Origin of the sequence: Bacteroides faecis MAJ27, from assembly GCF_900106755.1 — a bacterium.
GTDB lineage: Bacteria > Bacteroidota > Bacteroidia > Bacteroidales > Bacteroidaceae > Bacteroides > Bacteroides faecis.
Window position 1 is genome coordinate 1 of sequence record NZ_FNNN01000013.1, and the last position, 57,671, is coordinate 57,671.

The 57,671-nt window shown below is 40.6% G+C and carries 43 protein-coding genes, 3 pseudogenes and 1 CRISPR repeat array (1 of these 47 running past the window's edge); of the genes and pseudogenes, 27 read left to right on the forward strand and 19 right to left on the reverse strand.

Going from position 1 to position 57,671, the window contains the following annotated elements:
* Positions 1-131: 131 nt before the first annotated feature.
* Positions 132-1,367, reverse strand: coding sequence for a fucose isomerase (locus BLW31_RS12375; protein ID WP_010538729.1), 1,236 nt, complete (start codon positions 1,365-1,367; stop codon positions 132-134).
* Between the two features lie 180 nt (positions 1,368-1,547).
* On the opposite strand from BLW31_RS12375, the gene BLW31_RS12380 reads away from it, so the two are divergent.
* The 4 genes from BLW31_RS12380 (at position 1,548) to rimI (ending at position 6,200) form a co-directional block, all read left to right on the forward strand.
* The gene (locus BLW31_RS12380; protein WP_010538728.1) at positions 1,548-2,747 is read left to right on the forward strand and encodes a pyridoxal phosphate-dependent aminotransferase; all 1,200 of its coding nucleotides are present in this window, start codon (positions 1,548-1,550) and stop codon (positions 2,745-2,747) included.
* A gap of 156 nt (positions 2,748-2,903) precedes the next feature.
* A complete protein-coding gene (locus tag BLW31_RS12385) occupies positions 2,904-4,148 on the forward strand; it encodes an ABC transporter permease (protein ID WP_010538727.1) in 1,245 nt (414 codons plus the stop codon).
* A gap of 130 nt (positions 4,149-4,278) precedes the next feature.
* Positions 4,279-5,745 (forward strand): RimK family ATP-grasp domain-containing protein, encoded by a 1,467-nt coding sequence (locus tag BLW31_RS12390; RefSeq protein WP_010538726.1) that lies wholly within the window; start codon positions 4,279-4,281, stop codon positions 5,743-5,745.
* A gap of 2 nt (positions 5,746-5,747) precedes the next feature.
* Positions 5,748-6,200, forward strand: a complete 453-nt coding sequence (rimI, locus tag BLW31_RS12395) for a ribosomal protein S18-alanine N-acetyltransferase (protein WP_010538725.1) — start codon at positions 5,748-5,750, stop codon at positions 6,198-6,200.
* A gap of 13 nt (positions 6,201-6,213) precedes the next feature.
* On the opposite strand, the gene BLW31_RS12400 is transcribed toward rimI, so the two are convergent.
* Entirely contained in the window at positions 6,214-7,386 is a 1,173-nt protein-coding gene (locus tag BLW31_RS12400) for a glycosyltransferase (RefSeq protein ID WP_010538724.1), read from the reverse strand.
* 56 nt (positions 7,387-7,442) lie between these two features.
* On the reverse strand, positions 7,443-8,468 hold the full coding sequence (locus tag BLW31_RS12405; RefSeq protein ID WP_010538723.1) for an AI-2E family transporter: 1,026 nt from the start codon (positions 8,466-8,468) through the stop codon (positions 7,443-7,445).
* Between the two features lie 367 nt (positions 8,469-8,835).
* Between BLW31_RS12405 and BLW31_RS12410 the strand changes: the two genes are divergently transcribed.
* Entirely contained in the window at positions 8,836-9,618 is a 783-nt protein-coding gene (locus tag BLW31_RS12410) for a hypothetical protein (RefSeq protein WP_118036840.1), read from the forward strand.
* Between the two features lie 50 nt (positions 9,619-9,668).
* Here BLW31_RS12410 and BLW31_RS12415 read toward each other — a convergent pair whose 3' ends face one another.
* Complete coding sequence (locus BLW31_RS12415) at positions 9,669-10,124, reverse strand: GNAT family N-acetyltransferase (RefSeq protein WP_010538721.1); 456 nt, start codon at positions 10,122-10,124, stop codon at positions 9,669-9,671.
* 133 nt (positions 10,125-10,257) lie between these two features.
* Between BLW31_RS12415 and BLW31_RS12420 the strand changes: the two genes are divergently transcribed.
* From BLW31_RS12420 to BLW31_RS12440, 5 genes and pseudogenes are all read left to right on the forward strand, one after another.
* Positions 10,258-10,848 (forward strand): sugar O-acetyltransferase, encoded by a 591-nt coding sequence (locus BLW31_RS12420; RefSeq protein ID WP_010538720.1) that lies wholly within the window; start codon positions 10,258-10,260, stop codon positions 10,846-10,848.
* A 774-nt stretch (positions 10,849-11,622) separates the two neighbouring features.
* Positions 11,623-14,099: pseudogene (locus tag BLW31_RS12425) on the forward strand (carboxypeptidase-like regulatory domain-containing protein).
* A gap of 56 nt (positions 14,100-14,155) precedes the next feature.
* Positions 14,156-15,235, forward strand: a complete 1,080-nt coding sequence (locus BLW31_RS12430; RefSeq protein WP_029425624.1) for a sensor histidine kinase — start codon at positions 14,156-14,158, stop codon at positions 15,233-15,235.
* Positions 15,236-15,288: 53 nt separating this feature from the next.
* A complete protein-coding gene (locus tag BLW31_RS12435) occupies positions 15,289-16,338 on the forward strand; it encodes a sensor histidine kinase (protein WP_371491451.1) in 1,050 nt (349 codons plus the stop codon).
* Complete coding sequence (locus BLW31_RS12440; RefSeq protein WP_022301823.1) at positions 16,335-17,054, forward strand: LytR/AlgR family response regulator transcription factor; 720 nt, start codon at positions 16,335-16,337, stop codon at positions 17,052-17,054. Before BLW31_RS12435 ends, BLW31_RS12440 begins: the two co-directional genes overlap by 4 nt.
* A 36-nt stretch (positions 17,055-17,090) precedes the next feature.
* Here BLW31_RS12440 and BLW31_RS12445 read toward each other — a convergent pair whose 3' ends face one another.
* The 7 genes from BLW31_RS12445 to BLW31_RS12475 all read right to left on the reverse strand — a co-directional run bounded on the left by BLW31_RS12445 (position 17,091) and on the right by BLW31_RS12475 (position 23,371).
* Positions 17,091-17,384: a YidH family protein gene (locus tag BLW31_RS12445; RefSeq protein ID WP_022301824.1), complete on the reverse strand. Its 294-nt coding sequence runs from the start codon at positions 17,382-17,384 to the stop codon at positions 17,091-17,093.
* 111 nt (positions 17,385-17,495) lie between these two features.
* Complete coding sequence (locus BLW31_RS12450) at positions 17,496-17,933, reverse strand: glycosyltransferase (protein WP_022301825.1); 438 nt, start codon at positions 17,931-17,933, stop codon at positions 17,496-17,498.
* A 35-nt stretch (positions 17,934-17,968) separates the two neighbouring features.
* Positions 17,969-18,637 (reverse strand): DUF1349 domain-containing protein, encoded by a 669-nt coding sequence (locus BLW31_RS12455; RefSeq protein ID WP_029425623.1) that lies wholly within the window; start codon positions 18,635-18,637, stop codon positions 17,969-17,971.
* Between the two features lie 223 nt (positions 18,638-18,860).
* Positions 18,861-19,355, reverse strand: coding sequence for a thioredoxin (trxA, locus tag BLW31_RS12460; RefSeq protein ID WP_029425622.1), 495 nt, complete (start codon positions 19,353-19,355; stop codon positions 18,861-18,863).
* A gap of 296 nt (positions 19,356-19,651) precedes the next feature.
* A complete protein-coding gene (locus BLW31_RS12465; protein WP_010538712.1) occupies positions 19,652-21,151 on the reverse strand; it encodes an L-lactate permease in 1,500 nt (499 codons plus the stop codon).
* 153 nt (positions 21,152-21,304) lie between these two features.
* Complete coding sequence (locus BLW31_RS12470) at positions 21,305-22,759, reverse strand: DUF3868 domain-containing protein (RefSeq protein ID WP_022301826.1); 1,455 nt, start codon at positions 22,757-22,759, stop codon at positions 21,305-21,307.
* A gap of 24 nt (positions 22,760-22,783) precedes the next feature.
* On the reverse strand, positions 22,784-23,371 hold the full coding sequence (locus tag BLW31_RS12475; protein WP_010538710.1) for a DUF3575 domain-containing protein: 588 nt from the start codon (positions 23,369-23,371) through the stop codon (positions 22,784-22,786).
* A 245-nt stretch (positions 23,372-23,616) separates the two neighbouring features.
* Here BLW31_RS12475 and BLW31_RS12480 point away from each other — a divergent pair, with 245 nt between their 5' ends.
* The 4 genes from BLW31_RS12480 to BLW31_RS12495 all read left to right on the forward strand — a co-directional run bounded on the left by BLW31_RS12480 (position 23,617) and on the right by BLW31_RS12495 (position 29,678).
* The gene (locus BLW31_RS12480; protein ID WP_010538709.1) at positions 23,617-25,161 is read left to right on the forward strand and encodes an acyl-CoA carboxylase subunit beta; all 1,545 of its coding nucleotides are present in this window, start codon (positions 23,617-23,619) and stop codon (positions 25,159-25,161) included.
* A gap of 12 nt (positions 25,162-25,173) precedes the next feature.
* The gene (gene accC / locus BLW31_RS12485) at positions 25,174-26,685 is read left to right on the forward strand and encodes an acetyl-CoA carboxylase biotin carboxylase subunit (protein ID WP_010538708.1); all 1,512 of its coding nucleotides are present in this window, start codon (positions 25,174-25,176) and stop codon (positions 26,683-26,685) included.
* Between the two features lie 11 nt (positions 26,686-26,696).
* A complete protein-coding gene (locus BLW31_RS12490) occupies positions 26,697-27,221 on the forward strand; it encodes a biotin/lipoyl-containing protein (RefSeq protein WP_010538707.1) in 525 nt (174 codons plus the stop codon).
* Between the two features lie 90 nt (positions 27,222-27,311).
* Complete coding sequence (locus tag BLW31_RS12495; protein ID WP_010538706.1) at positions 27,312-29,678, forward strand: PAS domain-containing protein; 2,367 nt, start codon at positions 27,312-27,314, stop codon at positions 29,676-29,678.
* Between the two features lie 100 nt (positions 29,679-29,778).
* Here the strand turns inward: BLW31_RS12495 and bioD are convergent, their stop codons facing one another.
* The 6 genes from bioD to BLW31_RS12525 all read right to left on the reverse strand — a co-directional run bounded on the left by bioD (position 29,779) and on the right by BLW31_RS12525 (position 36,666).
* On the reverse strand, positions 29,779-30,426 hold the full coding sequence (bioD, locus tag BLW31_RS12500) for a dethiobiotin synthase (protein ID WP_010538705.1): 648 nt from the start codon (positions 30,424-30,426) through the stop codon (positions 29,779-29,781).
* Positions 30,423-31,208 carry a malonyl-ACP O-methyltransferase BioC gene (bioC, locus tag BLW31_RS12505; RefSeq protein ID WP_010538704.1) on the reverse strand — a complete coding sequence of 262 codons (786 nt, stop codon included), beginning with the start codon at positions 31,206-31,208 and terminating at the stop codon, positions 30,423-30,425. The genes bioD and bioC overlap by 4 nt, the downstream gene beginning before the upstream one ends.
* 9 nt (positions 31,209-31,217) lie before the next feature.
* Complete coding sequence (locus BLW31_RS12510; protein ID WP_010538703.1) at positions 31,218-31,877, reverse strand: DUF452 family protein; 660 nt, start codon at positions 31,875-31,877, stop codon at positions 31,218-31,220.
* A complete protein-coding gene (locus BLW31_RS12515; RefSeq protein WP_010538702.1) occupies positions 31,874-33,028 on the reverse strand; it encodes an 8-amino-7-oxononanoate synthase in 1,155 nt (384 codons plus the stop codon). Before BLW31_RS12515 ends, BLW31_RS12510 begins: the two co-directional genes overlap by 4 nt.
* Before the next feature lie 25 nt (positions 33,029-33,053).
* Positions 33,054-35,468 (reverse strand): adenosylmethionine--8-amino-7-oxononanoate transaminase, encoded by a 2,415-nt coding sequence (gene bioA / locus BLW31_RS12520; protein WP_010538701.1) that lies wholly within the window; start codon positions 35,466-35,468, stop codon positions 33,054-33,056.
* Between the two features lie 91 nt (positions 35,469-35,559).
* A complete protein-coding gene (locus tag BLW31_RS12525; RefSeq protein ID WP_022301828.1) occupies positions 35,560-36,666 on the reverse strand; it encodes a DUF4421 domain-containing protein in 1,107 nt (368 codons plus the stop codon).
* A 164-nt stretch (positions 36,667-36,830) separates the two neighbouring features.
* Here BLW31_RS12525 and BLW31_RS12530 point away from each other — a divergent pair, with 164 nt between their 5' ends.
* Positions 36,831-39,959 (forward strand): SusC/RagA family TonB-linked outer membrane protein, encoded by a 3,129-nt coding sequence (locus BLW31_RS12530; protein WP_010538699.1) that lies wholly within the window; start codon positions 36,831-36,833, stop codon positions 39,957-39,959.
* 17 nt (positions 39,960-39,976) lie between these two features.
* Positions 39,977-41,458, forward strand: coding sequence for a RagB/SusD family nutrient uptake outer membrane protein (locus tag BLW31_RS12535; RefSeq protein WP_010538698.1), 1,482 nt, complete (start codon positions 39,977-39,979; stop codon positions 41,456-41,458).
* A 79-nt stretch (positions 41,459-41,537) separates the two neighbouring features.
* Here BLW31_RS12535 and BLW31_RS12540 read toward each other — a convergent pair whose 3' ends face one another.
* Positions 41,538-42,743, reverse strand: a complete 1,206-nt coding sequence (locus tag BLW31_RS12540) for an MFS transporter (protein ID WP_010538697.1) — start codon at positions 42,741-42,743, stop codon at positions 41,538-41,540.
* A gap of 99 nt (positions 42,744-42,842) precedes the next feature.
* Here BLW31_RS12540 and BLW31_RS12545 point away from each other — a divergent pair, with 99 nt between their 5' ends.
* From BLW31_RS12545 to uxuA, 6 genes are all read left to right on the forward strand, one after another.
* Positions 42,843-43,976 (forward strand): glycerate kinase, encoded by a 1,134-nt coding sequence (locus BLW31_RS12545; RefSeq protein ID WP_010538696.1) that lies wholly within the window; start codon positions 42,843-42,845, stop codon positions 43,974-43,976.
* 407 nt (positions 43,977-44,383) lie between these two features.
* Positions 44,384-44,629, forward strand: coding sequence for a GlsB/YeaQ/YmgE family stress response membrane protein (locus tag BLW31_RS12550; RefSeq protein WP_010538695.1), 246 nt, complete (start codon positions 44,384-44,386; stop codon positions 44,627-44,629).
* 44 nt (positions 44,630-44,673) lie between these two features.
* Positions 44,674-44,961 (forward strand): YtxH domain-containing protein, encoded by a 288-nt coding sequence (locus BLW31_RS12555; protein ID WP_010538694.1) that lies wholly within the window; start codon positions 44,674-44,676, stop codon positions 44,959-44,961.
* A gap of 389 nt (positions 44,962-45,350) precedes the next feature.
* Positions 45,351-46,421: a LacI family DNA-binding transcriptional regulator gene (locus BLW31_RS12560; RefSeq protein ID WP_010538693.1), complete on the forward strand. Its 1,071-nt coding sequence runs from the start codon at positions 45,351-45,353 to the stop codon at positions 46,419-46,421.
* Between the two features lie 22 nt (positions 46,422-46,443).
* Positions 46,444-47,256 (forward strand): SDR family oxidoreductase, encoded by an 813-nt coding sequence (locus BLW31_RS12565; protein WP_010538692.1) that lies wholly within the window; start codon positions 46,444-46,446, stop codon positions 47,254-47,256.
* Positions 47,257-47,274: 18 nt separating this feature from the next.
* Positions 47,275-48,444: a mannonate dehydratase gene (uxuA, locus tag BLW31_RS12570; protein ID WP_010538691.1), complete on the forward strand. Its 1,170-nt coding sequence runs from the start codon at positions 47,275-47,277 to the stop codon at positions 48,442-48,444.
* A 105-nt stretch (positions 48,445-48,549) separates the two neighbouring features.
* On the opposite strand, the gene BLW31_RS12575 is transcribed toward uxuA, so the two are convergent.
* A complete protein-coding gene (locus BLW31_RS12575; protein WP_010538690.1) occupies positions 48,550-49,092 on the reverse strand; it encodes a 3'-5' exonuclease in 543 nt (180 codons plus the stop codon).
* Positions 49,093-49,259: 167 nt separating this feature from the next.
* On the opposite strand from BLW31_RS12575, the gene cas9 reads away from it, so the two are divergent.
* From cas9 to BLW31_RS25165, 5 genes and pseudogenes are all read left to right on the forward strand, one after another.
* Complete coding sequence (gene cas9, locus BLW31_RS12580; protein WP_010538689.1) at positions 49,260-53,840, forward strand: type II CRISPR RNA-guided endonuclease Cas9; 4,581 nt, start codon at positions 49,260-49,262, stop codon at positions 53,838-53,840.
* A gap of 47 nt (positions 53,841-53,887) precedes the next feature.
* Positions 53,888-54,133, forward strand: a pseudogene (locus BLW31_RS12585) (virulence RhuM family protein); the annotation flags it as partial.
* A 109-nt stretch (positions 54,134-54,242) separates the two neighbouring features.
* Positions 54,243-55,175 (forward strand): type II CRISPR-associated endonuclease Cas1, encoded by a 933-nt coding sequence (gene cas1 / locus BLW31_RS12590; protein WP_010538687.1) that lies wholly within the window; start codon positions 54,243-54,245, stop codon positions 55,173-55,175.
* The gene (cas2, locus tag BLW31_RS12595) at positions 55,175-55,507 is read left to right on the forward strand and encodes a CRISPR-associated endonuclease Cas2 (protein WP_010538686.1); all 333 of its coding nucleotides are present in this window, start codon (positions 55,175-55,177) and stop codon (positions 55,505-55,507) included. Before cas1 ends, cas2 begins: the two co-directional genes overlap by 1 nt.
* Positions 55,508-55,615: 108 nt before the next feature.
* Positions 55,616-56,734: a CRISPR direct-repeat array (repeat unit 47 nt; unit sequence GCTGTATTCAATGGCTCAAAGATACTAATTTGAAAGCAAATCACAAC).
* Between the two features lie 192 nt (positions 56,735-56,926).
* Positions 56,927-57,671: pseudogene (locus BLW31_RS25165) on the forward strand (transposase); it runs 288 nt beyond the window's last position.

Below are 57,671 nucleotides of genomic sequence, written 5' to 3' on the forward strand. Positions count from 1 at the left end.
ACAAAAACTTTGGGTAATAACAAAGCCCGGGCTTGTGAAAGTCTGGGCTTTGTGCATAAAAAAAGGTTGTGCCAGCGTTTTGACACAACCTCTTTATTTTATGATGAGCCTAAAAGTGTTTTTTAGAATGTTTATTCTGTCCGCTTGCAGGCATTTGCCATGAAGAACTCATTCAATGTATCTTCATAGTTACCATGAATCATGATGTGATGGTTGCCCAACGGATTTTTCAAGAAATATTCTGCCGGGGTATTCATCCGGATACGTACCTGTGTACGGCACATATTAATATAATTGGTATTTTCGGTCAGTGTTCCTGTAGACAGATAATATTCATCCAGACATTCACCACCACATTTAATGACCGTTACATCTCCGGTGGGAAGTAGTCCTTGTATGGCTATTCCTTTTTCCGTCTCAAAATGATTACGGATGATATATCTTTCCGTTTGTTGCAGTCCTACGGTGCAATGTGCTAATATCAGTTCGTTTGTCCGGGTATTGATCATAGAAGGATTTGCCATGAAACCTTCTTTGGTTGTAAGTGCTTTGACAGCCAGAAGGGTGAAGATGGATTGAAGGTCTCCTTCACATCCTGCCATTATTCCGTCGTCATTCAATAAGGATAATGCCAGGCAACCGGTAGTGTCTATCTGCTCGATCAACTTGAAGCAACTTAAAGTCAGTGCTTCCAGCTTTTCTTCTTTACATATCTTCTTTATCGCCCGGTATAATCGCATAGCCTTGATTAAATCTTCAGGACTTCCCTCGCGACAAGCAAGAGCTTGCGAAGCAACGGCAGCACACGATGCACCTACTTCTTCATCTGTAATTTGTTGAAAATGTTCATAGACTCGTTCCAGTGGAATATCTATGTATTCGATGCCCCAGCGGCGCTTAGCCAAAAGATAGTCAACATTACTGGCAACCAACCAGGAAGAAGGAGTACCGATGACGCCTATACGTTTACCAAACAAAGAACGCTGTGCCCGGAAATTGTTATAAAGTATATGTACCCTTTGAACGATAGACGGGAGTTCACCATGAAGAATTTCGCTCTTCATTCCCCTTCCCCGCAACCAAGTTGATATTTCCAGTGCTGCAGCAAGTGAGTTCTGCATGCCGTCTGCTAACAAAATGGCAGGTCGGGGCAGACGTTCGAAATGCTGGATAACCAGTCTTTCCACTCCTCCGGTAGCGACAAAAATGATCTTGAAATCATCACTGTTCAGCTTATCCATATCTTGATAATCGATGAGCCTTACAGTATAATATTTTTCAAGCTCACTCAAAATAGCTTCGTGTGAACTACGCAACGAGGCTTGTTTATGTAGTATTGAAGCGAATGCGATAAGGTGTATGGTCATTATGATATTGTTTTAAGTTTTCTGTATTACAAATGTATAGCTTTCTTTTCAAATTACCATAAGGTTTTTAACCTTGCTAAGGTTTTTAAAGTTTTTATGTCTCTGTATTCAAATAATTGCGTACATTTGCAGCTCCAAGTTAAATAGTAAATAGTAAATTGTAAAATAGTCAATAAAATTATGCCGACCATATCCATTCGCGGAAACGAGATGCCTGCATCTCCTATCAGAAAGCTGGCTCCATTGGCAGACGCTGCCAAGCAACGGGGAGTCCATGTGTTTCACCTGAATATCGGACAGCCTGATCTGCCCACTCCTCAGGCCGCGATTGACGCGATACGCAATATTGATCGTAAAGTACTGGAATATAGCCCCAGTGCCGGAAACCGTAGCTATCGCGAGAAACTAGTAGGATATTATGCAAAGTTCAACATCAACCTGACGGCTGACGATATAATTATTACATCAGGAGGTTCGGAAGCGGTACTTTTCTCCTTCCTTTCCTGTTTGAATCCGGGTGATGAAATCATAGTTCCGGAACCTGCATACGCCAATTATATGGCATTTGCCATTTCTGCTGGAGCAAAGATCCGTACGATTGCCACGACCATTGAAGAAGGGTTTTCTCTGCCGAAAGTGGAGAAATTCGAAGAATTGATCAACGAACGTACCAAAGCGATTCTGATTTGCAACCCGAATAATCCGACAGGATATCTGTATACCCGTCGTGAAATGAATCAGATTCGGGATTTGGTGAAGAAGTATGACCTCTTCCTCTTTTCGGATGAAGTATATCGTGAATTTATTTATACCGGTTCCCCTTATATCTCTGCCTGCCATTTGGAAGGTATTGAGAATAATGTCGTACTGATCGATTCTGTTTCAAAACGTTATTCCGAATGTGGTATTCGCATCGGTGCTTTGATTACCAAGAACAAAGAGATACGTGATGCTGTTATGAAGTTCTGTCAGGCTCGTTTGAGTCCTCCTTTAATCGGACAGATAGCTGCTGAGGCCTCTCTGGATGCTCCGGAAGAATATTCACGGGAGACGTATGATGAATACGTGGAACGTCGTAAATGCCTGATTGACGGATTGAACCGTATTCCGGGTGTTTATTCTCCAATTCCGATGGGGGCTTTCTATACTGTAGCCAAACTTCCTGTAGATGATTCGGATAAGTTCTGTGCCTGGTGTCTTTCTGATTTTGAATATGAAGGGCAAACTGTATTTATGGCTCCGGCTTCTGGTTTTTATACTACCCCGGGCTCAGGTATCAATGAAGTCCGTATCGCCTACGTATTGAAGAAAGAAGATTTGAACCGTGCGCTTTTTATTTTGCAGAAGGCTTTGGAAGCGTATCCGGGAAGAACGGAATAAGGAATAGATTAATAAGTATTAAGTATTAACCGTAGACGCTGATTGGCGTATGATGTATTATAAGGTAATGTCTTAATGCTTAATAAATACTTAATCCCTAATCTCTAAATAAGCTGCGGCTAATACTTAATACCTATTACTTAATATTTAAAAGAATTGTCGTTATCTCTTTTTATAGCTCGTCGTATTTATCGCGAAAGCGATGGTGGAAAGCAGGTTTCACGTCCTGCGGTCCTCATTGCTATGGCCGGTATTGCTATCGGGCTGGCTGTTATGATTATTGCGGTGGCAGTAGTTATAGGGTTTAAAAGTGAGGTAAGGAATAAAGTGATCGGATTCGGGTCACACATTCAGATAGCGAACCTGGATGCGGTTAATTCTTATGAGACTCATCCGATAGCGGTAGGCGACAGCATGATGACTGCTCTTTCCAGCTATCCCGAAGTAAGCCATGTGCAACGTTATTCCACAAAGCCGGGGATGATAAAAACGGATGATGCTTTTCAAGGAATGGTCTTGAAAGGTGTCGGACCGGAGTTTGATCCTGGTTTTATGCAAGAGTATCTGGTGGAAGGAGAGATTCCTGTGTTCAGCGATTCGGTTTCCAGTAATCAGGTACTTATCTCCAAGGCATTGGCTACCAAAATGAAGTTGAAGCTGGGGGATAAGATATATACCTATTATATCCAGGATAATATTCGTGCCCGACGTTTGACGATTGCAGGTATTTATCAGACCAATTTTTCCGAATATGATAACCTCTTTTTATTGACGGACCTTTATTTAGTAAATCGCCTGAATGGCTGGCAGCCGGAGCAGGTGAGTGGAGTAGAGTTGCAGGTGCATAACTATGATAAGCTGGAAGATATAACTTATGAAATAGCAGTTGACACTGACAACCAGCGGGATGAGTTTGGCGGTATATATTATGTACGCAACATAGAACAACTGAATCCTCAAATATTTGAATGGTTGAATTTGCTTGATCTTAATGTATGGGTAATCCTTTTTCTGATGATTGGAGTTGCTGGCTTTACCATGATTTCCGGTTTGCTGATTATTATCATAGAACGAACTAATATGATCGGAATATTAAAGGCTCTGGGAGCTGATAATTTTACGATTCGCAAGACTTTTCTTTGGTTTGCAGTCTTTCTTATTGGTAAAGGAATGCTTTGGGGAAATGTAATTGGACTGGCATTCTGCTTTATTCAATCTCAATTTGGAATATTCAAACTTGATCCGGAGAATTATTATGTGGATACAGTATCGGTTTCTTTCAATATTTGGTTCTTCCTTTTGATTAATGCAGGTACTTTGCTGGCATCCGTCCTGATGCTGATTGGCCCTTCTTTCCTAATAACAAAGATCAATCCTGCAAGTTCCATGCGATACGAGTAATCCCTTCTTTTTCTTTTCTTTTTTTGCTGCAAAAATAATTTAGACTCTTACGTGATGTAGAGTGAATAATATGTCTATATTTGCGCCCAATTTACTTAATATCCTCTTGTAGGTTTAATTTTTAACCATTATGAATAATGTGTTAATTCTGTTGGATAATCCGGATGACTGGAAACCGTATTGTGAGACAAAAAGTATCCTGACTGTTTCCGACTATCTGAAGAACAAGCCGGTTGAAAAAGACCGGAAGTTAGTTATTAATCTTAGCAATGATTACAGCTATAATTCCGAAGGGTATTATTGTTCGTTGCTTGCCCAAACGAGAGGACAACGGGTGATTCCCGATGTTGATATCATCAATAAACTGGAGACAGGGACAGGGATCCGTATGGATCGTAGCCTGCAGGCATTGTGTTATCAGTGGATTCAGAAGAATGGGATCAAAAGTGATATCTGGTATCTGAATATCTATTTCGGGAAATGCCGTGAGAAAGGGTTGGAAAGAGTAGCCCGTTTTATTTTCGAGAATTATCCCTGTCCATTACTGAAAGTTGCCCTGAATACTCATCCTAAGAATCAGATTGAAAGTGTTCAGTTTTTGCCTTTGAACCGGTTGGATGATGAGGAACAGGACTTCTTTGCTAATACACTCGATAATTTTAATAAGAAGATATGGCGTGCGCCTAAGTCGACAAAAGTTCCCAGATATAGTTTGGCAGTACTCATTGATCCGAAAGAAAAATTTCCGCCTAGTAACAAAGGGGCTTTGCATAAGCTGTCCGAAGTAGCCAAGAAGATGAATATTCATGTTGAAATGATTACGGAAGATGATGCTATGCGCTTGCTGGAGTTTGATGCGCTGTTTATCCGTACGACGACATCACTGAATCACTATACATTCCATTTGTCGCAGTTGGCTGCACAAAATGGAATGGTAGTTATTGATGATCCGTTGTCTATTATCCGGTGTACGAATAAGGTTTATCTGAAAGAACTTTTTGAGAAAGAAAAGATTTCGGCACCGAAGTCTACATTGATTTTCCAGTCCAATAAAAATTCGTTCGAACAGATAAGCGAGCAGGTAGGTGCTCCTTTCATTTTGAAGATACCGGACGGTTCTTATTCCATTGGGATGAAAAAAGTATCCAATGAAGAAGAGCTGAAAACCAGCCTTGAAGTCCTTTTCGAGAAGTCGGCTATCTTATTGGCACAGGCGTTTACGCCTACGGAGTTTGATTGGCGTGTTGGTTTGTTGAATGGAGTACCTTTGTATGCCTGCAAGTACTACATGGCAAAAGGACATTGGCAGATTTATTGCCATTATGATTCGGGAAGGAGCCGCTGTGGATTAGTGGATACGATTCCTATCTATCAAGTACCACGTGTGGTATTGGATACAGCGATAAAAGCTGCCAATCTCATAGGAAAAGGTTTGTATGGAGTAGACTTGAAAATGGTGGATGATAAGGCTTACGTTATTGAAATCAATGATAATCCGAGTATTGACCATGAATTGGAAGATGCGATTATCGGTGACGAAATGTATTATCGTCTGCTGAATCACTTTGAGCAGGCTTTGGATATGAAACATTATTAGTGATGGAACAGACCGTACACCTTCGCAAAGCAAATTTGAGGGATATTCCTGCTATTCTGGAAATAGAGCAGGAATGTTTCCGGGAAGATAGTTTCTCGCGGGAACAGTTTGCCTATCTGATCGGTCGTTCAAAAGGAACCTTTTATGTGGTGGTAGAGCAAGAGCAGATTATAGCTTATATCTCGTTGTTGCTTCATGCGGGAACTCGCTATCTGAGAATATATTCGATAGCTGTCCATCCGGATTTCAGAGGTCGGAAACTGGGGCAGTTACTGATGGAACAGACGATTGCTACAGCTCATGACTGTAAGGCGGCAAAGATTACACTCGAAGTGAAAGTTACAAATACTCCTGCTATCAGGCTATATATGAAAAATGGCTTTATTCCCGTGGGAGTAAAGCCAGCCTATTATCATGATGGTTCGGATGCGATTTATATGCAGCGAACCCTGTAATCTATATGATTGCTTATCTTCTCATAAAATCTCCTTTTCTCCGGAAAGAACGGTAGAGTTTAAATCTAAGTGACTGGATGGGTTGGAGAATATCGAATACCGGCAGAGAGAAATAATATTTTCTGCCTCCGCCCATTTCTTTGGCTGTTTGATTGATGACGACTGCCTGTACAATATAACGGAATATCCATATCAATAATGCAATTCCGGCAGACAGCCAGTGTAAATGGAGGATACCGATTACAATACCCGCTATACAGACAGCGTAAAACAGTAAACGGGAGAAAGTTTCAAATCCTGATAAATAGCGTTGTATGCCGCGATAATAGCGTGCGGTAGCCATGTAGCTAATCTTTTCTTCCTTCCATTCTTTGTAGTTATATACAGGTTGTATCCGCATGGTTGCATTGATATCCGTTTCTACCCGTGTGTTTGATGGAGTCGCTATCTGGTTGATGAACAGATCATCTTCTCCGCGTTGCAGATTCAGGTAAGTGGAGTAACCTTTTCTTTGGAAGAATAATTCTTTCCGATAAGCCATGTTACGTCCGATACCCATATATGGCTTTCCTGCCAGTGCAAAACACAAATAACGCAGGGATTGGAATAAAGTGTCAAAAGCCACCCGTTTGTGTAGCCATCCTTTGGTCCGGTCGTAACCGCTATATCCCAGCACTATTTGAGTCTGTGAAGTGAAATTGCGTGCCATTAGTTTAAGCCATTGTCGACTGGCAGGCATACAATTTGTTTCTGTAAATACTAACCAGTCATGTTTACTGGCTTTGATACCTAGCGTTAAGGCTAGTTTCTTGTGGCTGATATAGCGTGCACTGTCAGGAGTAAAGCTATGGTAGAGATGAGGGTATTTCTCTTCCATAAATCCCAATACATCCTCTGTTTCATCTGTAGAAGCATCGTTGATAACAATCACTTCGAACTGCGGATAGTCTTGTTCGAGAATGGAAGGTAAGATTTTACGTAAGTTATCAGCTTCATTTCGTGCACAAAGTATTACGGAAAGTGGAGGCATTTCCTGTGTGAAATGCACTTCTTCTTTGCGTACAGCTTTATTGCGGATATGTATTCGATTATACAAGCCGAAATAATAAATGAGCTGAATGATAAAAAGAATACCTGCCGCTGATAAAAGAATCAGTTCAACAGTGTTGAATGTAAATGCTTCCATTGAATTAAAGTGTCGTTTTTACGACTGCAAAAGTACGCATTTTTTTGGTAGCTCCGTCATCTCGAAGGAAGGTTATTTCGTAAATCCAGATATTCTTTCTTGAACATGTCAACAAAGAGAAAGAATAGTGAGAGTAGTAACGGACCAAAGATAACTCCCATAAAACCGAATAGCGGCAAGCCAATTACAACTCCGAATATGGTAATCAGTGGATGGGTATCGGCCATTTTCTTTTGCAGAATAAATCGGATCAGGTTATCAGATTGTGATACGACTATTGCTCCGTAGGCAGCGAGTCCGATAGCATTGAACCAGTCTCCGGTTACAGCAAGATAAGCGGCTACGGGAAACCATATCAGGGCAGTTCCTACCATCGGAATGATGGTGGCAAAGCAGGTAAGAAATCCCAGAATTAATATGTTCGGTGCTCCGAAGATGAGATATCCTATCATGGCTACTCCTCCTTGGATGATTGCTAATAGCGGGATGCCGATAGCGTTGGAACGTACAATCATGTTAATCTCATGAATAACTTCCTGTGTGTTTGCTTCATTAAATGGCAAAATATCATTCACATAAGCCTCCATTTTTTTTCCTCCTATCAGCATAAAGTATAGTACGAATACCATGACAAACAGATTGATGGCAAGGCTGCTGATGCTTTCCATAATGATCTGTCCGATGCGGGGAAGGATGGAGACAATGAATGATATGGTATCTTTCCCTAATACATCGTAACCGGTTTTTTCTTTGATAAACTCTGCCACTTGCTGCATAGGAGCGATGAATGTTTGAGGGTCCAGATTGATATCTTGAAGTTTGCTTACCAATAGCCAGACGGTTAATCCAAGTGGTACCAAAAATACCATAACCGTTTCTGCTGTGATCAGTAATGCGGCAACACTGCGTTTTATTTTCCATCTTTCTGTCAGGTGTGCCATTTGTTTACGTACTAGAATATAAATAGTGAGTGCTCCCAACAATCCCCCTAGAAAAGGGGTGATTTGACGGAAGATGATGATTCCCATAAATAGTATGATGACGATGAGGGAATATTTCCAGTATTGTTCTTTGATGCTCATATCGTGTATTTAGTTATTCTACTTTATAAACAAAAGAACTATGAAAAAGGTTTGGATATCCGGTGTGAGGTTTAAGATAGACAAGTGTTCTTTGGGCTGACGGTATTTCAGATTCTGTCAGGCATTAGTTAATATCCAAATGAATTATGTTAAATGTTAACGAATCTGCTGCTTTTATTAAACCATGTTATAAGATGCTCCGCTCTGCTCCGGAAATTTGGAGATATGCGGAAAGTCCGTATCTTTGTAGTGTGTTTTTCATAGTATTAGATTTAAGGTTAACAAAAAGATTGGCTGTCTGGGATAGATAGCCTTTTTTTATGCCTTTTTTTGTATATTTGAGGGACTTAAAACTTGAATGAATATAATGAGAACAATCCTATTAACTCTGTTACTCTCTGTTGTGGCAATATCAGCCTTTGCACAGACAAATACTTATCCGGAATGTACAAGTCAAGTTGAAGCTATTAATAAGATGCCGTTACGGATAGCGTATCTTGTACCTGTCGATAGTTTAGGTAAATATATGTATCTGGAGTTTGCTGCTCCGAGTATGTGTGATCACTCAGATGTGGTAGCTGATATAGACTATAGGCAGGTCACAAGTTTTGCGACTTTATATTATGATGAAAAAGGAAGGGTACGCAAGACTATCAAATGGTACTCGGATGGGGGTGACCTTAATAATGTCGTTTATTATGATGAACAGGGTAATATCTTATATGCTGTTTATGCGAGCACTTCTGAAAAATATGGGAAACTGTATTCATGCAATTCACAAATTCATATAAATCATTCTTTTTCGGAACTTGACTTCAGAGAAGGATTTCATATTTGGATTAATATGACTACGGAAAACTTGGCGAATGTATATAAGTCTGATTTGAAAATGCCTGAAAATTGTAAATCTGTTACCTTTTTGCCTATAAAGATTGGTGATCGGGCTTTTCTTTGTACCAATCGTGCTTATATTTCACCCAATGGGAGATTGATAAATAAAGATGATAATATGGCAGGTGCATACTTTGGCAGACGCGTTGTTATTGATGATATTAAAGGTGATTGGTGCAAAGTGAGATATACTCTTATAACAGAATCTGACGAAACTGTTGGATATGTACGGGTTGAAGACTTAGAGATTATAAAGTAATCTAGTCTTTTCGGTTTATTTCTATGAAATCTGTTATTGTTTCTATCTGATTATTTTAGAATGATTTCATATACACGAGAACTTTCTCCCCAAGGATGCCAACAATCTCCGATATAGGTGAAGCCTAATCGTTCGTAATACGAAGTATGACTGGTACTTAAGTATAATTTTGAAAAACCGATTTTTTGTGTATCTTTCTTTGCCCGTTCTATTAAAAGACTGGCATAGTTATTTCCTCTGTACTTTTCCTCAATGAATAAGGAAACGAACCAAGGATATAAATCCATACGAGAATTAAAATCATTGCTAACAAGTCCTGCACACCCTACAATTTCATCACCATTCATAAGAAGATACCATTGAGGTATGGGATTTTCGGCTTTTAGAGAATGTCTGAAACAATCGTCATACACCATTTTCGTGTTTTCATTAGCCCATTTACTTTGGAAATAGGCAATAGCTTTTTCTAAATATTGAGGTGAGTCTTTAAGAGAAATGATATTCATGCTTTATATAAAATTACAAGGATTCAATATCGCCAAAGTTATAAAATTATTTTTGAAAATCAACTGCTGTTTCTTTAATCCGGCTAATTCCATATATTTGCAATACATACTGCATTAAAAAATATCGTGATATATGGAAAATAAAGAATTGTGTGAAAGAATGCATTCAGGGGAAATGTATAATGACTTGTCTATAGAATTGGTTCAAAGAAGAGAACGGGCTGTCTTTTTGACTAATGATTATAATTCCACTTATGGAAGACCTAAAGAAGTTCGGGAGGCATTATTACGTAAACTATTGAAACATGTCGGTAATGGTGTTCATTTTGAGCCGCATTTCCGGTGCGAGTTCGGATTCAATATCAGTATTGGAAACAATTTCTTTGCCAACTTTGATTGTATTATGTTGGATGGAAATCTCATTACGATAGGTGATAATGTATTATTAGGACCACGCGTTGGTCTATATACGGCAAATCATGCGCTCGATCCGCAAGAACGTGTTATGGGGGGATGCTATGCTTATCCGATTGTAATTGAAGATAATGTATGGATAGGTGCCGGAGTTCATATTATGGGTGGTGTTACGATCGGGAAAAATTCTGTAATCGGTGCAGGTAGTGTAATCACAAAGAATATTCCGGAGAATGTAATCGCTGCAGGAGTTCCCTGTAAAGTAATCCGGGAAATAACCGAGAAAGATAAAACGGGTTTTTTACCTTGATGTTGATTGCCATTATTTACAATCAATCCGTTCCCATTTGTCGAATAGCCACACCTCAAATCAAAAAAAAGAACAGAACAAGTAGAATATTATGGGTAAAGTGAGGATTGCTCCGCAGCTACTGAAAAAATGACCTTTCTTAAAAAGTGGATATTTACACGAGTTCTAAAGACCATGATTCCATTACGTTCACTAAGGGGAATAGAATATCTCAATGATTTGTAAGTGTGGATTTTCTTCTTTATGTCATTGGAAGAGATAATTGAATAAATAGTAATCATTTTCTGTTGATGCCTGTTATTTGGAAAGATTAATCATTCGATTTTGTTTCTTATGTCACGTTTTGATTTCTCGATATCTATGACAAACTAGAGAAAAAATAAGCTAAAATAGCCTTTTTATAACTTTCTCATCAAGAAAAAATAGGTTCCTCGGTGAGGAACGAAGTGTTGGTTTTAAAGGAACAAGGTGTTCCTTTAAAACCAACGAGTGTTATATGAACAAGAATAGATGCATATTTCACGTAGTATTATGCAGTGTGGGCTCGCTTTTCTGTATATTATTACATTAATTTATGCAGCATATCCTGTAGTTCATTATTTTTAGAGTAACCTCCTGTTGTTATTATATTAAATTTAGAACATTTAGAGGGGAAGGCATATTTATCTTATCAATCCTATATCTTGTCTACAAACGAGGCGTGTTCGTCTCATTTGAAAAACAGGCAATACTGTATCCCTTATCTTCGTGTCGAAATAAAAAACAAAATAAGTCATGAAGATGAATAAAACTATGTTATTGGGGGAAATAGCAACCCGTTCAGGTATTCCGGCAGATGAATGTGGGATAGTACTTAAAACTTTTGAAAAAGTTCTTTGCGAAGAACTCACACGGAAACTGTATCGCTATGGGGGATGGATATTATTATTGATTGCCTTATTTGTATCAGTTACTGTTTTGGGGCAAACATCGGAACGGAAAGGCCGTCCGGTACAGACCATTCGTGGAATGGTAGTGGATGGAGACTCAAAATACCCTATACCGTATGCGACAGTGAGATTGTCTGATAAAGCAGGGATGGGGACGACAACCGATAGTTTGGGACGTTTCATTATTCCGCAGGTTCCTGTCGGGAGACATACGATAGAAGCAGCATTTATGGGGTATGAACCGGGACTTTTTAGAGAAATACTGGTAACTTCCGCCAAAGAAGTCTATCTGGAAATCCCTCTGAAGGAAAGTGTAAACGAACTGAGTGAAGTCGTAGTTCGTGCCCGAACGAACAAAGAGGAAGCGATGAATAAGATGGCGACCACTGGGGCACGTATGTTAAGTGTGGAAGAAGCGAGCCGTTATGCAGGTGGTTTTGATGATCCGGCACGCTTAGTTTCTGCTTTTGCCGGAGTAGCACCCAGTGTTTCTTCCAATGGCATCTCTATTCATGGTAATGCACCCCATCTTTTACAATGGCGACTGGAAGATGTAGAAATCCCGAATCCGAATCATTTCGCGGATATTGCCACATTGGGTGGAGGAATTCTTTCTTCTCTTAGTTCACAGGTACTCGGTAATTCTGATTTCTTTACCGGAGCTTTTCCGGCGGAATATGGAAATGCTGTGTCCGGTGTATTTGATATGAAGCTACGAAATGGTAATAATCAAAAGAATGAAAACACGATTCAAGTAGGGATTATGGGAATTGATGTTGCTTCTGAGGGTCCTTTGAGTAAGAAACATAAAGCATCGTATATCTTCAATTACCGTTACTCTACCACAGGGCTACTGAATCTTGACGGTGGAACGATGGATTATCAGGATTTGAATTTCAAACTAACTTTCCTACGCAGAAAGCCGGAACTTTCTCAGTATGGGGAACCAGCTTGATAGACAAATTTAAGAGTGACATGGAAAGAAATCCGGAGAAATGGGAATATTTGGGTGACCGTAGTGAGTCGCGTGACAAACAGTATATGGCGGCTGGGGGTATCAGCCACCGTTATTTCTTCAATAGTGACGCATCGCTGAAAACCACCGTTGCCGCTACCTATTCACAACTGGACGGAGGCGCTTCCATGTTCAATCACGCTTTGGAATCGACTCCTTACATGGATCTTGAATCGAAGCACACCAACCTCATAGTAACCAGTACCTATAATCGTAAGTTCAGCAACCGGTTTACTAATAAAACAGGCTTTACATATACCGCTATGTTCTATGATATGAATCTTTCTATAGCGCCTTACGAAGCCCAGGTACTGGAAACCGTATCTCAGGGGGACGGCAATACAAGTCTGCTTTCTGTCTACAATAGTTCTTCTGTCGGTTTGAGTGACCGTTGGACTCTCAATGCCGGCATCTACGGGCAATATTTGACATTGAATAATAAATGGTCGGTTGAACCCCGTGCCGGTTTGAAATGGCAAGCTAGCCCGAAAGCTACTTTTGCCTTAGCTTACGGAATGTACAGTCGGATGGAGAAAATGGACGTCTACTTTGTAAAAACAAAAAATACAGGAAGTCAATCTGTTAACAAGAATCTGGATTTTACCAAAGCACAGCATATCATGTTATCTTTCAGCTACAAAATTACAGACCGCATGAATCTGAAAATAGAACCCTATGTACAGTTTCTGCATGATGTACCTTTGATGGCGGACAGTTCCTATTCTGTGCTCAATCGCTCTGATTTTTACGTAGAGGATGCCCTTATCAATAAGGGGAGAGGCCGCAATATTGGAATTGACATTACTCTCGAACGTTTTCTGGAGAAAGGACTCTATTATATGGTTTCCGGTTCGTTGTTTGACTCTCGTTACCGTGGTGGAGACGGTGTGTGGTATGATACGAAGTTTAACCGGAACTACGTCATCAATGGACTTATCGGCAAGGAATGGATGTTGGGGCGAAACAGGGAGAATATCCTTAGTGTCAATCTGAAACTGACATTACAGGGAGGGGACCGGTATTCCCCGATTGATGTAGAAGCGACCCTGAAACACCCGGACAAGGAAGTGCAATATGACGAAACGAGAGCATTCTCCAAACAATATTCACCCATGTTTATCGGTAATTATACTGTCAGCTACCGTATCAATAAGAAGAAAGTATCTCATGAATTTGCTGTAAAAGGATTGAATTTCATGGCTACGAAAGAGCACTACGGACATGAATATAATGTGAAAACCGGAAAAATAGATGCAACTGACGGTTCCACGGTTCTGACGAATGTGAGCTATAAACTTGAATTTTAGATATCCGGATAGAAATCTTGAAGGAAAAAGTTTTATCTTCGTACCCAATGAAGCATATGGCAACTGAAACAGCTACAGCAGGCAACAAATCTGCGATTTTATATAGATTACTTGTTAGTCCTGAATTTCGATGGATACGGTATCTGATACTTGTCATGGTGCTGGGCACTATCTCTTTCAATCAGGTGTTCATCATTTTTATGGACTACCGGGATATATTGGGGGGATGGATTTATGTGTTCACTTTTATATACTTGCTTACTTATGTGGGTGTTATCTGCCTGAATCTTTTTTGGTTATTCCCAAGATATTTGTTGAAAAGGCATTATATGGTGTATTTATCATTATTGTCTGTGGCAATGATCGTTGCACTGTTGATACAGATGATTATAGAATATCTGGCTTATTCCTATTGGCCACAGCTTCACGCACGGGGATCGTATTTCTCGGTTCCCATGCTGATGGACTACATATCTTCTTTTATGCTGTCAACGCTTTGTATGATAGGGGGAACGATGACTGTGCTCCTGAAAGAATGGATGATAGAAAACCGACGTGTTTCACAGATGGAAAAGGCACATGTACTTTCTGAAGTAGAGCAGCTGAAAGAGCAGGTCAGTCCCGAACTTCTTTTCAAAACTTTGCATCATTCGGGAGAACTGACATTGACTGAACCGGAAAAGGCTTCGAAGATGTTGATGAAATTGAGCCAGTTACTACGTTATCAGTTATACGATTGCAGCAGGCACAAAGTATTACTTAGCGGTGAAGTTGCTTTCCTTACAAATTATCTGACATTGGAACAGAGTTCCCAGCCGCAATTCAGCTATCAATTTATTTCGGAAGGGGAGGTAAACCGGATGTTGGTTCCACCTTTGCTTTTTATTCCTTTCGTACAGCATATTATGAAGCTGATGCACGAACAGCAGATCGTTCTTCCTGTTTCTCTGAGTATTCATCTGAAAGTTGAAAAAGGCATGATTGTATTCATTTGCATGTGTCCGCAACTTAATCTCTCTGAAGACAGAGGGCTGGAACGAATCAGGCAAAGGCTGGACTTATTGTATGGTGACCGTTACGGATTGTTGTTAACTACTGAATGTATAAGACTGGAATTGAATGGAGGTGAACAATGATAATAAATATAGAAGATAGAAGTACGGTTGATAGAAATCCGTATGATGGAACTATGGATGACAGAGGTGTGACCGCTTTTCTGATAAGCTCTCATTACAGAATATACAGGCATATCCTGTTGCAACTGGTTGTTTTGCTGATTACCATCAATGTCTTTTGGTACGAGCCTTTGCAGACTGTCTCTTTTTGGCGACGCTTGGGAGGGTGTCTGGCATATTTCTTGTCTATGGATGCGGTGATTTATACGAACCTGCACGTGCTGGTTCCCCGTTTTCTATTAAAGAATCGTTTGGGTAGTTATGTTTTGGCAGCTATCATCACCAATCTGGTGGTAATCACTTTTCTTTCAGTTACGCAAGGATTGCTTTTTGAGGTTATTTTGCCTGTCAGGAACCCCGATGGATTTGCTACTTTCATCAATGCCTTTTCGGGCATACTTACTATGGGGTTTGTTACCGCAGGTTCGGCGGCAATTTCATTGTTCACTCATTGGCTGCGTTATAATCTGCGTATTGATAAACTTGAATCTACCACTTTGCAATCTGAACTGAAGTTCCTTAAAAATCAGATAAACCCGCATTTCCTGTTCAATATGCTGAATAATGCCAATGTGCTGATTAAGAGGAATCCGGAAGAGGCTTCCAAAGTTCTTTTTAAGCTGGAAGATTTACTGCGGTATCAGATTAATGACAGTTCGCGCGAAAGGGTCTCTTTAGCTTCGGATATTCGTTTTCTGAATGACTATCTGAATCTGGAAAAAATACGTAGGGATCATTTTCAGTTTACAGTGGAGCAGGAGGGAGACATTGACTCCATTTGGATTCAGCCGTTATTGTTTATTCCGTTTGTGGAGAATGCGGTGAAACATAGTTTTGATAGTGAGCATCCTTCGTCCGTACATCTTTCTTTTAAGGTAGAAGAAAACCGGTTGGAATTTCGTTGTGAAAATTCCACGCCGGCGGTTGCTGTCAGTAACAAGGTAGGAGGTATTGGGCTGGCAAATATTCAGCGTAGATTGGGGCTGTTATATCCCGATCGTTATGAACTGGAACAGATAGAGAATGAAAATCGGTATATTGTAATTTTATGTATAACGCTATGAATTGTATTATTGTAGATGATGAACCATTGGCACGTGAGGCAATGAAATTACTGATAGAGGAGGCGGAATGTCTTCAGTTGGTGGGAAGCTTTAATAGTGCTGCCACAGCTTCTGACTTTATGGAGCAGCATGTAGTAGACCTTGTATTTCTGGATATTCAGATGCCGGGTATTACGGGAATTGAGTTTGCCCGAACTATCTCCAAACGAACATTGGTAATCTTCACTACCGCTTATACAGAATACGCATTAGATAGTTATGAGGTGGATGCGATTGATTATCTGATAAAGCCGGTGGAGGCGGAACGCTTTCAGAAAGCGATTGAGAAAGCGCAGTCTTATCATTCCTTATTGTTGCAAGAGGAAAAGGAAGCGATTGAAACGATTGCGGCTGCCGAATATTTCTTTGTAAAGGCGGAACGCAGGTATTTCAAAGTCAACTTCTCTGATATCCTCTTTGTCGAAGGATTGAAAGATTATGTGATCTTGCAATTAGGCGAACAACGTATCATTACCCGTATGAGTCTGAAAGCCGTTTTTGATTTATTACCGAAGGAGTCTTTTTTACGGGTCAATAAGTCGTATATAGTCAATACAGCCCATATCAATTCGTTTGATAACAATGATATATTTATCAAATCGTACGAGATTGCAATTGGAAATAGTTATCGGGATGATTTCTTTGAAGGCTTCGTGATGAAGCAACAAAGATGGTGATATTTCATGTGATGTTTTACACTGCAACCAGGTATCCTAATCACAATGGGACTGTTTTACATACCCCTTCAATTGTTTACCCATTTGAAAATAACGGATGAAGCCCAGAATGAACAAGATAACTCCGGTTGCGACACATACCCATGCGAGACCGTCCAGACGGGATATACTTTCGATCTGAAATATTCCGATTCCGGCAGTAAGAAGATAGAGTGAAGTACGGATATAAGAGAACAAGGTTCGTACATTGGCCAACTTTGTTCTTTCAATAGCCAGATAATCGCGGAGTATTAACTCCTCATTCTTGAATTTGTCGGTAGATTCCTGCATAAAATGATACTGTTTTTTTATTTTCCTTCGGATATTTCCGAGAATAGCAACTCTTTTATTATTATAACGGAAAATAGGTATAAATAGTTTGTGAAGCATTTTTTTTACCGGCTATTGATTTTCAGACACTATTGATTCTATAAAGTCACAAAAATTGTCTGTAGATTGTTCGGAACGAATCTTTTCGCCTAACTCTCCTGCATTCTTTTTATATACAGGATTAGCCACTAAATCGTATATCTTTTCTTTTAATTCCCTGTCGGAATCTTTACCTATTTTAATTCGTTCCGGTCCTATCTTTAATTGCTGTACACGATAGGTCCAATAAGGCTGGTCGATGATAAGCGGCATGATCACCTGTGGTTTGCCGGTGCGAGCTACACTATGTGTTGTGCCTGCCCCTCCGTGATGCATCACCGCATCGCAGTGGGGAAATCTCAGACTATGGGGAATCGTATGTGTCAGTAGGAAAACGTCTTTCTCGTTTGCTAACGTGTGTATCTTCGAACTCATCGAACGAAAGGAACTTCTTGTGCGTTTGGTTTTCATTTTATGATTAGCTTAAATTTTGGGTATATCATTTTTTATTCTTCTGACAATGTCCTCATATCATCAAGTGCTCTCGGCAGATATTTTATTTCACTAAAATCCCCGGTAAATCCGTTCCCACGCGATCCGTGTACAGCAAACCCTACTTTAATCTTACCAGTAGTATTGAGGTTGAAGTTTCGTACCATAGACCAGTTTTTATTGTCCGGGGAATAAAAAAATGAGTACTCAGAGCCTCTCTTTACGATTGCCATATACGCATAGTCACCGGTTGGCATTGAATTACAGTCATCTGAAAACGTACGAGTCACAACAGATACAATTGTCGGCATAAGATTGACAGAGTTCTCGTAACAGAACTTGGCCCAAGTCTCGTCATCCTGATAGACAACAAGTGCCGCCACATCATAAACAGCTTTTAGTTTGCCTGTTACTTTGGCACTAATAGTGAAATTCGCTTCCGGTTCAAAGAGTATAAGCGGAGCATTTACCACTTTGGGCTTGCCGGAAGGACTATTGAAAAGGTTAGTCTTCCTGCTGGCGGTCATACTGATTGAGTTTCCTTTTATTTTGTAATCAACAGGCTGATTGTGTATTAGTAAGTTATGTGGAATAGTGGAAATCTGCTCTGTTGGAAGCGGTTTCTGTGCTGATGTGGAAACAGCTAAAAGCAAGACAAAGATGGAGGTAATAATCGATTTCATAAATGTATTATATTGATTCCTGAACAAATGTATGTAAAATATTCGAATCTTGTATCGCTTTGATAGACACAATATTACCTTTTTTCTGTCAGATATATCTGTTGTTCTTCAATCTGATACCATATCGGAAAACATAAGAGTGGTTTATATACAATTAGCCCTCTATTAACCTTAAAGTACTAATAGAGGGCAACTACTTATCAAGAAAAAAGTTGAAGTTAGTTTATTTAGCTTCGTTGTTCTGTTTTAAAAGAAATTCGTCAATTGCTTTTTTTAGTTGGTCTTTCGGCAGCGCTCCTTGTGAAATTCTCGGCTCTTCCTTCATAGGGATCATCAGCAGGGTTGGAATACTGCGGATGCCGAATGCGGCAGCCAATTCCTTTTCTTTATCTACATCGATCTGATAGATATCTACTTTACCACTGTACTCCTTGCTAAGTTCTTCGAGAACGGGGTGAAGTGCTTTACACGGACCGCACCAGGTTGCGTAAAAATCAACGATTGCAGGTCTGCTTCCTTCAAACTTCCACTCTTTCGGGTTGGCTTCATAGTTATATACTTTCTTCAAGAAATCGGCTTTATTTAATGATACTACTTCCATTTTATTTTCCTCCTTTGTTGGTTCGTTACTCTTTTTATTTTCTCCGCTGTTTCCTGCGCAAGCTGTGCTTGCCAGTACAATAGCGAAAGCACTCATTAAGTTTTTTATTAGTTTCATATTCTTTTTCTTTCTATTTGTTATTTCTGATGCAAAGATAGGGTGATTGTAGCACTTGAGAAATGGCAATTTGGCTGGAACACTTGGCTAAATTTCCCACAGACAGTTACTGAACGCTAAAATTTGTCTTTTATTCTTTGGAAGGGATGAAAATTAGCATTGTTTTGGTCGCTCTAAAATAGGGCATTCAAACATGGTGACGCTATCCTGTTGTTATAGCGTCACTATGTATATAGGATAGCGTCACTATATCAACAGGATAGCGTCACTATAATTCTGTTCTCATTTTCAGGAGATTAACTGAAGATATAAACGATAATTCCGGTAATTACCACATAAGCCAGTGCATACGGGATAGCGGCTTTTAGAATTTCTCCTTCCTTTCCTTGTTGGTTTCCGGCAGAAGTTGCGATAGCAATACTTTGCGGAGAAATAATTTTACCACCTGTAGCACCTACTGTATTTGCAGCTGATAACCAGTCCGGACTGACATGGATCTGTCCGGCGACACTGGCCTGTAATTTTCCGAAAAGGATGTTGGATGATGTATCACTTCCCGTGATAAAGGTTCCTAAACATCCGATGACCGGAGCAAACAGCGGATACAAACTTCCGGTGGCGGTAGCCAACGCTGAAGCAATAATAGCAATCATTCCCGAAGCATCCATAATGGTGGATAACCCGACGAGACAAATTACTGTAATGAAGGTTTTCTTCAATTGTTTTACGGTATTCCAAAGTACAATGAACAGTTCTTTAACTTTCGCTCCCTGTATTAAGCCGCCGATAAAAGTACCAAGGAAAAGTAGTACACCTGCATGAGTCAGCCAAGAGATAGTATAGTTCACAGTGGAAGCATTGATAGGCAAGCTGATTCTTGTAATCCAGTTATTTTCTAATGTACTTCTCAATTCCGGGAAAAGCGGACTGGTGAGGATAATCAGGAATAAAATCAGTAAATAGATGCTCCATGCATTGAGTATGTCTTTGGTTCTCAGCGTACTTTTTCGTTCTTTTTCTTCTTTGGACGCAGTCAGCTTCCCATAGAGGACAATGACAATGATCGAAAGAATACTTCCGATGATGGCAGGTGACTCTGCTCCCATGTATCTGGCAGCCAGATATTGTCCGGCCAGAGAAACACCTCCGACTAATAAAGCCAGAAATATATTCTTAGGAAGAGCCTTTAATTTAGGATTAGTGAGGAAAAGCAAAACTAAAGGAATAAGGAACATAAGTACTGATAATTGCAATACGACATTGGTACTAAGATGCAGTACGTCCAGATTTGTTTCCTTTGCCAATACTAATACCGGAGTTCCGATTGCTCCGAAAGCTGTTGCTACGCTGTTGGCTATCAGGCTGACTGTAGCCGAGAATATCGGCTTAAATCCCAGACTGATAAGAATCGCTGCCGGGATGGCAACCGCCGTTCCGAATCCTGCCATCGCCTCCAGTAATCCTCCGAATCCCCATGTCAGTAATAACACCTGAATGCTTTTGTCTGTAGAGATAGAAGTGAACTGCTGTTTGATGATCTCCATTTTTTCTGTTTTCAGCAATACGTTGTAACTGAAAATAGCCATCAGGATAATGATTAAAATAGGAGAGACTGCTTTTAGCGCTCCATATAAAAAGGAATAAAACAGGTTATCTACGGAAAAAGCAAAGCCGAAAAGAGCGATTAACATAGTTACAATTAACGAGATAATACTACTTTTGTCTCCGGACATTTTGAAGAACGCCATCAATACAATCAATAGCAATACCGGAATAATAGCAAGGATTAGTGTCATAATTCTAAATTTTAAATAGTCAACTCCTGGTGAATATCTATATAACAAAACAAAATGCGGTTTTGATGGATGAATGACTAATCATTTTATACAAAAAACGGATTGTCGACCAGACAACCCGTTTTTTATTTGTTTTTAATGCGAACTCTTTTGCTACTTGCTCATTTTCATATTCATGATTTGTTGCAACTGCTTTAAATTGGCTAGGGCAGCTTCATTTCCTAGTTTGGCAGCTTGTTCGAATGCTGCCATAGCACGTTGGATGTCTCCATTTAAGAAATTATACACTCCCGTATTGTTGAGGAACTCAGCAGTGGTATGGTCTGCTTTTTCCATATATTTTAATGCGGTATTGATATCTTTCTGTGAAAGGGCGACAGCTGCTGCATTCAGATTGGCTACTGCATCGGTCGGATACATGCGTACAGCAATATCAAATACATCTACAAAGTCTTTGCTGCCTTTCGGATAACTATTGGCGACCTGGTACATCTCATTCAGACTCAGATATTTCGGATTTTCCCGGATGATGATACGTCCTTGTTCTACATCGAAGTTAACTACTGTATAGTCAATCTTGCAATTCACTTTACGCAATCCCGGATAAATTTCTTTCAGCATGGTGCGATAAGGAGCTCCCCCGCCTACTTTCATGATTTCCTGTTTGCGTTTCACATCGTTCGTAGTATTTTTGATAATATTCAGGAATGTTTCTTTATCCTTCATAGAAGAAGATTCGAGTGCTTTCACCAGTCCATCCCAGTTTTCACCGCCAAAAGTCACCTTATACAGTTTGGCGGGTGCCTTTTCCTTCTTAACGAGATAATCTTTCAGAGCTTCCGCACGTTTTTTGGATAGCTGTTCGTTGAAGGCCAGTGGTCCTTCGGGAGAAGCAAATCCTTCAATGCTGATACTTTGTACAGTCAGATTCTTGTCATTCTGAATTTTGTCAAACATAGAATGAATGTTCACCAGTTCGGAGTGGTTGTTCATGAAGTCAGTAAGGATAACAGATTTATTGACAGGGAAATCCAGATGCGCTTCATATTGTTCGCTACGGTTTTTTACCACCTCTATTGTAGGCTGAATATAAGCCACAATAGGCGACATGGCACTCAATCGTTTGGCTTCGGTTGATACGTCATTGGTTATCAGTTCCTGTGCATTCATTTCCTGATAATTGCCGCATCCGCATAGATTCTCAACAAGTTGTAAAGAAGCGTTTGCCATCCACGGTTGGTAAGGTATGACTTGCGTATAATTAAATGTTTCTCTTTTGTTATAAGGAACAATGATAGCGGTAGGTTCCTCTTTGCTGATTGCCAATCCACGGATGTATGCTTTTTCACGTCTTTTCCCATTGACAATAATTTCTTGAAGCGGAACATTATGCTGTCCGTCCGTCAGTAGAGGGATAAGGCTTAAACTGCGTGCCGAGCCTATAGTCAGGTCTTTCATATCAACCGTCATGCCGACATAAAGAGAGTTTCCTTGTTGCCATAAAGATACATTCGAAAGCGTGAGCGCATCATTCAGAAATTTCTGTGCATGAGCCGGAAGTATGGTGGCTGCAAGAGCTATAAATAGATAGATAAATTTTCTTTTCATCATTGTAAGTTTTATAAAGTTCGATTATTTGATGACATAAATGAAACTGAGGCCGATTTTGGTCGGACCGAAATAATTGCGGCTATTGTGCCCGAGTTTTTCACCTCCGTCTCCACGGGCATATTTATCATATTTCAGGCGGGCGTAGCCAACGCCGATGGTTGCTTCCATGCTCCAGCGTTTACTGATAATCCATTGGTATCCGTAAGAGATACCGACTCCATACAGACTGCCGTCATAACGGTCATGTCCCATTCCGAATATATTCAGATTGCTGACATTCATTTCTCCATAATGTCCGTGCAGGCCGAAGAAGCTTCCGTTGAAACGTTCGCAGAGCCAGTAGCGCAATTCCGGTTGAACGAGCCAGTGTTTGATCTGGCGGTCGTCGCCAAATTTCCACGGATTATAGTTACCGGATACATCAAGAGTGATTTTCTTTGCCAGCCCGACTTCGAATCCCAGATTAGGAGTGGTGGTTGCCCAATAAAGGGCATTAGTCTTGATGGCGAATTTGGGTAGATAGGTTTCATTCCGTTGTACTTGGGCATGCACGCTTGTACCCAATACGAGCAGGAAACCGGCTGCTAATAAAAATTTAATTGTTCTCATTTTTGTTAGGGTCTAGGTTTTATTAAAATGATATGCGATAAACACATGATTGTGTGACTTTGTTGTGGAAACCCGAAAAAAATAATAATAAGCCGCATCCGCCATAAAGATGTTTAAGGGCATAAATGCTAACAAATTCAGCAAATGATACGTTTACTATATAAAAAGACCTTTGTGTAATCAATATGACAACAATTTAATTTATTACTGCTTATTTTTACACATAACATTTATACAAACAGCCTATGAAAGAGCTTATCAAGAACCTGGAAGAACTGAACAGGAAAGCTGAAAAGGGTGGTGGAGACGCCCGGATCGAAAAACAGCACTCTGTGGGCAAGCTGACCGCCCGTGAACGCATTGATTTACTTTTGGAGAAAGGATCGTTTATCGAACTTGATAAACTGGTAACTCATCGGTGTACCGATTTCGGTATGGAGAAACAGAAATTTTCCGGTGACGGGGTGGTGACCGGTTACGGAATGATCGGCAAACGGCTGGTCTATGTTTTTGCACAGGATTTCACTGTGTTTGGCGGAGCTCTCTCGGAGACACATGCCAAGAAAATCTGTAAAGTGATGGATATGGCAATGCAAATGGGGGCTCCCATTATCGGACTGAATGACTCCGGCGGTGCCCGTATTCAGGAAGGAGTCCGTTCATTGGCAGGATATGCAGAGATTTTCCTGCGCAATTCCATGGCTTCGGGAGTAATTCCCCAGATCAGTGCTATTATGGGGCCGTGTGCCGGTGGCGCTGTTTATTCTCCCGCGTTGACCGATTTTATTCTGATGGTAAAAAATTCCGGTTATATGTTTATCACCGGTCCCGATGTAGTAAAGAGTGTGACACAGGAAGAAGTAAGTAAAGAAGAGTTAGGCGGGGTAGGTATCCACATGACAAAATCGGGTGTGGCGCATCTGTCTGCTGAGAATGATATCGAATGTATCAATTACATCCGTGAACTTATTTCCTATCTGCCGGGAAACAATATGGAAGAGCCACCTTTCGTTGTTACTAATGATTCGCTGACTCGCCTGATACCGGAACTTTCTGACTTGGTGCCTGCCAATCCAAATCAGCCCTATAATATAAAGGAGATGATAGAAGCAATTGCCGACGATAACAACTTCTTTGAACTTCAGTCTGAATTTGCTGCGAATATCGTTACCGGATATATCCGTCTGAACGGAAAGACGATTGGTGTAGTGGCCAATCAGCCGCTGGTGCTGGCAGGGACACTGGATATCAACGCTTCTATAAAAGCCGCCCGTTTTGTCCGTTTCTGTGATGCTTTTAATATACCTCTTCTGACTCTGGTCGATGTGCCGGGATTCCTTCCGGGAGTTGATCAGGAATATGGCGGTATCATTCGTAATGGTGCGAAACTGCTTTATGCTTATTGCGAAGCCACCGTACCGAAAGTAACTGTTATCACTCGTAAGGCCTATGGAGGTGCTTATGATGTCATGAGTTCCAAGCATATTCGTGGTGATGTCAATCTGGCTTTCCCGACTGCCGAAATCGCTGTGATGGGACCGGATGGAGCAGTGAATATTCTTTTCAAGAAAGACATCGAGAAGTCACAAACTCCCGAAGAAAGGCGAAAAGAACTTCAGAGTGATTATCGTGAAAAGTTTGCGAATCCTTACCGTGCAGCGGAATTGGGATATGTGGATGAAGTGATTGATCCTGCCGTGACCCGTTTACGTCTGATACGTAGCTTCGAAATGCTGGCCAACAAACGTCAGTCAAATCCACCTAAGAAACACTCGAATATTCCACTTTAAGAAAAACAAGTTATGATAAAGAAAATATTAGTTGCCAATCGTGGAGAAATAGCCATGCGCATCTTCCGTACATGCCGGGTGATGAATATTTCGACAGTGGCTGTTTACACACATGTAGATCGGGGAGCCTTGCATGTCCGCTATGCAGAAGAGGCTTATTGCATCTCCGGTTCGCCCGAGGATACTTCTTATCTGAAACCGGAGTTGATACTTTCCATTGCCAAGAAGACCGGTGCGGCTATTCACCCGGGATATGGGTTCTTATCAGAGAATGCCGACTTTGCCCGCCGTTGTGAAGAAGAAGGAGTAATATTTATCGGTCCCGGTGCCGACATTATTGCTAAGATGGGAATCAAGACTGAAGCACGCAAAATAATGCGTGAAGCAGGACTGCCTATTGTACCCGGAACCGAAGCTCCTGTGCAAGGCATTGAAGAAGTGAAAAAAGTAGCCAAGGAAGTGGGCTATCCCATCATGCTGAAAGCGCTTGCCGGAGGAGGTGGAAAAGGAATGCGCCTGGTCCGCACCGAAGAAGAAGTAGAAACAGCCCTTCGTTTGTCCCAATCCGAAGCAGGTACTTCGTTTGGTAATGATGCGGTTTATATAGAGAAATATATAGAGAATCCGCACCATATTGAGGTGCAGATTATGGGAGATAAATACGGTAATGTGGTCCATCTGGGCGAACGCGAATGTTCCATTCAACGGCGTAACCAGAAAGTGATTGAAGAATCTCCGTCTCCGTTTGTGAAAGAAGAAACCCGTAAGAAAATGCTGAAGGTAGCTGTGGAGGCGTGTAAGCGAATCGGTTATTATAGTGCCGGAACATTAGAATTTATGATGGACAAGGATCAGAATTTCTATTTTCTGGAGATGAATACCCGTTTGCAGGTAGAACATCCTGTGACGGAGGAATGTACAGGTGTCGATTTGGTACGTGACATGATAATGGTAGCTGCGGGCAATCCATTACCATATAAACAAGAAGATATTAAATTCAGCGGAGCTGCTATCGAATGTCGTATTTATGCGGAAGACCCGGAGAATAATTTTATGCCTTCTCCCGGGGTGATTACTGTTCGTGAAGCTCCCGAAGGCCGTAATCTCCGTTTGGATAGCGCTGCCTATGCCGGATTTGAAGTCTCCCTGCATTATGACCCGATGATCGCCAAGCTCTGTTGCTGGGGACGTACCCGCGAATCTGCTATCTCCAACATGGCGCGTGCCTTGCGTGAGTATAAGATTCTGGGCATTAAGACAACGATTCCTTTCCACCAGCGTGTGTTGAAGAATGCAGCCTTTCTGGAAGGAAAATATGATACGACATTCATTGACACCCGTTTTGATAAAGAAGATTTGAAACGCCGTCAGAATACCGATCCGACAGTTGCCGTGATTGCTGCCGCTGTGAGACATTATGAGAGGGAGAAGGAGGCTGCATCCCGTGCAACCACGCTTCCTGTTGTAGGTGAATCTCTCTGGAAATATTACGGCAAGTTGCAGATGACTGCGAATAACTATTAAAATATAAATATATGAGTACATCATTAGCGACTTATTATGCCAAACTTCTGGATATGCCGGATAGTGAATATAAGGTAGAGATTCTGGAAGACGGACCGATCAAGAAGATAGCGGTCAACGGTAAGATATACGAGGTCGATTACAATATGGGAGGCGACTCTATTCATTCGATTATCATCGATCATCACTCTCATGGAGTGCAGATATCTCCTTCTTCCAATAATTCCTATACGATTATGAATAAGGGAGAACTTTATCAGATAGAGTTACAGGGAGAGATGGAGAAAATACATAATGCCCGTGCCGGTGCGGAAGCTGTGGGACGACAAGTGGTACAGGCTCCGATGCCGGGAGTCATCCTGAAGATATATGTAAAGAAGGGGGATACAGTGAAACGTGGAGATCCGCTTTGTGTATTGGTAGCAATGAAAATGGAAAACGAAATTCGTTCGACCACAGACGGAGTAGTGAAAGAAGTCTTTGTAGAAGATAATATGAAGGTCGCTTTGAATGACCGGGTTATGGTGATTGAATGATTCTTTTAAAAATAAAGGTGTTTTACGTACTTATCTCAAAACTTTTCTTTACTTTTGGCAGATAAGTACGTATTTACATCTTGATGTCTTATGGATAGCGAACAAACAAAAGAAGCATTAAAAGAAGAATTAGAGTTACTCAGAAAAGAAAATGAGCAACTGAAGCGACAACTTCTGTCTCTTGAACAGAAAAAACAGACAGAAGAAAGTACTGCCAGTTTTCAGGAAAGGTATGCTGTCAGAATCTTGAATTCTTTACCGGATATGTTAACCGTTTTCAACAACGACGAAGTAGGAATTGAAGTGGTTTCCAATGAAGAAACCAATCATGTCGGAATATCCAACAAGGACTTTGAAGGAATGCGTATGTGTGACATGGTACCTCCGGAGGCCTATCAGAATATCCACTCGAATATGCAGAAAGTGATTGCTACAAGAACTGTTTCGGCAGCGCATCACGATCTGGATTTCAATGGCTCCCATCATTATTACGAGAACCGTATCTTTCCGTTGGATGAAGAACATGTACTGATCATGTGTCGTGATATCACAGAGCGGGTGGCTACCCAGCGACAGCTGGAGGTGTTTAAGAGTGTACTCGACAAGGTTAGTGATAGTATTCTTGCCGTATCGAGTGATGGAACTTTAGTATATGCCAATAAACAATTTATAGAAGAATATGGTGTCACCCAGCAAATGGGCACACAAAAGATATATGACCTGCCTGTCTCCATGCGTACACCGGAGCTTTGGGAAGCCAAGCTGAAAGATATACGCGATAATGGTGGCAGTTTTTCGTATCGCGCGGCGTATGTGCGTAAAGGTGAAGAGAAAGAAAGGGTGCATCAGGTTTCTACCTATTTGACCAAAGAAGACGATATGGAACTTATTTGGTTTTTTACTCAGGACATTACAGATGTCATCAAGAAACGGGATGACCTTCGGGAATTAAATCTATTGTTGGACGGCATTCTGAATAATATCCCGGTTTATCTGTTTGTGAAAGATCCCGAAGATGACTTCAAGTATCTGTATTGGAATAAAGCTTTTGCCGAACATTCCAAGATTCCGACATCCCGGGCCATCGGGCATACGGACTTTGAAATCTTTCCTGAACGTGCGGATGCCGAAAGATTTCGCAGAGACGATCTGGAACTGATTCGCACGCATGAACGAATCGAAATGCAGGAGACCTATGTGGCAGCTACCGGAGAGACTCGTATCGTGCAGACTTTGAAAGCACTCGTACCTATGGAAGGGCGTGAACCGCTTTTGATAGGCATATCCTGGGATATCACTAATTTCCAGAATATCGAGCAGGAATTGATTAAGGCACGTATCAAGGCTGAGCAGTCCGACAGGCTGAAAACTGCTTTTCTGGCAAATATGAGTCATGAAATCCGGACACCTCTGAATGCGATTGTAGGTTTCTCTAATCTGTTGCCTTCTGCCGAAAATGTGGAGGAGGAGAAGCTTTATTCCCGTATCATCAATCAGAATTCAGAGATATTGTTGCAGCTAATCAATGATATTCTGGACTTGTCGAAAATAGAAGCGGGCACGCTGGAATATGTCAAACAGCCCATGAATCTGGGGGAAGTATGCCGCAATATTTATGAGATTCATAAAGGACGTGTACAAGAAGGAGTTACCCTTATTCTGGATAATAAAGAAGATGATCTGATTATTGAAGAAGATCGGAATCGTATTATGCAGGTTATTACTAATTTTATAACCAATGCCACTAAATTTACTTATGCAGGTGAAATCCGCTTCGGCTTTAAAATAGAGAATCATTGTATTCATGTTTATGTGAAGGATACAGGCATCGGGATAGAGGCGAGTAAAGTGGATCATATCTTTGACCGTTTTGTCAAATTGAATTCTTTTGCACAGGGTACGGGCTTGGGTCTCGCCATTTGCCGGATGATAATAGAAAAAATAGGAGGGGAGATTGGAGTCACTTCGGAAACAGGGAAAGGGTCGACTTTCTTCTTCACCATACCGTATAAGGAGAATTCGGATGAGCATATAACTTTTTCCGATGCTTTTGAAACGAAATATATCAGCCATACTATAAAGAGAATGCAGAAAATCAAAAAGATTCTGGTGGCTGAAGATGTGGACAGTAATTTTGTATTAGTCAAAAACATGATTGGGAAAGAGTATACTTTGCTGTGGGCCAAAGATGGTTTTGAAGCTGTAGAAATGTATAAACGATATCAGCCGGATTTGATTCTGATGGATATCAAAATGCCTCGTATGGATGGTTTGGAGGCTACCCGTATCATTCGTTCGTATTCAAAGGAAATCCCTGTCATAGCACTGACTGCTTATGCCTTTGAGACCGATAAGGAGCAGGCTTTTGAGGCCGGTTGCACTGATTTTGTTACGAAACCGGTATCACGGGAGGCATTGGAAAAAGCGCTGGGAAAATATTCAAATTTAACCATGTAGAATACGGAGACAGAAAACTTTAAAAAGAAACTGCTATTCTATAAAGAAGAATGAATCAGCCTTCTTAAAAAATACCAGTTTCTTTTTCTCAAAACAATATCTATTCTTTTATTTCAGGAACTAATAAAAACTTCGTATCCGGAAAGTATTTTTCCAGCCAAGTCCGGATAAAGTTCATTGTATCATTTTGAATCGTTTTATCTTCCACTGTTGGATAGAGATTATAAAGTACTGTATCCAGAACAATCCCCCGTTTCTGTATGGCTTCAAGGCTCAAAAGTGTATGATTGATGCTTCCCAGTTTGCCGGAAGTAACGAAAATGAGTGGATATTTCTCCTGTGCGATATAATCAATCGTTAAAAGTTTCGTAGTCAGAGGGACCATAAGACCTCCTGCCCCTTCAAGTAAGACATAATCATATCGTTCGCTCAGTATTTCAGTAGATCGTTTGATTTTATCAAAGTTGATAGGTCGATTATCTAATTCGGAAGCCAGATGGGGTGAAGCTGGGTAAGAATATATCTCCGGCATGGTAAGCCCTTCCCGGTCTTCTTCAGTGAAGGGGATTCCCATGATATGACGATGGAGGTCTATGTCTTCGGAGTGACCCACATTCCCGGTTTGGATGAACTTTTGGGTAATTGTCCTTTTGCCATGTTGGTTCCATTCACGTGCCAAGTAGCCGGTCGCATAACTTTTTCCTGCATCAGTATCGATGCCGCTTACAAAATATACATTCTGTTTCATACTTTTTTCTTTTTTGCTATGATATAAATAGGGTGATATGTCAAAGACACAGAAGTGCCTTGTGTAAATTCTTGCGTGTAACGTTCGCAAAAATACTGTAGATCACGACGGGTCCAAGCCTGTCTCTTTTGCTTTGGATAGAAAGAAGAATGTGCTGATAAACTATTTACACCTGTCTGTTTCAGATGATACAATACCTTCATCGGATTTTCGAAAGAGAGGAGAATCAGCTCTTCTTCTGAGTACAGTATATCAAAATGAGGAGACAGGGCAGCTTCAAGTTCTTCTTTTGAACGATAGGGAAGACCTGTTCCGGTAAGCTCACGTATTTCCTTCATATTCTTCTTCCCGAAAGTGCTGAAAGCAAAATAACCTTGACTATGAAGTAGTGTATTGCATCTTTTGAAAAAGTTCTCCGGCGACTCAAACCATTGCAAAGCAGAACAGGAAGTAATTAAAGTACTTTTATCCGGAAAAGGAATCGTTTCTGCATCTCCGGAAAGAAAAGAGACTTGCTTCTCCTTTAATAAATCTTCGCAGCAATATCTCATTTCCGGACACAGATCGTTCAGCAATAACTCTTCCGGACGAAGGGTACGGAGCAGCATTCGGGAATAAACACCTGTGCCGCATCCAAACTCAATCACTTTCGGGCAGGGAGAGAGGATATATTTTTTAAGCAGACGGATCATTTTGTCTGCTATCTGCCGTTGTACGTTTGCTTCACGGGGGTAGGTGGCGATGGCTTTTGAGAAACGTTCCGCAATAATTGTCTTATTCATGATCGATGGTTACTTGATGTTCATAATTACCTCATAAAAAAGTTCCTGCTGATAGTGAGCGGCTTCGACATTTACAAGGGAATCTACTTTATTTCTCCATGCTGTCTCTTGATACTCCGGAAGGAAAATCCGGTCATTTTTCCCTACGATGGCTTTATGCCAGATGAAGTCTGAAGATACCGATGACAGGCATTGTTGCCGGATGGCAGCAAGTTCTTCTTTTAACTCTTCAACCGGACGCTTGGGAGCTATTGTTTGAAAAGCTTTGTAATCGGTGGAAGAGTTACACATTCTTCGCTGGAACTTCTGTAGCGTTTGTTCATTCAATCCTTGCAGGGTACCTTCAAAGACAGATGGCATAATTCCTTTCGTTGCATGTATGGGATAAAGTGTTCCGTTGATGGCGATACTTTGGGAAACAGGCAGGGAAGGATGCTGCTTCATTATCTGCGAGGCAGCCCAAACTCCCATCGACCATGCAATCAGAGTTATTTCGGAATATGCTTGCATCAAAGTAGTATCGAACTCTAACGAGCGATAGTCATAACAAATCATCCAATCACATCCTGCAGGCTGGATGTGAAGAAATGGTGTTTCATCCATTCCCCAGCCGGCAAAGAATAATAGTAGCTGTTTTTGACTGTTATTGATGATAAAATGCTGTTTCATTGGTTTATTATTTCTATTAGTCTGTCGATTTCATTTTCTGTGATGTCCGCTGTCAATGAGAAACGGATACGGGAAGTCCCTTCGGGCACTGTAGGCGGGCGTACAGGCAAAGCGTAGAACCCTTTGCGTTGCAATTCTTCTGCTTTCTTTATGGTATCTTCGCTTGCTCCGACCACCATCGGTACAATGTGGCTGACAGAAGGACACTGATACCCTTTATCGGACAGTGCTTCTTTCAGTTGCCGACTGATTTGCAGCAGATGTTCTCTTTTCTTCCGGAAATCGGTGAGGTGCTTCAGTACCCATGAAGTCCATTGAATCTGGATAGGAGGAAGTGCTGTTGTGAAGATAAATGTACGCATCTTATTGATCAGATACTCCCGGATGATTTGTCGGCAGATGATATATGCTCCGGCAGATGCCGCTGCTTTTCCGAAAGTTCCTATCAGAAAGTCTATGTCGTTGATGCAATTTTGTTCTTCGGCACATCCTAAGCCTTTTTTGCCTCGTGCTCCGAAAGCGTGGGCTTCGTCTACATAAAGAAGAACGTTAGAGTAATTGTGTTTCAATCGTACCAATGCTTGTAAATCGGCTTCATCTCCGTCCATACTGAAGATACTTTCGGTAACGATTATGATCTTCTCATACATACTGTGGTTTTCTTCAAGAAGACGTTGGAGCTGGGGTAAATCATTATGGCGATACCGGATACATTTGGCAGATGATAATCTGATTCCGTCTATCAGGCTTGCATGTACAAGTTTATCCGCAAGTATTAATGTCCGGGCATCGCTGACTGCCGGAAGAATACCTGTATTGGCATGGTATCCACTATTGAATACGAGGGCGCTTTCTGCTCCGAACATAGTGCTTAATTGTTGTTCCAGCTCCTCATAGACAGTGTAGTTGCCTGTCAATAGGCGGGAAGAAGAGGAAGTGGGCAGAAATGATTCAGGGGTGAGGTTCTTTAAGAATTCCTCTCTTAAAGACAAATCATTGGCTAACCCCAGATAATCATTGGATGAAAGGTTCAGCATTCGTTGTCCGTTTACTATCACATCTCTTCCCTCATGAGTCAACTGCGGAAGGGAACGGTAATTCTTCTTTTCTTTTAAAATCAGAAGTTCTTGATTTATGTTGTCTAAAATCATACTTTATACAATGATAAAAAATAAGTTACATCTCGCTTACTATCTTGAGCACTCTGGTAGTTAGTTTACTTAACTGCTCCGGAGCAATGATGAACGGAGGCATCAGATAAACCAATTTTCCAAAAGGGCGTACCCAGATACCTTCTTCTACAAAGCGGCGTTGCATATATGCCATGTTTACTGAGCGTTTTGTTTCGATGACTCCTATGGCTCCTAATATCCGTACATCCGCTACTTGCGCTAACTTGCGGGCAGGAGCCAGTTCCTCCTTTAGCTGAGTTTCAATTCGTTTCACGTTCTCTGCCCAGCAGGAATCGAGCAAGAGCCGGACGGAAGCGCATGCTACTGCGCAAGCGAGCGGATTACCCATAAAAGTGGGACCGTGCATAAAAGCTCCCGGTGCATGATTGGAGATCGTATCTGCTATCCGGTTGCTTGCCAGTACAGCAGACAGCGTCATGTATCCTCCGGTCAGTGCTTTTCCTATACACATGATATCCGGTTCTACTCCGGCATGTTCCCAGGCAAAGAGTTTGCCGGTACGTCCGAATCCTGTTGCTATTTCGTCAAATATCAGGAGAATATCATATTCTTTGCAGAGTTTTTCCGCTTCACGCAGATATTGCGGATGATAAAACCACATACCGCCTGCCCCTTGAACAATAGGTTCGAGGATAAGTGCCGCCAGTTCTTTAGAGTGTTTCTCTATGGTCTCCTGCAAGGGGATGATATCTTCCGGATGCCATTCTCCGTCAAATCGGGAAGAGGGTGCCGGAACAAAATAACGGACAGGAAGCGATGAACCGAAAAGGCTGTGCATTCCTGTTACGGGATCGCATACGGACATTGCATTCCAAGTGTCACCGTGATAACCGGAGCGGATGGTTACGAAATTATTTTTTTCAGGTTTTCCGGCTGCATACCAGTATTGTACGGCCATTTTTAAGGCAACCTCTACTGCTACCGAACCGGAATCCGCATAAAAAATCTTTTGCATGGACGGGGGAACCAATGGCAATAGTAGCTTACCTAATTCGATGGCCGGATCATGCGTCAGTCCTCCAAACATGATATGTGACATCTTATCTAGCTGGTCTTTTGCTGCCTGATTCAGTGTCGGGTGGTTGTATCCGTGCACTGCACACCACCAGGATGACATTCCTTCAATCAATGTCCGTCCATCTTCGAGGGTAATTGTTGCTCCGTCTGCCCGTTTCACTTTATAAACAGGTAATGGATCGGTCGTAGAGGTATAAGGATGCCACAAATGTTCACGATCAAATTGAGAATCCGCGAAATGGTATCCTTCTTCCAGAATCATCTTTTTGTCATCTGAAACCTTCGAACCGAGCGTTGTCAGCAGATCGCCCACAATAGCGGAATTGATGCCGATGAATAGTGCTTTGTGCATGGCTTCGGGAGTGAGTTGTGAACGACCTCCGGCGAAACGTAGGAAAGCGGTGGGATTGATAAAGCGGAACAGGGCAACAGTTCTCAGAATTTCTTCTTCACTCAAGGGCTTTTCACCTTCTAATGGGGTTCCGGGTATCGGACTTAACAAGTTGATGGGAATAGACTGTACATTCAGTTCTGCCAGTGTGAAAGCAAATTCGATACGTTGTTCCATCGTTTCTCCCATACCGATAATTCCACCGCAGCAGATATCCATACCTACCCGGCGGGCAGCATCGAGAGTTGCCAGTTTCTGCTCTTGTGTATGTGTGGAGCAGAGTTTGGGAAAAAAGGAAGGGGCTGTTTCGAGGTTACAGTGGTAGCGGGTGATTCCGGCATCGTGTAGTGAGCGGAGTTCTTCTTCGTTGAGTAATCCCAATGATGCGCAAAGCTGAATTGACGAATGATTCCGCATGAGGCGGACTGTGTCGCAAAGTTGTGTTATCTGTCTGGAAGAAGGTTTTCGTCCGCTGGTGACGAGGGAGAAACGGTTGACGTCTTGACTTTCGTTGTATTTTGCCTGTCGGAGGCACTCTTCAGCGGGCAGGAGATCGTAAATCTCGGCTTGGGTCTTGTAGTGAGAGGATTGTGCACACCATTTGCAATTCTCCGGACACCGGCCGGACTTGGCGTTAATGATGGAACACATGTCGAATTCGTGCGAAGCACATGCGATGGTAATCTCGTGCGCGGCGGCATATAGCGCCTCGCTGTCGGCCATGTTGGCCAGCCAAGCGGCTTGGTCGGGCGATATGTCAATGCCTGCCAATACTTGGTCTTTGATTTCTTGAAGTGTCATAAATGTATGATAAGGGATAGTTTGTGCAGCATTCTGCTTGCGAAGAGCCACATCTACCACATTCGTATGCAGGTGACCGATTTGGAATTCACGTCCCATACTCGCAAAAGCGGCATAGTTCTTTCTGCCCCAATAGCGGAAGCGGGAAAGAAGGGAACGTGTAGTCTGTATGTGGCGTTGTTTCTTCATCAGGTTCTTGTTTTTGAAGTAAAGAACGGGGCAAATGTACAAAGATTCTTTGGATAAGCAAGCAAGTTAATGATTTCTGCTGTATCTGCTTCTACTTCTTTTTTCTGTATTCCTTGCGTAAATTGAAATTGAATCCGACATATACCTGAAGCGTTCCGAACCCGTTGTCCAGTGAGAAATTATTCCGGTGGTAATTGTAGTTTTTGCCGACAAATGAGGTACCGACGAAATATTTTCCGTTATTATAGACTACTCCCGCACGAATCAGAAAGTCGAGATTAAAATTGCCGTACCATGTCTTTCCTTCGTGGGTTTCTGCATCTACATCGGAAGCTTTATAGGCTATGGCGGGAGTGAGAGACAGGCATGCCAGGCAGTTACGGGCAAATACCCAGTTATAGGCATAGCCAAAACTGATATTGGCATTGGTGTATTTTATATTGTTGACTTTCATGCCGGGATTCATTGTTTCCAGTATGAAATCGGGAAGTTCTGTATAATCAAACTCAAGATTATGTTTTGAAATGGAAAAACCTGCGATAAACGAACCTGCATTCCGGTGTTGATTGGTTGACTGGCTGAAAGCGGCGGGGTAGGAGAATTTGCGGTTGTTAAAGATATAGTATAGGTTCAGTCCTCTGATATCGACCTTTATTCCGTTGAAGTTCTCGGAGTAATTGGCGGGGATGTCTTCCGGGAAACCGTTGATCTTATGAATTTTGTAGTTATTACCCGTACGACGATAGAAAATGTCTACTCCTAGTTTGGAACTGTATAAGCTTAAGTCAAATTCTGTTCCTTTGTTCCTCCGGTTCGTTTTCCGGTAAATATCGTCCACGTCTACGGACCATCCCAGAAAAATCCATCGCCAGCCAAAGTACAATCCTATTTTGTTATGTGGATTGGGGGAGAAACTCAGCTTTTGTGGTTGTGGCAGATTGCTGGTAACAGAATAATATTCAAAGTTGCTGAAATGTGTCGTCATTAATGCGTAGTTATACCGGTTGGGACTGATGTAAAGTGTGTCGAAGTCACTGAAATTCATGAATTTCTTAATGGCTCTTTTGAAAGCGCTCGGTTGGGCCGGCACCACAGAATCAGCTTGCAGACTATCGTTCATTAGGGTATCTCTCCCTTCAGTTTGAGCCTGTAAGGAGAGTGACAGAAACAGAAAAAGAGATAGAACAATTTGTTTCATCCTGTGATTTTTCGTTGCTATGATTGATACTGTTCGTTTCACGAATGTACTACCTTTCGTTGATTTATACTAATAATCGTCTAAAAAAATGTTTCGTTTCCTAAACAAATGAGATATGTATTCTGTTAGTTAGAACAAGCAAATAAATCCTAAGCCACAAAATTATGAGAATCTATTTACGTTTATTAGTGGCGTTTCTATTGCTTTCTGCCGGCAATATAGTGTATGCAGAAGCACAACAAGAGAAACGCGTGACGGGTACTGTGACTTCTGAAGGAGAGCCTTTACCCGGTGTTTCCGTACAAGTGAAAGGCGCCTCTTCCGGCACCATTACAGATATTGATGGAAACTATTCAATTGAAGCTCCCGCCAATGGGACTATCGTTTTCCGCTTTGTAGGAATGCGGACGGTGGAACAATCGGTGAATAACCGCAATGTAATCAATGTTACTTTAGAATCGGAGAGCAAAGAGCTGGACGAAGTGATGGTAGTTGCTTATGCCACTGCCAAGAAATATAGTTTTACCGGAGCTGCTTCGACAATGAAAGCCGGAGAAATAGAGAAGTTGCAGACTTCCAGCGTATCACGTGTGCTCGAAGGCACGGTATCCGGGGTACAGGCTAGTGCTGCCAGCGGTCAGCCGGGTACGGATGCGGAAATTCGTATTCGTGGTATCGGTTCTATTAATGCTTCCAGTGCACCGTTATATGTTGTAGACGGTGTTCCGTTTGATGGTAGTGTAAACTCTATCAATCCGGATGATATTTCTTCGATGACTGTATTGAAAGATGCTGCATCTGCCGCCTTATACGGTTCTCGTGGTGCCAATGGGGTTATTATCATTACGACGAAACAAGGGGAACAGGACTCAAAGGCGACAGTCAAAGTAAAAGCCTCTTTAGGAGGTTCCAATCGTGCAGTACGTGATTATGACCGGGTAAGTACCAATCAATATTTTGAACTTTATTGGGAAGCACTCCGGAACCAGTATGCTAAAAGTTCGGATTATACTCCGGAAACTGCTGCGGCACAGGCTTCCAAAGATCTGGTTACTAAATTGATGGGCAGCGGTCCGAATCCATATGGAACGCAGTATCCGCAGCCTGTTGGTACGGATGGAAAATTGCTGGATGGTGTCCGCCCTTTATGGAACTCCGACTGGAGCGATGCTATGGAACAGCAAGCACTCCGCACGGAACTGAACCTGAGTGTTTCCGGTGGTGGCAAGTCCAACCAGTATTTCTTTTCTGCCGGATATTTGAATGATAAAGGGATCGCACTGGAATCCGGTTACCAGCGTTTTAATCTTCGCTCGAATGTGACGAGTGAAATGACTTCCTGGCTGAAAGGAAGCATTAACCTGAGTTTTGCGCATTCCATGCAGAATTATCCGGTGTCTTCTGACTCTAAAACCAGCAATGTAATTACGGCTGGCCGTACTATGCCCGGCTTTTATCCTATTTATGAAATGAATACGGATGGCAGCTATAAACTGAATGAAGATGGTAGCCGTATCTATGATTTCGGTTCTTATCGTCCCTCCGGTTCTATGGCAAACTGGAACTTGCCTGCTACATTGCCTTTAGATAAATCGGAACGAATGAAAGATGAGTTTTCCGGTCGTACTTATCTTGAAGCTACGATCATCGAAGGACTGAAGTTTAAGACAAGTTTCAATTTCGACTTGATCAACTATAACACGCTGGATTATACCAATCCCAAAATAGGTCCGGCTCTGGAAAACGGAGGTGGTTCCAGTCGTTTGAACTCGCGTACTTTCTCCTGGACATGGAATAATATCGCATCGTACGATAAAACCATCGGCGATCATCACTTCAATGTGCTGGCCGGAATGGAGGCTTATTCTTACCGTTATGATGAACTGACTGCTTCGCGCACCAAAATGGCTCAGCCTGACATGCCCGAACTGGTAGTCGGCTCACAATTGACAGGTGGCTCAGGCTATCGTATCGATTATGCTTTGGTGGGTTATCTGACCCAATTGTTATATGATTATCAGGATAAATACTTCTTCTCCGCATCGTATCGCCGTGACGGTTCTTCCCGTTTTGCACCGGAGACTCGCTGGGGTAACTTCTGGTCTTTGGGAACTTCCTGGCGTATTGACCGTGAAGAGTTTATGGCAAGTACTTCCGACTGGCTATCTGCCTTAACTTTGAAAATGAGTTATGGTGCACAGGGAAATGATAATCTGGGAACCTATTATGCAAGCAAGGGACTTTATACGATTGTTTCCAATTTGGGAGAGAATGCTTTGGTTTCCGACCGTATGGCTACTCCCAACCTGAAATGGGAGACGAACCTGAACTTTAACGTTGGTGTTGACTTCTCACTGTTTAATAACCGTTTTTCCGGTTCGTTCGACTTCTTTACACGTCGTTCGAAAGACTTGCTTTATTCCCGTCCGATAGCTCCTTCCTTAGGATATGGTTCTATTGATGAGAATGTAGGTGCACTGAAAAATACAGGTATTGAAATGGTGTTGAACGGGACAATAATTAACCAGAATGGATGGGTATGGAAACTAGGTATGAACCTGACACATTATAAGAATAAGGTAACGGAACTTCCATTGAAAGATATGCCGCAAAGTGGCGTGAATAAACTACAGGTGGGACGGTCTGTTTATGACTTCTACATGAAAGAATGGGCAGGTGTAGACCCCGACAATGGAAATCCGTTGTGGTATATGGACGAGGTAGACGCCAATGATAACCCGACAGGGAAACGCGTTACTACAAGTGATTATGCTTCGGCAAATTATTATTACGTCAACAAATCTTCCCTTCCCAAAGTGTATGGTGGTTTTAACACTTCGCTTTCATGGAAAGGATTCGATCTTTCCGCAATCTTTGCTTATAGCATTGGCGGATATATCTACAACCGTGATATTACGATGATTTTGCACAACGGTAGTCTGGAAGGTCGTGACTGGTCGACAGAGATACTGAGAAGATGGACACCGGAAAACCGTTATACGGATGTGCCGGCTTTGAGTACTACTTCTAATAACTGGAACTCTGCTTCCACCCGTTTTTTGCAGAACAACTCGTATATGCGACTGAAAAATCTGACTCTTTCTTACAATTTGCCGAAACAGTTGATCAGTAAATTGGCATTGAGCAGCGTGCAGGTGTTTGTACAAGGTGATAATCTTTTCACTATTCACAGGAATCAGGGACTTGACCCGGAACAGGGAATTACAGGCATCACTTATTATCGTTATCCGGCTATGCGAACCATTTCCGGAGGTATTAATCTATCTTTCTAAAATTACACGATATATATATGAAAAAGATAAAAATACAATCTATACTGACTGCTGTTGCCGGATTACTATTGGCGACAAGTTGTAGCAGTAGCTTTCTGGATACAGAGCCCACGGATGCAGTAAGCTCCGATCAGGTGGCAGTAGCCGGAAACGCGGAACGTCTCTTCAACGGAGCTTGGTATAACCTGTTCGAGTACGGAACAACTTATGCCAATATTGGCTATCGGGCACTTCAATGTCAGGATGATATGATGGCAAGCGATGTGGTTTCCCGTCCGAAATATGGTTTCAATTCTTCGTATCAGTTCAATGACATAGCGATTCCATCTGACGGAAGAACTTCATTTGCCTGGTATCTGATATATAAAACAATAGATAACTGTAATACTGCGATTTCCATTAAAGGGGACTCCGAGGCACTTCGGCAGGCACAGGGGCAGGCATTGGCTTTGCGTGCTTTTTGTTATTTACATCTGGTACAGCATTATCAGTTTACCTATCTGAAAGATAAGGATGCCCCTTGTGTACCTATTTATACAGAACCGACTACGAGCACTACCGAGCCAAAAGGAAAATCAACGGTAGCACAAGTTTATCAGCGTATTTTTGATGATTTGAATCTTGCACAAGAGTATTTGGAAGGCTATGTCCGCAAAGGAGACGGCCAGAAATTCAAACCGAATGCAGATGTTATCAACGGTCTTTTGGCACGTGCGTACTTATTGACCGGACAATGGGGAGAGGCTGCAAAAGCTGCCGAAGCTGCCCGCAAAGGATACTCACTGATGACTACCACTGCCGAATATGAAGGCTTTAATAATATTTCCAACAAGGAATGGATTTGGGGATCTCCTCAAACACTTTCCCAGTCGGATGCAAGTTACAACTTCTATTATCTGGATGCGACTTATGTCGGAGCTTATAGTAGTTTCATGGCAGATCCTCATTTGAAAGATACTTTTATAGAAGGAGACATCCGCTTGCCTCTGTTCCAATGGATGCGCGAAGGATATCTGGGGTATAAAAAGTTTCACATGCGCTCAGATGATACAGCCGACCTGGTGTTGATGCGTTCTTCAGAAATGTATCTGATAGAAGCGGAAGCGAAAGTTCGTGACGGTGTAGCGTTAGATCAGGCTGTAATCCCTTTGAATACTTTACGCAATGCTCGTGGGATAGGAAATTATGATGTGACAGGAAAGACAAACGAAGCGGTCATTGATGAAATACTGATGGAGCGTCGTCGTGAACTTTGGGGAGAAGGCTTTGGTATCACTGATATTCTCCGTACCCAGAAAACGGTAGAACGTACGGCTTTATCCGAAGAAGTGCAGAAAACGGAAGTAGACTGCTGGCAGGAGGGAGGTAGCTTTGCAAAGAGAAATCCATTGGGACATTGGTTCCTCAGCTTCCCGAATGGCAAAGCGTTTAGTGAAAACAGTAGCTATTACCTGTATGCGATCCCTGAGAAGGAAATGAATGCAAATCCTAACTTATAATAAATAGCTCTCTTAATTTTTTGACTTTGACCTTAACTTGTGAGCCGGTATACGTCGTGACGACGCATACCGGCTGTTTTTATGCTGTTTTTTGCTTTTTCAAATTAGGTAAAAAGAAAGTGACTAATCCCAGCAACGGCATATATGCACAGACATTATATACATATTCAATACTGGTTTTATCAGCCAAATTGCCAAGAACGGCAGAAGCGACACCCGCAACTCCGAAAGCGAATCCGAAGAAAAGCCCTGATACTAATCCTAATTTGGTGGGCAGCAGTTCTTGCGCATAGAGCAGTATGGCAGGAAAGGCGGAGGAAAGCATTAACCCTACACAGAAGCTAAGCACAATGGTCCAGGTAAGATTAGCATGAGGCATAAGTAAAGCGAAAGGCGCTGCTCCCAGAATGGAAGCCCAGATAACATATTTCCGTCCGACGCGGTCGCCTATCGGACCGCCGATCAATGTTCCGATAGCAGTGGCAACTAAGAAAATAAATAAATATAGCTGCGATTCTTGTACGGTTACATTAAATTTATGAATCAGATAGAAAGTATAATAGCTGGTAAGACTTGCCATATAGATATATTTAGAGAAAATCAATATCAATAATATACCGATAGTGATAGCCGTCTTATCCATAGGCAGTGGGAGATGCACTGGCTTTCTGAGACTTACCGTTTGCGCTTTCATCCGGTTTAGATAAGATTTGTACCATTTGCATATCGGATACATCACCCCAATAGCCGCTAAAGCGACAAATGAGAAAATGAAAAGATGGTCTCTGCCATAAGGAGCTACCAGTAAGGCTACTAATAATGGGCCTAATGAACCTCCGAAATTACCGCCAACCTGAAACAAGGATTGTGCGAGTCCACGTTTTCCACCCGAAGCGAGGAAAGTGATTCGGGACGCTTCCGGATGCAGTACGGAAGAACCGATACCAATTAAAAATACGGATAACAATATCCAGGGAAGATTGTCGGAGAATGCCAGACTGGTAAGTCCGACCATTGTAAAGCTCATTCCGATAGGCAAAGACCATGCAATGGGATACTTGTCAAAGATAATTCCGGTAATCGGCTGAAAAACAGATGCGGAAAGTTGATAAACTAATGTGATCAGTCCGATTTGCGCGAAGCTTAATCCCAAATCATCCTTGAACAATGGGTAAGCTGCCGAAACTACAGACTGCAAAAGGTCGTTGAGGCAGTGTGAAAGACTTAATGCAATTAAGATAGAGAATGTAATTTTCCCTACAGGCTGTTCTTGATTCTGTACCATAATACCTATTTCTATTGAAGTGTTCCTGAAAAAATTGCCTGCAAAGGTACGTAAACTTCCCGTTTCTCAATATATTTGCTACGATTAATTCTGTACGATATGAAGAAAGTGGTAGTAGCGATGGATTCTTTCAAAGGTTGTCTTTCCTCCACAGAGGCAGAAAAGGCTGCCGAAGAAGGCGTAAAACAAGTTTGTCCGGACTGTGAGGTCGTTTGTTTTCCGATAGCCGACGGAGGTGAAGGGATGCTCGATGTTTTGGTGGAAGCAACCGAAGGTGCATATCAAAAGGTAATTGCCAGTGATCCTTTGATGCGTCCGATAGAAACAGGTTATGGAGTTTCGGGCGATAAGCGTATTGCCTTTATCGAAATGGCTGCAGTGAACGGGCTGCCATTATTATCGGCAACGGAACGGAATCCGATGCTGACTACTACTTATGGAACCGGTGAATTGATATTGCACGCCATTGAACATGGATACCGGGAATTTATAATTGGTATCGGAGGGAGTGCGACAAACGATGCCGGACTGGGCATGTTACAGGCATTAGGTTTCCGTTTTTACGATCAGGATGGAGAAATTTTGGGGAAGGGAGGTCAAATCTTGGATCAGATTGTCGCTATTGATTTTTCTTCTGTCCATCCGGCATTGAAAGATGCCCGTTTTACGATAGCATGTGATGTGCGAAATCCCTTTAGTGGTCCGGAAGGTGCCGCATACGTTTTTGCCCGTCAAAAAGGAGCTGACGATGCTATGATTGAAAAACTGAATGCAGGTATGAAAAGGTTTTCCCGATTGATTCATTCAACTACCGGAAGAGAAATTACAGAGGTTGCCGGAGCGGGAGCTGCCGGTGGTTTGGGAGGAGCATTTCTGGCTTTTCTGAATGCCGAGTTGAAGCCGGGAATCGAATTATTGCTCCGGACATTGAAGTTTGATGAGAAAATAAAAGATGCCGATCTGATAATAACCGGAGAGGGAAGGGTAGACCGCCAATCTGTGATGGGAAAAGTTCCGTTCGGAATATTAGAAGAAGCGAACAAACAAGGCATACCGGTCATTGTTGTAGCAGGTAGCATAGCAGATACGGAAGTTTTGAATAAGGCCGGTTTTCGAGGTATCTTTTCCATTGTTCCTTCGCCTATGTCTTTGGAAGTAGCGATGAAACCGGAAACCGCTAAGAATAATATTAGCCGGACTGTTGCTCAGATTATTTCTTTAGCAACCTTATAACTGTTCATATCTGTGTTATGCCATAAATAACCTCCTGCCTTTAATCAATTACTGTCTCGCTATGTTATTCTTGTTTCGTTCTACGTGGGTTATCTTTTAGTTCCACCTAGGTGGAACGAAACGGAAAGCTAGGTGGAACTAAAAGATAACCTAGGTGGAACGAAAAAGAATAAGTATAAAAAAAGAATCGAAGATACTGTTCAGCGGAATAACGTATGAAAGCCCCTTTATAGAAAAGAGAACGATCTAAGAAACAAGTTCCTGTCTGGATAGAAGGGGAACTTCGGTCGTAAAAGTTCCTTTGAATAAAGTCTTAAAACTAAGGATTGTAAATTGTAGTTAATTCATTTTTGCCCTACCGAACTATTCTCTACACCTACTGTTGTTAAATAAAAAAGGAGGATAAAATGGGCTTTATTTGGTATATTATTATTGGTATTGTGGCTGGGTTCCTCGCAGGTAAAATAATGCGCGGCGGAGGTTTTGGCCTTATTATAAATTTGTTACTTGGTATTCTCGGAGGAGTGCTGGGTGGTTGGGTATTTGCCCTTTTCGGACTGGCAGCTTCGGGGTTGATCGGGAGTTTGATTACTTCTACTGTGGGAGCTATTCTGGTATTATGGATTGCTTCTTTATTCTCGAAATCTAAATAATAATTTTATATAATTTATTTTTAATCTAAAAACAGAACTTAATTATGGAATGTAGACATGGAAATTTCTGGATTGGACTTGGAATTGGTTCAATTCTTGGTGCAGTAGCTTATCGTCTTTCACGTACAGCTAAAGCTAAACAGTTGGAAAGTGATATTTATAACGCTATTCACCGTATCGGTCGTGACGCTGAAATAGCAGCAGCCGAAGCAGAAAGAAAAGCAATGAATCTGGGCCTGAAAGCTGTTGAAACAGGAGCTAAAGTTGCAGATAAAGTAGCTGAAGAAGCTGACAAGGTAGTTGGAAAGGCAAAAGACAAATGGGAAAAATAATAGCCCTTGAAAGTGGTAATCGATTTTAATAGAACCGGTTACCACTTTCGATTTGTTCTGCTCTTCCTATTATTAAAGGTCTTTTTTCACTTATTAAGAGTGATGTGTGCCCGTACACATTTTGCTTCTCATATACCTCTTTTCCATTCCTTCTGTAGATAAAAAGCTCTTCTTGCATGATACTTATTACTTTTCTAATAGATGTTTTATAGCTTTTCTGCTTAATATCTTATGTTTAACAACATGTGTGCACTTTGTGGTATTGCTTTAAATCGTTGATTTATAGTGTGATATTAATAGTGTGTTATAATGTGTGTGCGCACACACTTTTGCTTAATTCAATAATTCATTTTACTTTTGTCGTTGAAAAATAAGATACTTATCAGTAAATGGATAAAGAATTCTCAAATATTCGTATTGTGGACATCGCCAAGATGGCGGGAGTCTCTGTCGGTACAGTAGACAGGGTAATTCATAATCGTGGACGGGTATCGGAAGAAAACAAGAAGAAAGTGCAGGCCATTCTGGAAATGGTTCATTATCAGCCGAACTTGATGGCACGTTCGTTGGCATCTAAAAAACAATACCATTTTGTTGCTATCATTCCTTCGTTCGCTCACGGTGAATATTGGGAGGCTATTTCCGAAGGAATTGATAAAGCGGCTTCGGAGATGGAGTCGTATAATATAACTGTAACCAAGCTTTTTTTCGATCAATATAATAATAAAGCTTTTGATGATACTGTCCGTAATCTGCTGGACGGAAAAGTGGATGGAGTATTGATTGCTACGCTGTTTGCCGATTCTGTAATTCGTCTTTCTCAGGAGCTCGATAATAATGAGATCCCCTATGTGTATGTTGACTCTAATATTAAGGGGCAACATCAGCTTGCATATTTTGGAACGGAATCTTATGATGCCGGAGTGATTGCGGCCAGATTATTGACGGACAGACTCTCTTCCTCTTCTGACATTCTGATGGCACGAATTATCCATAGCGGAAAGAATGATTCCAATCAAGGAAAAAACAGGCGTGAAGGTTTCTGTCATTATCTGAAAGAAATAGGATTTGGTGGGAAGTTACACGAAGTAGAGTTGAAAATCAATGATTCTGTATATAACTTCATTAAACTTGACGAGCTTTTTGAAGCTAACCCTTCTATAAAAGGTGGTATTATTTTCAATTCAACCTGTTATATCTTGGGAAATTATCTGAAGGCACGGGGGATGAAGTCTGTTAAGCTGGTCGGCTACGACCTGATCGAAAGGAACACACAACTGCTTTCCGAAGGCGTCATTACCGCATTAGTAGCACAACGCCCCGAACGACAAGGATATGATGGCATCAAGTCATTGTGCAATCATCTGTTATTTAAGCAGAATCCCGAAAAAGTGAACCTGATGCCGATTGATATTCTTTTGAAAGAGAATCTGAAATATTATCTGAACAATAAATTATAAACCATATAAATAAAAAAGAACCATGAACGAATTATTTAACGTAAAAGACAAAGTCGTTGTTATCACCGGTGGAGCCGGAATCTTGGGTAAAGGTATTGCTGCATATCTTGCAAAAGAAGGCGCGAAAGTTGTTGTGCTCGATAGAAGCGAAGAGGCTGGTAAAGCATTGGTAGAAAGTATCAAGGCAGAAGGCAATGAAGCGATGTTCCTGTACACTGACGTGATGGACAAAGAAGTGCTGGAAGGCAATAAAGTGGAAATAATGAAAGACTATGGACGTATCGATGTATTGCTGAACGCCGCCGGAGGTAATATGGCAGGTGCAACCATCGCTCCGGACAAAACTTTCTTTGACTTACAGATCGATGCCTTTAAAAAGGTGGTAGACCTGAACCTGTTTGGTACAGTATTGCCTACAATGGTATTTGCTGAAATCATGGTAGAGCAAAAGAAAGGTTCTATCGTAAACTTCTGTTCAGAATCTGCTCTTCGTCCGTTGACCCGTGTAGTGGGCTACGGTGCTGCAAAAGCTGCTATCGCTAACTTTACTAAATATATGGCCGGTGAACTGGCTTTGAAATTCGGAAATGGTCTGCGCGTAAATGCCATTGCTCCGGGATTCTTCCTGACTGACCAGAACCGTACTTTATTGACGAATCCGGATGGCTCTCTGACCGATCGTTCTAAGACAATTCTGGCTCATACTCCATTTAACCGTTTCGGCGAACCGGAAGATCTTTATGGAACTATCCATTACCTGATCAGTGATGCTTCTAACTTCGTAACAGGCACAGTAGCTGTTATTGATGGCGGTTTCGATGCATTTTCTATCTAATACTTAATACTTATCATTATGTATTTATGTGAACAAACTTGGCGCTGGTATGGTCCGAATGACCCTGTAAGCTTGTGGGATATCAAACAGGCAGGCGCTACCGGTATAGTAAACGCTCTTCATCATATTCCGAATGGCGAAGTGTGGACAGTAGAAGAAATCATGAAGCGTAAGCAAATGATTGAAGAAGTGGGATTGACCTGGTCGGTGGTAGAAAGTGTACCTGTACACGAACATATTAAAACACAGACCGGTGATTTCATGAGATATATCGAAAATTATAAGGAAAGTATCCGCAATCTGGCTAAATGTGGTGTAATGGTAGTTACTTACAACTTTATGCCTGTATTGGACTGGACCCGTACAGACCTTGCCTATACAATGCCTGATGGCTCTAAAGCTCTTCGTTTTGAAAAAGCGGCTTTCGTTGCTTTCGATCTTTTCATCCTGAAACGTCCGAATGCGGAAAAAGACTATACTCCGGAAGAGATAGCTAAAGCAAAAGCTCGTTTCGAACAAATGAGTGAAGACGATAAGAATTTGTTGGTTCGTAATATGATTGCCGGACTTCCGGGATCAGAAGAAAGTTTCACTGTAGCGCAGTTCCAGGAAGCACTAGACCGCTATAACGATATTGATGCAGAGAAACTTCGTGCGAATCTGATTTTCTTCTTGAAAGAGATAGCTCCTGTAGCTGATGAAGTAGGGGTGAAGCTGGTGATTCATCCGGACGATCCTCCTTATACAATCTTAGGCTTACCGCGTATCTTGAGTACGGAAGAAGACTTTAGAAAACTGATTGAAGCCGTTCCTAACGAGTCTAACGGCCTCTGCTTGTGTACCGGTTCTTTCGGTGTACGTGCTGACAATGACCTTGCAGGTATGATGGAGCGTTTTGGCGACCGTGTGAATTTTGTACACTTACGTAGCACGCAGCGTGACGAAGAAGGCAACTTCTACGAAGCAAACCATCTGGAAGGAAATGTGGATATGTACAATGTGATGAAGAGTTTGATTCTTCTGCAACAACGTCGTAAATGTTCTATTGCTATGCGTCCTGACCATGGCCATCAGATGATCGACGATTTGAAGAAGAAAACGAATCCGGGATATTCCTGCTTAGGTCGTCTTCGTGGACTGGCGGAACTTCGTGGTTTGGAAATGGGTATAGCCAAGTCTATACTTTAATCAGGATTTATAATTAGCACTGTATTATAAAGGCACTGCGGCTGTTATTGATTGTAATAAGGGCTGTAGTGTCTTTTATTTTGTTTACCTGATATCATTTATAGATTAAAACAGGTTTCCGGTGTGCAGGTCAACTTTAACCTTTTTCGGTTCGGGAATGATAAGAAGCGCTATCTGTGCACAAGCTTCGGCATCAGCCAGGGCGTGGTGGTGATTGGTCAAATCATATCTGCACCGTGCTGCTACCGTGTGCAACTGATGATTGGGAAGTTCTTTCCCAAATACTTTTCGTGAAGTACGGCAGGTACAGTAAAACTTATAATTGGGATAAGTCATCTCGTATAACTCATGAACTGCTTTGAGGCAGCCTTCATCAAAAGGACTGTTGTGGGCAACAAGTGGCAAACCGTCTATGAGCGGCTTAATTTCAGCCCATACTTCCGGAAAGTCTTCCGCTTCTTCTGTATCACTGTAAGTCAGTCCATGAACAGCTGTGGTCCATTGAGTATAGTAATTGGGGCGGGGACGGATCAGACGATAGATTTTGTTTATAATTTTTCCATTCCTTACAATAACAATTCCTACACTACATACACTGGTGCGTTTATCGTTGGCTGTTTCAAAGTCGATAGCTGCGAAGTTTTTCATTATTAACGATAAAAAAGGACGAGTTTCCCCGCCCTAAATGTTTTCACAACGGAATAATCCTTATTGCGATTTGCTTCAAATTAGTTTTGCAAAACTAACTAAATATATTTAGAAAACCAATAGTTTTATACAAAAAAAATAGTAGCTTTGGGAAAAATAATAATACGATGAAAAAAATATTAGGATTAGATTTGGGAACCAATAGTATAGGTTGGGCTGTGTTAAATGCTGCAGATGATAACTCTTTAAAATATATAGAAGCAGCTGGCAGTAGAATTATTCCGATGGATGCAGCTATATTAGGTGATTTTGATAGAGGTAATTCAATTTCTCAAACGGCAGAGCGAACAAGAATTCGTGGAATGCGTCATTTACGAGAACGATATTTGCTTCGTCGAGCAAGATTACATAGAATTCTGAATTTGTTAGGCTTCTTACCCTTTCATTATGCGCAAGACATAGATCGATATGGTAACTTTTCAGCTGATATGGAACCTAAAATAGCTTGGTGTAAAAATCTAGAAGGAGAATTAGAGTTTATTTTTATAGAATCATTTAATGAAATGCTGGAAGACTTTAGGAAAAATCAGCCCGAATTAGTCGCAGATAATAAGAAAGTACCTTATGATTGGGTGATTTATTATCTTCGTAAAAAGGCATTAGAAAAGAAAATATCTAAAGAAGAATTAGCTTGGATTCTTTTAAACTTTAATCAAAAGCGTGGATACTATCAATTACGTGGTGAAGATGACGATGAATCTATGAAAACTGCCAAGACACGGCAGTACTTTGATAAGCAAATTATTAAAAATATAATTGATACTAATCAGACTTATAAAGGGCAAAGAATACTTATTGTTGAGCTACAAAATGGAGATAAAGGTAAAATCTTTAAAAAAGAAATTCCAGACTGGATAGGGCAAGAAAAAAATATTATCGTTACTGTAGATATTGATAAAGATGGGAATGATAAATATGAGGAATCTGGGAGCTTGTCGTGTCGATTTAAAATTCCAACAGACGCAGAATGGGAATCCGAGTGGAAACTTATAAAGATGAAAACCCAAAAAGATTTGGATGAATCTAATAAAACAGTTGGTACTTATATATATGATTCGATTTTGCAAAATCCGACGCAGAAAGTACGTGGAAAATTAGTGCGTACAATTGAACGGAAATACTATAAAGCAGAACTTAAGCAAATATTGGAAAAACAAACCGAATTTCATTCGGAATTGCAGGATAAGGATTTATATATTGAGTGCTTGAACGAATTGTATTCTAATAATGATACCCATCGGAACGCGATTACTGACCGAGACTTTGTTTATTTGTTTATGAATGATATATTATTCTATCAGCGTCCACTTAAGAGTAAAAAGTCTTTAATTGATAACTGTCCATATGAAAGAAATATATATATAGATAAGGAGACGGGAGAGATAAAATATTCACCTATTAAATGTATTGCTAAATCACATCCGTTGTTTCAAGAGTTTCGTTTATGGAAATTTATATCTAGTATTAGAATTTATCAAAGAGAAAGTGTTGTTGAAGTTGTTGATAAACAGTTAGATTTATTTTCTTCACAATCAACTTCTGTTCAGAAATTAGTCACAGATGTAGATGTTACTGATAAATTTTTAACATGTGAGAATGATTATGTGGCTCTTTTTGAATGGCTGAATAAGAAGAAGATTATAGATCAAAAAGAATTTTTGAAATATCGTCCGTTTGGTCTAAAGGGAGATATAGATAATTATCGGTGGAATTATGTGGAAGATAAATCATATCCTTGTAATGAAACACATGCAATGATTTTGACTTATTTTGCAAAAGCAGGTATTTCAGAAGATATTCTAACTAAGGAAATGGAAGAAGCGCTATGGCATATTTTGTATTCTGTAGAAGACAGACAAGAAATTACGAAAGCTTTAAGAACCTTTGCTTCCAAGTATCATTTAAGTGATTCTTTTGTGAAGGTATTTAGCAATATTCCTCCTTTTAAAAAAGAGTATGGTTCTTATTCTGCTAAAGCGATAAAGAAATTACTTTCTTTAATGCGAATGGGAAAATATTGGAGTGAAGATGCTATTGATGTGAATACAAGAGAGCGCATAGATAAGATTGTAACGGGTGAATATGATGAGAAAATTAGAGATAGAGTAAGGGAGAAAACTATCCGATTGAATGATATCAGGCATTTCCGTGCATTACCGGATTGGTTGGCATGCTATGTTGTATACGACCGTCATTCGGAAACTAGAGAAATAACTGAATGGAAATCTCCAGAAGAAATAGATGAATATATACGGAATTTTAAACAGCATTCACTAAGAAATCCGATAGTAGAGCAGGTGATCACAGAAACATTGCGTACTGTGCGTGACATCTGGAAACAGGTAGGTTGTATTGACGAAATTCACGTGGAATTAGGCCGTGAAATGAAGAACCCTGCTGATAAAAGAAAGAGAATTACATCACAGATAATCGAAAATGAGAATGCAAATTTACGAGTGAAAGCTTTGCTTACAGAGTTTGTGAATTCTGAGTTTGAGATAGAAAATGTACGCCCTTATTCGTTGAGCCAGCAGGATATTTTACGTATTTATGAGGATGGAGTATTAAACAGTGTAGCGGAAGTACCTGGCGATATAGCGGGAATATTGAAAAAGTTCAATGAGAATGATGCAAAGAAGCGTCCTACAACAAGTGAAATTCTTCGCTATAAACTATGGCTTGAGCAAAAATATCGTTCGCCTTATACTGGTGAAATGATTCCTCTCAGTAAATTGTTTACATCAGCTTACGAGATTGAGCACGTTATTCCACAATCGCGATATTTCGACGATTCTTTTAGTAATAAGGTAATTTGTGAAGCGGAGGTAAATAAACTTAAAGACAATGCGTTGGGTTATGAGTTTATAAAGAAACATCATGGGGAAAAAGTAGAATTGGGATTTGGTAAGATAGTAGAAATATTTTCAGTTAGTGTATATGAACAATTTGTGAAGGATAATTATTCGCGAAATCGTGGGAAAATGAAAAAACTATTGATGGATGAAATACCGGAGCAATTTATAGAACGTCAATTGAACGACAGTCGTTATATTAGTAAAGTTGTTAAGACATTATTATCCAATGTTGTTCGTGAAAAGGCGGAGCAGGAAGCTGTTTCGAAGAATGTTATTGTTTGTACAGGAGGTGTAACTGATCGCTTAAAGAAAGATTGGGGAATAAATGATGTTTGGAATAAAATAGTGTTACCTCGTTTCCTGCGTTTGAATGAGTTGACAAATTCGACTAATTTTACAGCGAAAAATGCTGCCGGTAATGAGATTCCTGCGATGCCGCTTGAATTACAAAAAGGATTTAATAAAAAAAGAATAGATCATCGACATCATGCGATGGATGCTATTGTGATTGCATGTGCTAATCGTAATATTGTTAATTATTTGAATAATGAATCTGCAAGTAGAAAGGCTAAGATAAGCCGTCATGACTTACAAGCTATTCTATGTGATAAGGTGAGGACAGATGATAAAGGAAATTATCAATGGAGGGTTAAAAAGCCATGGGATACATTTACACAGGATGTATATGTTGCATTGGAAAATATAATTGTTAGTTTTAAACAAAATCTACGTGTTATAAATAAAACGAGTAATTATTATTGGCATTATGAGAACGGAAAGAAAGTTCTAGTAAAACAAGTAAAAGGTGATAGTTGGGCTATTCGTAAACCAATGCATAAAGACACTGTATTTGGAGAGGTGAATTTGCGTAAAGTGAAATCGGTATCTTTAAATGAGGCGCTTAAGAATCCACAGTTTATTGTGGAAAAGGACTTAAAAAGACAATTGTTATCTTTACTTCAACAGAATTTTGATATAAAGAAAATAAAAAAATACTTTGAGGAGCATAAAGATATATGGAGTGATATATCTTTGTCTAAGATGAATATATACTATTTTACAAAAGAAACTAAGGACCGGTATTTTGCAACTCGCAAACCTTTGGATGCAAGTTTTGATAAAAAGAAAATAGAAAGTTGCATCACAGATACTGGAATCCAGCAAATATTACTTCGTCATTTAGAATTAAAAGAAAATGATCCGGAGCGAGCTTTTTCACCAGATGGCATTGACGAAATGAATCGCAATATTATTCAACTGAATAAAGGTAAAGGTCATCATCCCATAGCTAAAGTTCGCGTTTATGAAAAGGCTGATAAGTTTGAGGTAGGACAGCGAGGCAACAAATCTTCTAAATTTGTGGAAGCAGCAAAAGGGACAAATTTATTCTTTGCTGTGTATGAAACTGAATATCCGGATGAAAAAACGAATTCTATTGTACGTAAAAGAAATTATGCAACAATACCTTTGAATATTGCTATTGAAAGACAGAAAAGAGGATTATCTACAGCTCCAGAAGATGAGAAAGGAAATGTCCCCTCTTTTGTCTTATCACCTAATGATTTAGTTTATCTTCCTACTTCTGAAGATATCGTGAATGGTCATATTACTCAACCGATAGATAAAAGTAGGATTTATAAAATGGTCTCTTCTTCTGGAAGTCAATGTTTTTTTATAAAGCATAATATAGCTAATATAATTGTTGATAAATACGAATTTTCACCTCTTAATAAAATGGAAAGGGCAATCTCCAATGAGATGATTAAGGAGATTTGTATTCCTGTTAAAGTTGATAGGTTGGGAAATATTGTCAAATTAGGTAAATCTGAATAGTGTTAGTTCTTAATTTTGAAATGATCTAAATAGTAAGCTTATATTCAATGGAAGAAAACAAGAAAGGTGAGATACTTTTATATCAAACAATAGATGGAGTTTCTAAAATAGAAGTGACTGTATATAATGATATAGTATGGTTGCTAGATCAGGTGGCAGAGCTATTTCAACGTAATAAGTCAACAATATCGCTTCATATTAAAAATATATTTGATTGTGGTGAACTACAGATAGATTCAACTGTTGCAAAATTTGCAACAGTTCAAAAAGAAGGTTTGTATAAAGTAGCATTTGTTTTAGGTAGAAATTCATTTTATTGAAAATTAAAAAAAGAGCGAAAAAAAATGAAGATATAGGATACGTTATAATTATTATACTATTTAACACCTTAAAACTAATACAATGATAAAAAAAACTCTTTATTTTGGAAATCCGGTTTATCTGTCATTGAGGAATGCGCAGTTAGTAATAAAATTACCGGAAATAGAGAAAAATGATATATTGCCAGAGAATTTTAAGCAACAATCTGAAATAACAAAACCTGTTGAAGATATAGGAATAGTGGTTTTAGATAATAAACAGATTACTATTACATCAGGAGTACTTGAAGCATTGCTTGAGAACAATAGTGCTGTTATAACCTGTGATAGCAAAAGCATGCCCGTGGGATTGATGCTTCCTTTATATGGAAATACAACTCAAAATGAACGCTTTCGTCAACAGTTGGATGCTTCAGTACCATTGAAAAAACAGCTTTGGCAGCAAACTATTAAGTCGAAAATAGATAATCAAGCCTCTGTTTTGGAGAAGTGTACTGCGGAAGAAGTGAAGTGTATGCGTATTTGGGCGAATGATGTGAAAAGTGGTGATCCTGATAATTTAGAAGCACGTGCTGCTGCCTATTATTGGAAGGGACTATTTGCTAATGTTAAGGGGTTCACTCGTGAACGCGAAGGCATTTCTCCCAATAATCTACTAAATTATGGATATGCTATACTTCGTGCAATTGTAGCCCGTGGATTAGTGACAAGCGGATTACTTCCAACTTTGGGTATTCATCATCATAATCGTTACAATGCCTATTGTTTGGCTGACGATATAATGGAACCTTATCGTCCTTATGTGGATGAGTTGGTTTTTGGGTTGGTTCAGTTGCATGGGAGTAATTTGGAATTAACTAAAGAAATAAAAGCTTGTTTATTGACTATCCCTACATTGGAAGTGAAAATAGGTGGAAAGCGTAGTCCTTTGATGGTTGCTGTTGGACAAACAACTGCATCATTGTATAAGTGTTTTGATGGAGAATTACGTCGTATAAGTTATCCCGAACGTTAATGGATCGTTTTAGTGAATATCGTATTATGTGGGTACTTGTTCTTTTTGATTTACCAACGGAGACGAAGAAAGATAAAAGAGCCTATGCTGATTTTAGAAAGAATTTACAGAAAGACGGCTTTACTATGTTTCAATTTTCTATTTATGTACGACATTGTGCTAGTAGTGAAAATGCAGCAGTACATATAAAAAGGGTTAAATCCTTTCTTCCTGAATATGGGCAGATTGGAATTATGTGCATAACTGATAAACAATTTGGGGATATTGAACTTTTTTATGGGAAAAAGATACAGATGGTGAATACGCCAGGACAACAGTTAGAACTATTTTAAAATAAAAAATCCCGTAGAAAAAACGGGATTTTTTGTTAAATACAGCTTCTTTTTTATTTCCTATATTAGGCTTTAGTATGTTGTGCTACAGTTAGATATGTAGATTCTGCTGTATTCAATGGCTCAAAGATACTAATTTGAAAGCAAATCACAACAATTTCCAGCCGTGCATTGATAAACTGCAGCTGTATTCAATGGCTCAAAGATACTAATTTGAAAGCAAATCACAACTACAAGCCTGTTCTCCAAGTTTGCTGAAGGCTGTATTCAATGGCTCAAAGATACTAATTTGAAAGCAAATCACAACCTGTCGACCTGCGGTAGACCTTCTGCATCGCTGTATTCAATGGCTCAAAGATACTAATTTGAAAGCAAATCACAACGGATCTTTCTTGCGGTGTTGTAGTTGACGTGCTGTATTCAATGGCTCAAAGATACTAATTTGAAAGCAAATCACAACACTACCGCCCTTTTCGCATGTAGTGTTCGTGCTGTATTCAATGGCTCAAAGATACTAATTTGAAAGCAAATCACAACGGTATTCTGATAGTTTGTATTCGTTCACCCGCTGTATTCAATGGCTCAAAGATACTAATTTGAAAGCAAATCACAACGTGATTATCTCATTGTCTTGGCTTCCGTCAGCTGTATTCAATGGCTCAAAGATACTAATTTGAAAGCAAATCACAACTCCTAGACCCTTACTGCACAGTACTATACGCTGTATTCAATGGCTCAAAGATACTAATTTGAAAGCAAATCACAACTTGCTCTTTACGTCATATCTTCTGTTCAGGCTGTATTCAATGGCTCAAAGATACTAATTTGAAAGCAAATCACAACAAACAACTATGTATTGCGGTACTTTGTTATGCTGTATTCAATGGCTCAAAGATACTAATTTGAAAGCAAATCACAACATGGCATCATGTACTTACTGGGAGCTGTAAGCTGTATTCAATGGCTCAAAGATACTAATTTGAAAGCAAATCACAACGTTGATGAGCTTCGGGGTAAACTTGCAAGGCTGTATTCAATGGCTCAAAGATACTAATTTGAAAGCAAATCACAACGAGAATAGGGATGCTTTTAATAAAACAGGAGCTGTATTCAATGGCTCAAAGATACTAATTTGAAAGCAAATCACAACTTATTTCGGCTTCTTTCAATCTAAGCTCAAGCTGTATTCAATGGCTCAAAGATACTAATTTGAAAGCAAATCACAACTAGCGAAAGCGTGCGAGAAATACGGAATCAGCTGTATTCAATGGCTCAAATTTAGATATAAATTGCGATTTATATGCCAGTGTAATAAGAAAAAGTCAAGCCCACCCCTATCTTTATGGCGTGAGAGGTATCGATGGACGAGCCTCAAAATAAATGTTTGACGAGCTCATAGTCTCAAAAATGTTATCTCCAATGAGAATAGTATGTGGTCTTGACGTTCACAAAGATAGTGTATTTGCCTGTATCTTGAATGATAATGGCGACAAACTAGAATTCAAATATGGTGTTTTGACGCCTGAGTTGGAAGAGTTACATCAAGTTAGTGAACTCTTATTTCATCAAGTAGTTGCCTGGTAGGAAGAGTGATGTCCGTGATGCGGCTTGGATTGCGGAATGTACCATGAAGGATTTGATCCGTGGAAGTTTTGTTTCCGGCACTATTGTTCAGCGTATGCGGCAATATAACCGTCGTATATTTTACTTAAATAAAGAAATCGTTTACAAGCTTACTAAATTGGTCGCTGTTCTTCAATATTGTAACATTCGCATAAGTAACTATGTTTCCTCGACCGATAGCAAAACTACAAAGAAGTAGTCCGTCTTATTTCAGAAGCTATCAACGATGCCAATTATCTTTCCTGTGTTATTCATGGGCGCACAGTAAACCGTGTGGGTAAAGATGTTATTATCAACTAATTGACGTGCGCCATATCGGAAGTTGACATTGATTTAATTGGTCAGTATCTGGAAGAAATAGATCTTTTTCAGAGGCATAAGCAAGAGAAGCTGACTCAAATGTGCCAGAATGAATTTCCCAAAGAGTTTGAAAATCTCCAGACTATCCCGGGAGTCAAGGAACGTTCCGCCGCCTCCATATTAGCAGAAATAGGAGCGGACATGAAAATGTTTACCGCATCATCCCTAGTGTCATGGTGCG

Bases quoted from the DNA above. Each gene is read 5' to 3' on its own strand.
- BLW31_RS12375 (WP_010538729.1), bottom strand. From the start codon at position 1,367: ATGACCATACACCTTATCGCATTCGCTTCAATACTACATAAACAAGCC.
- BLW31_RS12380 (WP_010538728.1), top strand. From the start codon at position 1,548: ATGCCGACCATATCCATTCGCGGAAACGAGATGCCTGCATCTCCTATC.
- BLW31_RS12390 (WP_010538726.1), top strand. From the start codon at position 4,279: ATGAATAATGTGTTAATTCTGTTGGATAATCCGGATGACTGGAAACCG.
- rimI (WP_010538725.1), top strand. From the start codon at position 5,748: ATGGAACAGACCGTACACCTTCGCAAAGCAAATTTGAGGGATATTCCT.
- BLW31_RS12400 (WP_010538724.1), bottom strand. From the start codon at position 7,386: ATGGAAGCATTTACATTCAACACTGTTGAACTGATTCTTTTATCAGCG.
- BLW31_RS12405 (WP_010538723.1), bottom strand. From the start codon at position 8,468: ATGAGCATCAAAGAACAATACTGGAAATATTCCCTCATCGTCATCATA.
- BLW31_RS12410 (WP_118036840.1), top strand. From the start codon at position 8,836: ATGAGAACAATCCTATTAACTCTGTTACTCTCTGTTGTGGCAATATCA.
- BLW31_RS12415 (WP_010538721.1), bottom strand. From the start codon at position 10,124: ATGAATATCATTTCTCTTAAAGACTCACCTCAATATTTAGAAAAAGCT.
- BLW31_RS12420 (WP_010538720.1), top strand. From the start codon at position 10,258: ATGGAAAATAAAGAATTGTGTGAAAGAATGCATTCAGGGGAAATGTAT.
- BLW31_RS12430 (WP_029425624.1), top strand. From the start codon at position 14,156: ATGGCAACTGAAACAGCTACAGCAGGCAACAAATCTGCGATTTTATAT.
- BLW31_RS12435 (WP_371491451.1), top strand. From the start codon at position 15,289: ATGGATGACAGAGGTGTGACCGCTTTTCTGATAAGCTCTCATTACAGA.
- BLW31_RS12440 (WP_022301823.1), top strand. From the start codon at position 16,335: ATGAATTGTATTATTGTAGATGATGAACCATTGGCACGTGAGGCAATG.
- BLW31_RS12445 (WP_022301824.1), bottom strand. From the start codon at position 17,384: ATGCAGGAATCTACCGACAAATTCAAGAATGAGGAGTTAATACTCCGC.
- BLW31_RS12450 (WP_022301825.1), bottom strand. From the start codon at position 17,933: ATGAAAACCAAACGCACAAGAAGTTCCTTTCGTTCGATGAGTTCGAAG.
- BLW31_RS12455 (WP_029425623.1), bottom strand. From the start codon at position 18,637: ATGAAATCGATTATTACCTCCATCTTTGTCTTGCTTTTAGCTGTTTCC.
- trxA (WP_029425622.1), bottom strand. From the start codon at position 19,355: ATGAAACTAATAAAAAACTTAATGAGTGCTTTCGCTATTGTACTGGCA.
- BLW31_RS12465 (WP_010538712.1), bottom strand. From the start codon at position 21,151: ATGACACTAATCCTTGCTATTATTCCGGTATTGCTATTGATTGTATTG.
- BLW31_RS12470 (WP_022301826.1), bottom strand. From the start codon at position 22,759: ATGAAAAGAAAATTTATCTATCTATTTATAGCTCTTGCAGCCACCATA.
- BLW31_RS12475 (WP_010538710.1), bottom strand. From the start codon at position 23,371: ATGAGAACAATTAAATTTTTATTAGCAGCCGGTTTCCTGCTCGTATTG.
- BLW31_RS12480 (WP_010538709.1), top strand. From the start codon at position 23,617: ATGAAAGAGCTTATCAAGAACCTGGAAGAACTGAACAGGAAAGCTGAA.
- accC (WP_010538708.1), top strand. From the start codon at position 25,174: ATGATAAAGAAAATATTAGTTGCCAATCGTGGAGAAATAGCCATGCGC.
- BLW31_RS12490 (WP_010538707.1), top strand. From the start codon at position 26,697: ATGAGTACATCATTAGCGACTTATTATGCCAAACTTCTGGATATGCCG.
- BLW31_RS12495 (WP_010538706.1), top strand. From the start codon at position 27,312: ATGGATAGCGAACAAACAAAAGAAGCATTAAAAGAAGAATTAGAGTTA.
- bioD (WP_010538705.1), bottom strand. From the start codon at position 30,426: ATGAAACAGAATGTATATTTTGTAAGCGGCATCGATACTGATGCAGGA.
- bioC (WP_010538704.1), bottom strand. From the start codon at position 31,208: ATGAATAAGACAATTATTGCGGAACGTTTCTCAAAAGCCATCGCCACC.
- BLW31_RS12510 (WP_010538703.1), bottom strand. From the start codon at position 31,877: ATGAAACAGCATTTTATCATCAATAACAGTCAAAAACAGCTACTATTA.
- BLW31_RS12515 (WP_010538702.1), bottom strand. From the start codon at position 33,028: ATGATTTTAGACAACATAAATCAAGAACTTCTGATTTTAAAAGAAAAG.
- bioA (WP_010538701.1), bottom strand. From the start codon at position 35,468: ATGAAGAAACAACGCCACATACAGACTACACGTTCCCTTCTTTCCCGC.
- BLW31_RS12525 (WP_022301828.1), bottom strand. From the start codon at position 36,666: ATGAAACAAATTGTTCTATCTCTTTTTCTGTTTCTGTCACTCTCCTTA.
- BLW31_RS12530 (WP_010538699.1), top strand. From the start codon at position 36,831: ATGAGAATCTATTTACGTTTATTAGTGGCGTTTCTATTGCTTTCTGCC.
- BLW31_RS12535 (WP_010538698.1), top strand. From the start codon at position 39,977: ATGAAAAAGATAAAAATACAATCTATACTGACTGCTGTTGCCGGATTA.
- BLW31_RS12540 (WP_010538697.1), bottom strand. From the start codon at position 42,743: ATGGTACAGAATCAAGAACAGCCTGTAGGGAAAATTACATTCTCTATC.
- BLW31_RS12545 (WP_010538696.1), top strand. From the start codon at position 42,843: ATGAAGAAAGTGGTAGTAGCGATGGATTCTTTCAAAGGTTGTCTTTCC.
- BLW31_RS12550 (WP_010538695.1), top strand. From the start codon at position 44,384: ATGGGCTTTATTTGGTATATTATTATTGGTATTGTGGCTGGGTTCCTC.
- BLW31_RS12555 (WP_010538694.1), top strand. From the start codon at position 44,674: ATGGAATGTAGACATGGAAATTTCTGGATTGGACTTGGAATTGGTTCA.
- BLW31_RS12560 (WP_010538693.1), top strand. From the start codon at position 45,351: ATGGATAAAGAATTCTCAAATATTCGTATTGTGGACATCGCCAAGATG.
- BLW31_RS12565 (WP_010538692.1), top strand. From the start codon at position 46,444: ATGAACGAATTATTTAACGTAAAAGACAAAGTCGTTGTTATCACCGGT.
- uxuA (WP_010538691.1), top strand. From the start codon at position 47,275: ATGTATTTATGTGAACAAACTTGGCGCTGGTATGGTCCGAATGACCCT.
- BLW31_RS12575 (WP_010538690.1), bottom strand. From the start codon at position 49,092: ATGAAAAACTTCGCAGCTATCGACTTTGAAACAGCCAACGATAAACGC.
- cas9 (WP_010538689.1), top strand. From the start codon at position 49,260: ATGAAAAAAATATTAGGATTAGATTTGGGAACCAATAGTATAGGTTGG.
- cas1 (WP_010538687.1), top strand. From the start codon at position 54,243: ATGATAAAAAAAACTCTTTATTTTGGAAATCCGGTTTATCTGTCATTG.
- cas2 (WP_010538686.1), top strand. From the start codon at position 55,175: ATGGATCGTTTTAGTGAATATCGTATTATGTGGGTACTTGTTCTTTTT.